General features: G+C 57.4%; 55 protein-coding genes and 12 tRNA genes (1 of these 67 only partly in view). 51 read left to right on the top strand and 16 right to left on the bottom strand.

Translation table 11 applies throughout. The features are described from left to right. The 7 genes from alr to sigB form a co-directional block, all read left to right on the top strand. On the top strand, positions 1–1,075 hold the 3' portion of the coding sequence (alr, locus tag C8P63_RS10925; protein ID WP_108024080.1) for an alanine racemase. It extends 107 nt beyond the left edge of the window; only the last 1,075 of its 1,182 coding nucleotides appear in the window; its start codon lies off the left edge, out of view; the stop codon is at positions 1,073–1,075. A gap of 208 nt (positions 1,076–1,283) precedes the next feature. Continuing rightward, on the top strand, positions 1,284–1,592 hold the full coding sequence (locus C8P63_RS10920; protein WP_108024078.1) for a CopG family ribbon-helix-helix protein: 309 nt from the start codon (positions 1,284–1,286) through the stop codon (positions 1,590–1,592). 5 nt (positions 1,593–1,597) lie between these two features. Beyond that, on the top strand, positions 1,598–1,948 hold the full coding sequence (locus C8P63_RS10915; protein ID WP_108024076.1) for a type II toxin-antitoxin system PemK/MazF family toxin: 351 nt from the start codon (positions 1,598–1,600) through the stop codon (positions 1,946–1,948). Between the two features lie 288 nt (positions 1,949–2,236). Further along, a complete protein-coding gene (locus tag C8P63_RS10910; protein WP_108024074.1) occupies positions 2,237–3,238 on the top strand; it encodes a PP2C family protein-serine/threonine phosphatase in 1,002 nt (333 codons plus the stop codon). A gap of 63 nt (positions 3,239–3,301) precedes the next feature. Beyond that, entirely contained in the window at positions 3,302–3,619 is a 318-nt protein-coding gene (locus C8P63_RS10905; RefSeq protein WP_108024073.1) for an STAS domain-containing protein, read from the top strand. 15 nt (positions 3,620–3,634) lie between these two features. Then, positions 3,635–4,126, top strand: a complete 492-nt coding sequence (rsbW, locus tag C8P63_RS10900; RefSeq protein ID WP_108024071.1) for an anti-sigma B factor RsbW — start codon at positions 3,635–3,637, stop codon at positions 4,124–4,126. Then, positions 4,089–4,874, top strand: a complete 786-nt coding sequence (gene sigB, locus C8P63_RS10895) for an RNA polymerase sigma factor SigB (RefSeq protein ID WP_108024069.1) — start codon at positions 4,089–4,091, stop codon at positions 4,872–4,874. Before rsbW ends, sigB begins: the two co-directional genes overlap by 38 nt. 95 nt (positions 4,875–4,969) lie before the next feature. Here sigB and fdhD read toward each other — a convergent pair whose 3' ends face one another. From fdhD to C8P63_RS10865, 6 genes are all read right to left on the bottom strand, one after another. Continuing rightward, a complete protein-coding gene (fdhD, locus tag C8P63_RS10890) occupies positions 4,970–5,827 on the bottom strand; it encodes a formate dehydrogenase accessory sulfurtransferase FdhD (protein WP_108024067.1) in 858 nt (285 codons plus the stop codon). A gap of 99 nt (positions 5,828–5,926) precedes the next feature. Further along, positions 5,927–6,763: an ammonia-dependent NAD(+) synthetase gene (gene nadE / locus C8P63_RS10885; RefSeq protein ID WP_211308278.1), complete on the bottom strand. Its 837-nt coding sequence runs from the start codon at positions 6,761–6,763 to the stop codon at positions 5,927–5,929. A gap of 206 nt (positions 6,764–6,969) precedes the next feature. Beyond that, a complete protein-coding gene (locus C8P63_RS10880; RefSeq protein WP_108024063.1) occupies positions 6,970–7,821 on the bottom strand; it encodes a DegV family protein in 852 nt (283 codons plus the stop codon). 184 nt (positions 7,822–8,005) lie between these two features. Then, positions 8,006–9,010 (bottom strand): ABC transporter ATP-binding protein, encoded by a 1,005-nt coding sequence (locus C8P63_RS10875; protein ID WP_108024176.1) that lies wholly within the window; start codon positions 9,008–9,010, stop codon positions 8,006–8,008. 9 nt (positions 9,011–9,019) lie between these two features. After that, entirely contained in the window at positions 9,020–9,802 is a 783-nt protein-coding gene (locus tag C8P63_RS10870) for an ABC transporter permease (RefSeq protein ID WP_245920846.1), read from the bottom strand. Between the two features lie 4 nt (positions 9,803–9,806). Then, entirely contained in the window at positions 9,807–10,589 is a 783-nt protein-coding gene (locus C8P63_RS10865) for an ABC transporter permease (RefSeq protein ID WP_108024061.1), read from the bottom strand. A 149-nt stretch (positions 10,590–10,738) separates the two neighbouring features. Here C8P63_RS10865 and C8P63_RS10860 point away from each other — a divergent pair, with 149 nt between their 5' ends. Together C8P63_RS10860 and C8P63_RS10855 are read left to right on the top strand one after the other, a co-directional pair. After that, entirely contained in the window at positions 10,739–12,886 is a 2,148-nt protein-coding gene (locus tag C8P63_RS10860; protein WP_108024058.1) for a Tex family protein, read from the top strand. Positions 12,887–12,922: 36 nt separating this feature from the next. After that, positions 12,923–13,762, top strand: a complete 840-nt coding sequence (locus C8P63_RS10855; RefSeq protein WP_108024057.1) for a M23 family metallopeptidase — start codon at positions 12,923–12,925, stop codon at positions 13,760–13,762. A gap of 43 nt (positions 13,763–13,805) precedes the next feature. Here C8P63_RS10855 and C8P63_RS10850 read toward each other — a convergent pair whose 3' ends face one another. Beyond that, positions 13,806–14,603, bottom strand: a complete 798-nt coding sequence (locus C8P63_RS10850; protein WP_146172165.1) for a YheC/YheD family protein — start codon at positions 14,601–14,603, stop codon at positions 13,806–13,808. A gap of 444 nt (positions 14,604–15,047) precedes the next feature. Between C8P63_RS10850 and C8P63_RS10845 the strand changes: the two genes are divergently transcribed. After that, positions 15,048–15,482, top strand: coding sequence for a hypothetical protein (locus C8P63_RS10845; protein ID WP_108024052.1), 435 nt, complete (start codon positions 15,048–15,050; stop codon positions 15,480–15,482). A 203-nt stretch (positions 15,483–15,685) separates the two neighbouring features. Next, positions 15,686–16,843 carry a S8 family peptidase gene (locus C8P63_RS10840; RefSeq protein ID WP_108024049.1) on the top strand — a complete coding sequence of 386 codons (1,158 nt, stop codon included), beginning with the start codon at positions 15,686–15,688 and terminating at the stop codon, positions 16,841–16,843. Positions 16,844–16,915: 72 nt separating this feature from the next. On the opposite strand, the gene cmpA is transcribed toward C8P63_RS10840, so the two are convergent. Further along, positions 16,916–17,041 carry a cortex morphogenetic protein CmpA gene (gene cmpA, locus C8P63_RS10835; RefSeq protein ID WP_108024047.1) on the bottom strand — a complete coding sequence of 42 codons (126 nt, stop codon included), beginning with the start codon at positions 17,039–17,041 and terminating at the stop codon, positions 16,916–16,918. Between the two features lie 63 nt (positions 17,042–17,104). Here cmpA and C8P63_RS10830 point away from each other — a divergent pair, with 63 nt between their 5' ends. Both C8P63_RS10830 and C8P63_RS10825 read left to right on the top strand, forming a co-directional pair. Then, positions 17,105–17,608 carry a SprT family protein gene (locus tag C8P63_RS10830; RefSeq protein ID WP_108024045.1) on the top strand — a complete coding sequence of 168 codons (504 nt, stop codon included), beginning with the start codon at positions 17,105–17,107 and terminating at the stop codon, positions 17,606–17,608. 156 nt (positions 17,609–17,764) lie between these two features. Next, positions 17,765–20,239 (top strand): glucosidase family protein, encoded by a 2,475-nt coding sequence (locus C8P63_RS10825; RefSeq protein WP_108024042.1) that lies wholly within the window; start codon positions 17,765–17,767, stop codon positions 20,237–20,239. 79 nt (positions 20,240–20,318) lie between these two features. Here C8P63_RS10825 and C8P63_RS10820 read toward each other — a convergent pair whose 3' ends face one another. Further along, positions 20,319–21,272, bottom strand: a complete 954-nt coding sequence (locus C8P63_RS10820; protein ID WP_108024039.1) for a DMT family transporter — start codon at positions 21,270–21,272, stop codon at positions 20,319–20,321. Positions 21,273–21,441: 169 nt separating this feature from the next. On the opposite strand from C8P63_RS10820, the gene C8P63_RS10815 reads away from it, so the two are divergent. Further along, positions 21,442–22,008 (top strand): thioredoxin family protein, encoded by a 567-nt coding sequence (locus tag C8P63_RS10815; protein WP_108024036.1) that lies wholly within the window; start codon positions 21,442–21,444, stop codon positions 22,006–22,008. A gap of 20 nt (positions 22,009–22,028) precedes the next feature. Continuing rightward, positions 22,029–22,940: an NAD(P)-dependent oxidoreductase gene (locus tag C8P63_RS10810; RefSeq protein WP_108024034.1), complete on the top strand. Its 912-nt coding sequence runs from the start codon at positions 22,029–22,031 to the stop codon at positions 22,938–22,940. A gap of 929 nt (positions 22,941–23,869) precedes the next feature. Here the strand turns inward: C8P63_RS10810 and C8P63_RS10805 are convergent. Together C8P63_RS10805 and C8P63_RS10800 are read right to left on the bottom strand one after the other, a co-directional pair. Next, the gene (locus C8P63_RS10805; protein WP_108024032.1) at positions 23,870–24,907 is read right to left on the bottom strand and encodes a ThiF family adenylyltransferase; all 1,038 of its coding nucleotides are present in this window, start codon (positions 24,905–24,907) and stop codon (positions 23,870–23,872) included. Positions 24,908–25,050: 143 nt separating this feature from the next. Next, positions 25,051–25,767 (bottom strand): molybdenum cofactor biosynthesis protein, encoded by a 717-nt coding sequence (locus tag C8P63_RS10800; protein WP_108024030.1) that lies wholly within the window; start codon positions 25,765–25,767, stop codon positions 25,051–25,053. 130 nt (positions 25,768–25,897) lie between these two features. On the opposite strand from C8P63_RS10800, the gene C8P63_RS10795 reads away from it, so the two are divergent. Both C8P63_RS10795 and C8P63_RS10790 read left to right on the top strand, forming a co-directional pair. Then, entirely contained in the window at positions 25,898–26,377 is a 480-nt protein-coding gene (locus tag C8P63_RS10795) for a hypothetical protein (protein WP_108024028.1), read from the top strand. Positions 26,378–26,445: 68 nt separating this feature from the next. After that, on the top strand, positions 26,446–27,120 hold the full coding sequence (locus tag C8P63_RS10790; protein WP_108024026.1) for a Bax inhibitor-1/YccA family protein: 675 nt from the start codon (positions 26,446–26,448) through the stop codon (positions 27,118–27,120). Between the two features lie 42 nt (positions 27,121–27,162). Here C8P63_RS10790 and C8P63_RS10785 read toward each other — a convergent pair whose 3' ends face one another. Both C8P63_RS10785 and C8P63_RS10780 read right to left on the bottom strand, forming a co-directional pair. Then, positions 27,163–27,453, bottom strand: coding sequence for a hypothetical protein (locus C8P63_RS10785; RefSeq protein WP_108024024.1), 291 nt, complete (start codon positions 27,451–27,453; stop codon positions 27,163–27,165). Between the two features lie 146 nt (positions 27,454–27,599). Next, positions 27,600–28,706: an aminotransferase class I/II-fold pyridoxal phosphate-dependent enzyme gene (locus C8P63_RS10780; protein WP_108024022.1), complete on the bottom strand. Its 1,107-nt coding sequence runs from the start codon at positions 28,704–28,706 to the stop codon at positions 27,600–27,602. Between the two features lie 898 nt (positions 28,707–29,604). Between C8P63_RS10780 and C8P63_RS10775 the strand changes: the two genes are divergently transcribed. The 26 genes from C8P63_RS10775 to C8P63_RS10650 all read left to right on the top strand — a co-directional run bounded on the left by C8P63_RS10775 (position 29,605) and on the right by C8P63_RS10650 (position 44,574). Further along, positions 29,605–31,455 carry a molybdopterin-binding protein gene (locus tag C8P63_RS10775; protein ID WP_146172163.1) on the top strand — a complete coding sequence of 617 codons (1,851 nt, stop codon included), beginning with the start codon at positions 29,605–29,607 and terminating at the stop codon, positions 31,453–31,455. Between the two features lie 23 nt (positions 31,456–31,478). Then, on the top strand, positions 31,479–32,504 hold the full coding sequence (gene moaA / locus C8P63_RS10770; protein WP_108024017.1) for a GTP 3',8-cyclase MoaA: 1,026 nt from the start codon (positions 31,479–31,481) through the stop codon (positions 32,502–32,504). A 12-nt stretch (positions 32,505–32,516) separates the two neighbouring features. Continuing rightward, on the top strand, positions 32,517–33,020 hold the full coding sequence (gene moaC, locus C8P63_RS10765; RefSeq protein WP_108024015.1) for a cyclic pyranopterin monophosphate synthase MoaC: 504 nt from the start codon (positions 32,517–32,519) through the stop codon (positions 33,018–33,020). Continuing rightward, positions 32,999–33,499, top strand: coding sequence for a molybdopterin adenylyltransferase (gene mog, locus C8P63_RS10760; RefSeq protein ID WP_108024013.1), 501 nt, complete (start codon positions 32,999–33,001; stop codon positions 33,497–33,499). The genes moaC and mog overlap by 22 nt, the downstream gene beginning before the upstream one ends. 10 nt (positions 33,500–33,509) lie before the next feature. Further along, positions 33,510–33,962, top strand: a complete 453-nt coding sequence (locus tag C8P63_RS10755; RefSeq protein WP_108024011.1) for a molybdopterin-binding protein — start codon at positions 33,510–33,512, stop codon at positions 33,960–33,962. Positions 33,963–34,338: 376 nt separating this feature from the next. Beyond that, positions 34,339–34,413: transfer RNA gene (locus C8P63_RS10750), tRNA-Asn, on the top strand. 6 nt (positions 34,414–34,419) lie between these two features. Next, positions 34,420–34,512 (top strand) — tRNA-Ser (locus C8P63_RS10745). 17 nt (positions 34,513–34,529) lie between these two features. Then, a tRNA-Glu gene (locus tag C8P63_RS10740) sits at positions 34,530–34,605 on the top strand. 7 nt (positions 34,606–34,612) lie between these two features. Continuing rightward, positions 34,613–34,687: transfer RNA gene (locus tag C8P63_RS10735), tRNA-Val, on the top strand. Between the two features lie 31 nt (positions 34,688–34,718). Further along, positions 34,719–34,795: transfer RNA gene (locus C8P63_RS10730), tRNA-Asp, on the top strand. A gap of 11 nt (positions 34,796–34,806) precedes the next feature. Continuing rightward, positions 34,807–34,882: transfer RNA gene (locus C8P63_RS10725), tRNA-His, on the top strand. 19 nt (positions 34,883–34,901) lie between these two features. Beyond that, positions 34,902–34,976: transfer RNA gene (locus C8P63_RS10720), tRNA-Gln, on the top strand. Between the two features lie 9 nt (positions 34,977–34,985). Then, positions 34,986–35,061, top strand: a tRNA-Lys gene (locus tag C8P63_RS10715). A gap of 235 nt (positions 35,062–35,296) precedes the next feature. Beyond that, a tRNA-Leu gene (locus C8P63_RS10710) sits at positions 35,297–35,380 on the top strand. 18 nt (positions 35,381–35,398) lie between these two features. Beyond that, positions 35,399–35,485 (top strand) — tRNA-Leu (locus tag C8P63_RS10705). Positions 35,486–35,528: 43 nt separating this feature from the next. Further along, positions 35,529–35,605, top strand: a tRNA-Pro gene (locus C8P63_RS10700). 29 nt (positions 35,606–35,634) lie between these two features. Continuing rightward, positions 35,635–35,708 (top strand) — tRNA-Gly (locus C8P63_RS10695). Positions 35,709–35,789: 81 nt separating this feature from the next. Further along, on the top strand, positions 35,790–36,785 hold the full coding sequence (gene thiL / locus C8P63_RS10690) for a thiamine-phosphate kinase (RefSeq protein WP_108024009.1): 996 nt from the start codon (positions 35,790–35,792) through the stop codon (positions 36,783–36,785). 5 nt (positions 36,786–36,790) lie between these two features. Further along, positions 36,791–37,285 (top strand): tRNA (adenosine(37)-N6)-threonylcarbamoyltransferase complex ATPase subunit type 1 TsaE, encoded by a 495-nt coding sequence (gene tsaE / locus C8P63_RS10685; protein WP_108024172.1) that lies wholly within the window; start codon positions 36,791–36,793, stop codon positions 37,283–37,285. Then, positions 37,266–37,988: a tRNA (adenosine(37)-N6)-threonylcarbamoyltransferase complex dimerization subunit type 1 TsaB gene (gene tsaB, locus C8P63_RS10680; RefSeq protein ID WP_108024007.1), complete on the top strand. Its 723-nt coding sequence runs from the start codon at positions 37,266–37,268 to the stop codon at positions 37,986–37,988. The genes tsaE and tsaB overlap by 20 nt, the downstream gene beginning before the upstream one ends. A 10-nt stretch (positions 37,989–37,998) precedes the next feature. Continuing rightward, on the top strand, positions 37,999–38,469 hold the full coding sequence (gene rimI / locus C8P63_RS10675) for a ribosomal protein S18-alanine N-acetyltransferase (protein WP_425437292.1): 471 nt from the start codon (positions 37,999–38,001) through the stop codon (positions 38,467–38,469). Beyond that, positions 38,432–39,448: a tRNA (adenosine(37)-N6)-threonylcarbamoyltransferase complex transferase subunit TsaD gene (gene tsaD / locus C8P63_RS10670; RefSeq protein ID WP_108024006.1), complete on the top strand. Its 1,017-nt coding sequence runs from the start codon at positions 38,432–38,434 to the stop codon at positions 39,446–39,448. Before rimI ends, tsaD begins: the two co-directional genes overlap by 38 nt. Before the next feature lie 272 nt (positions 39,449–39,720). Continuing rightward, positions 39,721–41,964 (top strand): hypothetical protein, encoded by a 2,244-nt coding sequence (locus C8P63_RS10665; protein ID WP_108024004.1) that lies wholly within the window; start codon positions 39,721–39,723, stop codon positions 41,962–41,964. 198 nt (positions 41,965–42,162) lie between these two features. Further along, on the top strand, positions 42,163–42,876 hold the full coding sequence (gene pxpB / locus C8P63_RS10660) for a 5-oxoprolinase subunit PxpB (protein WP_108024002.1): 714 nt from the start codon (positions 42,163–42,165) through the stop codon (positions 42,874–42,876). After that, positions 42,860–43,627 carry a LamB/YcsF family protein gene (locus C8P63_RS10655; protein ID WP_108024000.1) on the top strand — a complete coding sequence of 256 codons (768 nt, stop codon included), beginning with the start codon at positions 42,860–42,862 and terminating at the stop codon, positions 43,625–43,627. The genes pxpB and C8P63_RS10655 overlap by 17 nt, the downstream gene beginning before the upstream one ends. After that, a complete protein-coding gene (locus C8P63_RS10650; protein ID WP_108023998.1) occupies positions 43,624–44,574 on the top strand; it encodes a 5-oxoprolinase subunit C family protein in 951 nt (316 codons plus the stop codon). Before C8P63_RS10655 ends, C8P63_RS10650 begins: the two co-directional genes overlap by 4 nt. Positions 44,575–44,609: 35 nt before the next feature. On the opposite strand, the gene C8P63_RS10645 is transcribed toward C8P63_RS10650, so the two are convergent. From C8P63_RS10645 to C8P63_RS10635, 3 genes are all read right to left on the bottom strand, one after another. Next, entirely contained in the window at positions 44,610–44,861 is a 252-nt protein-coding gene (locus C8P63_RS10645) for a hypothetical protein (protein ID WP_108023996.1), read from the bottom strand. 89 nt (positions 44,862–44,950) lie between these two features. Beyond that, on the bottom strand, positions 44,951–46,045 hold the full coding sequence (locus C8P63_RS10640; protein WP_108024168.1) for an undecaprenyldiphospho-muramoylpentapeptide beta-N-acetylglucosaminyltransferase: 1,095 nt from the start codon (positions 46,043–46,045) through the stop codon (positions 44,951–44,953). A gap of 107 nt (positions 46,046–46,152) precedes the next feature. Further along, positions 46,153–48,069, bottom strand: a complete 1,917-nt coding sequence (locus C8P63_RS10635; RefSeq protein WP_108023994.1) for an ABC-F family ATP-binding cassette domain-containing protein — start codon at positions 48,067–48,069, stop codon at positions 46,153–46,155. A 158-nt stretch (positions 48,070–48,227) separates the two neighbouring features. Here C8P63_RS10635 and C8P63_RS10630 point away from each other — a divergent pair, with 158 nt between their 5' ends. The 8 genes from C8P63_RS10630 (at position 48,228) to C8P63_RS10595 (ending at position 55,766) form a co-directional block, all read left to right on the top strand. Then, positions 48,228–48,815 carry a 5-formyltetrahydrofolate cyclo-ligase gene (locus tag C8P63_RS10630; protein ID WP_170109615.1) on the top strand — a complete coding sequence of 196 codons (588 nt, stop codon included), beginning with the start codon at positions 48,228–48,230 and terminating at the stop codon, positions 48,813–48,815. 451 nt (positions 48,816–49,266) lie between these two features. Next, positions 49,267–50,256, top strand: a complete 990-nt coding sequence (locus C8P63_RS10625; RefSeq protein WP_108023990.1) for a molybdopterin-binding protein — start codon at positions 49,267–49,269, stop codon at positions 50,254–50,256. 72 nt (positions 50,257–50,328) lie between these two features. After that, entirely contained in the window at positions 50,329–51,012 is a 684-nt protein-coding gene (locus C8P63_RS10620; protein WP_108023987.1) for a redox-sensing transcriptional repressor Rex, read from the top strand. A 59-nt stretch (positions 51,013–51,071) separates the two neighbouring features. Next, the gene (gene tatC / locus C8P63_RS10615; protein ID WP_108023985.1) at positions 51,072–51,866 is read left to right on the top strand and encodes a twin-arginine translocase subunit TatC; all 795 of its coding nucleotides are present in this window, start codon (positions 51,072–51,074) and stop codon (positions 51,864–51,866) included. A gap of 243 nt (positions 51,867–52,109) precedes the next feature. Beyond that, positions 52,110–52,391 (top strand): co-chaperone GroES, encoded by a 282-nt coding sequence (gene groES, locus C8P63_RS10610; protein WP_108023983.1) that lies wholly within the window; start codon positions 52,110–52,112, stop codon positions 52,389–52,391. A gap of 51 nt (positions 52,392–52,442) precedes the next feature. Beyond that, positions 52,443–54,077 carry a chaperonin GroEL gene (gene groL, locus C8P63_RS10605; protein WP_108023980.1) on the top strand — a complete coding sequence of 545 codons (1,635 nt, stop codon included), beginning with the start codon at positions 52,443–52,445 and terminating at the stop codon, positions 54,075–54,077. A 482-nt stretch (positions 54,078–54,559) separates the two neighbouring features. Then, positions 54,560–55,387 (top strand): YihY/virulence factor BrkB family protein, encoded by an 828-nt coding sequence (locus C8P63_RS10600; protein ID WP_170109614.1) that lies wholly within the window; start codon positions 54,560–54,562, stop codon positions 55,385–55,387. A 172-nt stretch (positions 55,388–55,559) separates the two neighbouring features. Continuing rightward, positions 55,560–55,766: a CDGSH iron-sulfur domain-containing protein gene (locus C8P63_RS10595; protein WP_108023976.1), complete on the top strand. Its 207-nt coding sequence runs from the start codon at positions 55,560–55,562 to the stop codon at positions 55,764–55,766. Positions 55,767–56,133: the final 367 nt, after the last annotated feature.

The raw sequence follows: 56,133 nt of genomic DNA, 5'->3' as shown, positions 1-56,133 counted from the left end.
GATGGCCGCCGTCAAAGCCGATGCCTACGGCCACGGGGCCGTTCCCGTGGCTCGGGAGGCGTTGTCCGGCGGGGCGACCGATCTCGCCGTTGCTTTCTTGGATGAAGCGCTGGAATTAAGGCAAGCAGGGATCACCGCTCCGATTCTGGTCTTGGGTCATACTCCAGGAAGAGGAGTGAAAAAAGCCCTGGAACAAGATATCGCCCTGACGGTTTTTGACGGGGAAAGCGCGGAGGAGATCGCCCGAAAAGCCGCAGAAGCCGGGAGAAAGATCCGGGTTCATGTGAAGGTGGATACGGGAATGGGCCGGCTGGGAATGTGGGAAGACGAAGCCGTTTCCTTCCTCTTCCGGTGGTCGCGGGATCCCCGGGTGGAAATCGAGGGGATCTACACCCATTTCGCCACGGCGGATGAAGAAGACAAGGAATATGCCATCGCTCAGCATGAAAGACTCCTCCGGGTTCTTGCACAGCTGGAAGACGGGGGGGTCCGGATTCCCATCGTTCACTGCTCCAACAGTGCCGCCGCCATTGAAATGCCGGATTGGTCCCACGGGATGATCCGGTTGGGGATCAGCATGTACGGCTATTATCCTTCGGAAGTGGTGAACCGGGAGGCGGTTCGGCTTCGGCCGGCATTGACGCTGAAGACCCGGATCGTTCAGCTGAAGCGGCCTCCCGCAGGCACGGGAATCAGCTACGGAAAGACGGCGGTAGTGAACGGGCGGCAGTGGATCGCTACAATCCCGATCGGTTATGCCGACGGTTACAGCCGCCTCCTTTCCAACAAGGGGACCGCCCTGGTGAGGGGGAAAAAGGTTCCCGTCATCGGCCGGGTATGCATGGACCAGACCATGCTGGATGTGACCTCGGCCATGCCGGTGGAAGCAGGGGACGAAGTGGTTCTGTACGGGAGACAGGGGGCGGAAATGGTGCATGTTGATGAAGTGGCCCGTCTCTTGGGTACCATCTCCTATGAAATTACCTGCAAAATCAGCCGTCGCATTCCCAGGGTTTATGTGAAAGCCGGCAGGGTGGTCGATTTTCACAACCGTCTGCGGCCGGAGGGGCCGTGAATTTCCTTCACCCGGGAGGAAGAATGTCCCCGTGGAAGGAATTTTAAAATAGGTCGCGAATAAATTTAATATTGTTCTGTTGGGCGGCTCCGGAGCTTTCGTCCCTCCGGAGATTTCCCGGAAAAGAGAGAAGCCGGAATCCGGCGGGATGGCTGGAAAGTATATTTTTGCAACGGAGTTATCATAATGGTAGTATTGAAAAGGGAAAATGGCCAACGGTGATGATTTGTTGGGGGTGCGTACGTTGTCCGAGACAAAGAGAATCATGATCAGCTTACCTCAGCAATTGCTTCAGGAAGTTGACGGGATGGTGGAGAAAGAGAACTCCAATCGGAGTGAGTTCGTTCGCCAGGCGATGAAACTGTATCTCTATGAGCGAAAAAAAAGGCTGATTCGCGAAATGATGCAGCGGGGCTACATGGAGATGGCCAAGATCAATCTCAACATTGCGTCGGAAGCTTTCGAGGCGGAAGAAGAGGCGGACGATACGACCATTCGTCTGGTTAGTGGGGTGTAATTCATTTGATTGTGAAGCGTGGCGATGTTTATTTTGCCGATCTCTCTCCAGTGGTCGGATCTGAACAAGGTGGGGTTCGGCCTGTTCTGGTGATTCAAAACAACATTGGGAACCGGTTCAGCCCCACTGTGATCGTCGCCGCGATTACTGCTCAAATCCAAAAGGCAAAACTGCCCACCCATGTGGAGATTGATGCCAAGAGCTACGGGTTTGACCGGGATTCGGTGATCCTGTTGGAACAGATCAGAACCATAGATAAACAGCGCCTGACCGACAAAATCACCCATCTCGACGACGAGATGATGACTCGGGTCAATGAGGCGCTCAACATCAGCCTGGGGCTGATTGATTTCTGACCTGCATACCGAAAACGGGAGGTGCGTACAACGGCATCTCCTTTTTTGTGTAATTTCCTCTCCTGCACCATCCATGAGGATATTGTAAAATAAGGGCTGAATGTTGAAAAATCTTTTCCGGGAGCGATGTTGATTCGGGCCGCTCAGCCCGACCCCGGGGGAGCATGGCCGCATTTCCGCTGTTTCGAAACGGGAGGCGGGCGGAATGGCGGGAAGTGAAGATGCTGTCCAACCGGTGAGGTGAACAGGTTTCACCGGACATCGGTTCTACGGATTTGGGGTGACAAGATGAAAGAGAAAATGATTGAACAGTATCAGGAGTTGCTCACCTCCTATCTGAAAGACAAACAGGAAGATCAGCTGTACGCAGCCCAACAGATGAGCAAATGGATGTTGGAGCAAAAAATTCCCCCGGAGGAAATGGTTACGATCCACGCGGAGGCCGTGAAGCGGCAAATGCCCGACCTGCCTGAGAACGTCCGGCTTTCCTTCAATCTCCTGATCGAAATGATGATTGGTTACGGGATTGCACTTCGGGAGCATGAAAATTTGCTGAACCGGCAGCGGGAGCTGGAATATGAAATCGAAGTGGCGGTAGGGATGCAGCAGACACTCCTCCCCGACTCGCCCCCCGCGGTAAAGGATTTGGAAGTGGGAGTGATCAGTGTTCCCGCCAACCGCATGAGCGGGGATTACTACAACTTCGTCAACCACGGAGGCGGTTCGCTCGGGGTGGCGCTGTCAGACATCATCGGGAAAGGGATTCCGGCGGCACTCTGCATGTCCATGATCAAGTACGCCATGGACCAGATGGATCATCCCTTGGGACCGTCGGAGACACTCCGTCGCCTGAACACGGTGGTGGAAAGAAATGTCGATCCCAGCATGTTCATCACCATGGTTTACGGGGTATATGATTCTGAGGAGCATATATTCCGGTATGCCGCTGCCGGGCACGAACCGGGTATATTCCACCGGGCGAAAGCCCAAACCTTCGAGGATATGACGACGCGCGGGTTGGTTCTGGGGGTGGCGAAGGATATATCCTATGAAGAATACTCCCTCACTCTGGCCCCCGGGGACGCCATCATTCTTTTTTCCGACGGAGTCACCGAAGCACGGATCGACGGTCAGTTCCTGGGGCGGGAAAGATTTAAGGAGCTGGTGAAACCTCACCTCCAACTTCCCGCTCAGCAGGCGGTGGAAGCCATCTATCAGGATTTGTTCGAGAAGGCGAATTACGACCTGAAAGACGATCAAACCATCCTTCTCATCCGCAGAAAATCCTGAACGGTTCAGCCGGTTTTAAAAACGGACCATCGGGTATAGTCTGAATGTGGAGGTTGAAAGCATATGAATGTATCCATCGAGGAGCAAACCCGAACGGACCAGGCGACAACCTTGGTTGTCTCCGGTGAAGTGGACGCTTTTACAGCACCTCAGCTCAAGGAGAAGTTGATGCCGCTCTGCAAGGAAAACCACGAAGTGTGTCTGGATTTATCCCAGGTGGAATATATGGACAGCACCGGATTGGGAGTTTTGATCGGCGCGTTTAAACAACTTCGCTCCCAGGGGGGACGGCTGATCCTGAAGGGGATGAGCCCCCGTTTGAAACGGCTGATGCAAATCACCGGCTTGACCGAGATTATGGATATTGAAGATGGAGCGTAGGGGGAGCGGATTGGAATGGATCAAGTGAAGGACGTCATTGAACTGACCATACCGGCCAAAGCGCAGTATGTGGGCGTGGTCCGACTGACCGTTTCCGGGATCGCCAGCCGACTGGGCTTTCATTACGACGATATCGAGGACATAAAATTGGCCGTTGCGGAAGCATGCACCAACGTGGTGGACCATGCTTACAAGGAAGTGGAATGCGCTGGTGGAATCAACGTGCATTTTCGCATTTTTGAGGACCGGCTGGAGATTGTGGTCAAAGATGAAGGGAGGAGTTTTGACATCAGGGCCGTGAAAGAACGTTCCGGTCCTATTGAAAACCACCTGCCGTTCACCTCCATAAGGGAAAGGGGGCTGGGTCTCCACCTGATGGAAACCTTGATGGACCAAGTGGACATCCACGGCGGAAATGGGGTCGTGGTCACCCTGACCAAGTTTATGCAGAGGGACGAGGTGGAACGGAATGTCGACTCGCCCGCAAAAACAGAGTCTCACAGATGAAGAAATTCTGGAGCTGATCAACCGGTATCAGGAAGAGGAAGATGAGCAGATTCAGAATCAGCTCGTCCAACATTACACCCCCTTGGTGGAAACGTTGGCTTCCAAATTCGCCAAGGGAGCGGAACCTTTCGAAGACCTGAGCCAAGTCGGGATGATCGGTCTGTTGGCTGCCCTGAGACGTTATGATCCATCCTTCGGCCGAAGCTTCGAAGGGTTTGCGGTCCCCACCATTGTCGGTGAGATCAAACGGTATATCCGGGATAAAACATGGAGTGTTCATGTCCCCCGGCGCATCAAGGAACTGGGCCCCCGGATCAAGAAAGCCGTGGAAGAGTTGACGGTCCGGAATCAGCGTTCGCCTCAGGTGGATGAGATCGCGGAGTACCTGGAGGTTTCCCCGGAGGAAGTGCTGGAAACGATGGAGATGGGCCGAAGCTACAACGCCGTCTCCGTTGACAGTCCCATCGAAGCCAACAGCGACGGGAGCCAGGTCACCCTGTTGGACCTGGTCGGGAACCATGATAACGGCTTTGATAACGTGGACCGGCAAATGTTGCTTCAAAAAGCGTTCCAAGTGTTGACCGACAGGGAACGGGAGATCATACAAATGACCTTTTTCGATCATCTGAGTCAGAAACAGGCGGGTGAAAAGCTGGGGATTTCCCAGATGCACGTTTCCCGTCTTCAACGACGGGCCCTCCGGAAACTTCGGGAAGCCATCCGAATGGAACCCACGGAAATCATATGATGTTGGTTGCATGCCGAAGTCGGATCCAGCTTCGGTTTTTATTGATTTAAAAAACCGGCCGTCCCGTCGGTTTTTCGGGTGAGCCGGTTGATCTTTCAGTCCTGTGGAAGAATGCGGCTTCCGCCGGTGTAAATATTGAACCGTTCCTCCCGGGCGAACCCGATCAGCGTCATCCCGAATTCTTCGGCCACCTCGCAGGCCAGGCTGGAGGGGGCGGATACGGCGGTGACGACGGGGACCCCCGCGACCGCTGCTTTCTGCATAATTTCGAAACTGGTCCGTCCACTGACCATCAAAACCCCTTGTGACAAAGGGGTTTTCCCCGTTAAAAACGCATGGCCCAACAACTTATCCACCGCGTTGTGACGTCCCACGTCTTCCCTCAGGGCGACCAAACCGCCGGTTCGGTCAAACCAACCTGCCGCGTGAAGTCCCCCCGTTTTCTCAAAAACCGCCTGTTCCCGGCGGAGCGCATGGCCAAATCGGCTGATCACCGAGCCGGGAAGGGTGAAATCCCCCTTGACCGGTTCCACTCCCCGGACCCGGATCGCTTCCAGTGATGCTTTTCCGCATACTCCGCAACTGGAACTGGTGTAAAAGTTCCTTTGGAGACGTTTCAGATCGGGGGTGAATCCTGACCGCAGGTTGACGTTGACGATATTGTACTGTTGATCGCCGTCCACTTCGGGGTCCCGGCAATAGGTGATGGTATGGATGGCATCCTTTTCTGTCAGGATCCCCTCCGTAAACAGGAAACCGGCAGCCAGCTCAAAGTCATTCCCCGGAGTGCGCATCGTGACCGCCACAGGGACGGGTTCCGGCAGACTTGGGAAAACAAGCCGGATTTCCATGGGTTCTTCCACCGCCAGGGAGTCCCGGATCCGGCGCTCCCTTTTGCCTTCCACATGGCGCACCCGCCGTTTGGCGGTCCGGGAACGGGTGGTGCCGCGCATTGAAAATCCTCCTCTTTCTCCGGATTGGTGTCCGGTGAGCCGGTTTTCGCCGAAGCTGACCGGACCCTGAACGATCGGGTGGGATGGTTGGGAGAGTTCTCAGGATCCCCGGATCCGCTTTGATTTCCACCAATCATCAAAGGGGGAAACGGGGGTGGTCCGTTTGTGGCGGGTGGCGAGAAATTTTTGTTCGATTCGCTGTTTGGCATCCGATTCGATTTCTTTCCCTTCCAGATAGTCATCGATCTGGTCGTAGCGGAGTTGAAGTTCATCCTCGTCGGAGCGTCCCGGGTTCTCGTCCAAAAGGTCCGCCGTGGGCGTTTTTTCGTAAAGGGCGGCTTCCGCCCCCAGGTGTTTCAGGAGTTGTTTTCCCTGTCGTTTGTTCAACCCGAACAGAGGGATCAGGTCGCAGGCCCCGTCCCCGTGTTTGGTGAAAAATCCGGTGACGGCCTCGGCGGCGTGGTCGGTTCCCACGACGAGGAGGTTGTAAGTGCCGGCCACTTCATATTGGGCGATCATCCGCTCCCTCGCTTTGGTATTTCCCTTGACGTAGTCCGACAAATTCCGGCCGGTGGCTTCTTTGAAGGCGCGGGCCGAACCGTCCACCGCTTCCCGGATGTTGAATGTCAGGGTTTCGTCGGGCTGAATGAAACGGAGGGCTCTCCGTGCATCCTCCTCATCCCGTTGAACACCGTAGGGGAGCCGCATCGCAACAAACCGGTACGCTTCCCCGGTTTCTTGCCTCAACTCATCCACGGCCATTTGGCAAAGTTTGCCGGCCAGGGTGGAATCCTGTCCCCCGGAGATGCCCAGCACAAGCCCCTGAGTACCGGTGGACTTCAGGTAGCCCTTGATGAAATCGATCCGGTTGCGTACCTCTTCTTTTGGGTTGATCTCGGGTTTGACACAGAGTTCCTCGATAATTTCCCGCTGGATGGTGTCCAATTCGGATCAGTCCCTTCTCTTGTCAGTCCGATCTTGGCCCCAAGTCTCATTTAAATGGCCTTCCCTACTCAATTTACCCCACTTTTGGATCCGGTGCATCCCTCCTTCCGGAAAAACAATCCCGGTCAGGGACGTTCAGCGTGAGCGGAAACGAACCGAAAAGGCCCGCAAGGGCGGGCCGGATGTTTCAGATCCTCTTATTCCCCCTGAAAAAAGACGGATAAAGTGCCGGGACCGGCATGGGCTCCGATCGCACTGCCGATCATGTTGACAAAGAAGCGTTCACAACCGAATGCTTCCCGGATGGCGCTCTTCAGCATTTCGGCACCTTCGGGATCATCCCCGTGGCAGATGCCGATGGTTTGCTCCTGCAGGCCGACGCCGCGCTCTTTCATCACTTCAATGATGCGGCGGATGGCTTTCTTCCGGCCGCGAACTTTTTCCAACGGAACCAGTTTCCCGTCCTCCACGTGAAGGATGGGTTTGATATTGAGCAGGCCGCCGACCAAGGCGGCGGTTCGGCTGAGTCGTCCGCCGCGAAACAGGTGCTCCAGGTCATCCACAGTGAAAATGTGTTCCATGTTTGCCGCGTACCGGCGGGCTTCCTCCAGGATTTTCCCTTTGGATTGTCCTTCCCGGGCCATCTCCGCCGCCCGGATCACCACCATGCCGAAGCCGACGGATGCGCACTTGGTGTCGAGAATGTCCAGATCCAGGTTTGGATGGTTTTCCAATACCTGTTCCCGGGCCATGACCGCCGTCTGATGGGTCCCCGAAAGCTCCGAGGAAAACGCCAGGTAGAGGCAAGACTCCCCGCTTTCGGCATATCGGGTGAACCGTTCCACCAAGCTTCCGAGGGAAGGCTGGGCGGTTTTAAATACCTTCCCCTCCCGCATCGAGCGAAACAACTCACTGGAATCCAGGGTCTCCCCGTCCAGATATTCCTCCTCGCCTTGGTACACCAAGAGGGGGATCACGTCGATGTCGTATTCCTCCACGATGTTCCGGGGAAGATCGCTTGCGCTGTCCGTGATGATTTTTACGCTCATCCAGTCTCACATCCTTTCTTTTGTCTCTACTATACCGAAGAATGGTGGATGGTGTCAGCCTGATGATTCCGGAGCAGACGCCACGTGCCGGTTGCCATCCGGCTGCGGTCCACTCCGAATATCCGGTCGGGGCCGACTTTCCATGAAACCATCCGTGGAGGGCCAACCGTCGTCCGGGGGGTTTTCATCGGGCAGGCGCGGTCTTCGACCGGGGATCGGCTTGTTCTCCGTACAGTCTCCGGATCACTTCTTCGATCTCCGGCTCCTTCGTCCGGATGTCCACCGGTTCGCCCCAACGGTTCAGTTCCGCAAGAAGGGCGGGAGGGGAAATCCGGTTGCGATCATAGTGAACGGTGACGTTTTTCCCTTCCGCCTTCACCCGTTCCACCCGATCCAGGCGGGCCAACCGGGGAACCTCCCGGTAGTGCACCTCGATCATGCTGGGCAGCCCGATCCTTTCCCGAAGGGTCTCCAGGCAGCCGTCGAGGATGATGCGGCCGTGGTTGATCATGACCACCCGGGCCGCCAGCCGCTCGATGTCATCCATGTCGTGGGTGGTTAGGAGAATGGTTTTTTTCTCTTCACGGTTGATTTCCCGTAAAAAAGACCGGATGCTCTCTTTGGCCATCACGTCCAGACCAATGGTGGGTTCGTCGAGAAAGAGAATCGGGGGATCATGGATCAGGGCGGCGGCGAGATCAGCCCGCATTCGCTGGCCGAGAGAAAGTTTCCGAACCGGCGTTTCAAGAAAATCTCCGATGCTCAGAAGGTCGTGATATCGGTGGAGAAACCGGTGGTACGCCTTTTCTTCCAAACGGTACATTTTACGGAGGATTTCATAGGAATCGCGAAGGGGAAGATCCCACCAGAGCTGGGTTCGCTGGCCGAAGACGATTCCGAGGTTTTGGGCCACGTATTTTCGCCGATGCTGGGGGCTTGCGCCCATGACCGAGACCCTGCCCCGACTGGGGTGCAGGATTCCGGAAAGCATCTTGATCGTGGTGGATTTGCCCGCCCCGTTGGGTCCGATGAAACCGATACATTCCCCTTTTTTGACGGAGAAAGAAATCCCGTCCACGGCCCGGATCCGCCGGTGCTCCCCGGAAAAGAGGGAGAGAAGCGATCCCAGGGCTCCCGGTTTGGTCCGGTACACTTTAAACTCTTTGGTCAGATCCTGCACTTCAATCATGGACACGGATCAACTCCCGGTGCTGTGGTAGTGACGGATGCCGAAGCGCCAGAAGGAAAAGGCGACTCCGGCGAAAAGGAGAGCCGCCATGGGGGACACGACCAGAAGATACCACTCCCCTCCTTTCTGCAACAAAAAAGTGGCGGGAAGGTAGTTCATGAAGGCCACGGGGAGGACGGTGAAAAAAATCCATTTCAGCCAACCGGGATAGATACTGACCGGGTAGTTGGCGGCGTTGGTGGGGGCGTACAGGGTGAAGACCTGGAATTCCCGGATCCGATGCGTCCAGAACGCGAGGGTGGCGGTCATCAATCCCAGGGAGACGGAGATGATCAGACCCGTTCCCAGCGCGACCGGCAAATACCAAAGCAGCCAAAAAAACGTGGGGAGAGCGGTCAGATGGGAAAGGGAGATTCCCAATATGCTCAGCCCCTGAACCACGCCGCCGATCCGGTTCAGGTCGAGATTCCGGCTCAACAGGAGGGTCAGGGGGGAGACGGGGCGGATCAACAGACTGTCGAATTCCCCTTCCACCATGTACCGCTCAAAGTCGTGAATTTCCGCAGCCACCACCCGATAGAGGGACATGGATGCGGAGGAGATTCCGTACAGAACACCGACCTCGTAGATGCTCCACCCCCGGATGTCGTCAAAACGGAGCAGGATGGCCGCCAGCATCAGAAAATCGGTCACCATAATCAAACCGTAGGAAAAGGTGGAAAAGAGGAAATTGAATTTATACTGCATCCGGGCCCGGATGCTGGCTCCGACCAGGGTGAAATAAAGCTTCACGGGATCATCCTCCCTGCACCTCCAGTTTCCGTCTCGCCCAACCGGTGAGCCACAGGTTGAAGAGCGTCAAGAGGACGCCCCAGAACAAGGGTACGATGAGGGCTTCGACGACGGGGAGCTTTTCCAGCCAGACCATGACCGGATAATAGATGAGGCCGCTGAAGGGAAAGTGGAGCGCGATCCCGGCAAGCGGCGAGGGCAGCAGGTCCAGGGGGACCATCTGCCCTCCGAGGGCGAACATCAGCGTCATATTGATAAAATGGGCGCCGCTGATCTCCAGGGTCCAGCAGGAGGAAATCCCGATGAGGTAAAACAGGTTGAGTCCGATCAAAACCCCAAGGGTGACGGAGACCGCGCCCCACAGCCAGGTGGAAGGGTCGTCCGGCAGCGGGTAGCCGACGGTGACGGCGAAAACCAAGGCGATCGGAAGGCTTCGGAAGAAGAGATTGTAGAAGAGACGACCGGCCTCTTGGCTGGTGACATAGAGGAAGTAATGGACGGGACGCGCCATCTGAAGGCTGATCGATCCGTTCCGCACCGCCGGAGGGATGTCCAGTCCGACCGTCAGGAAGACGGACAACATCAACAGGGACTGAGTTGCCGCCATATAATGGGTCATCTCTGTGACGGAATAAGGGCTGGAGTGCTCTTTGCCTTCCAGCACCCCTTGCCAGATGGCGATGTACATGAAGCCGAAAACGAGGCTGCCGATGTTGTTGATCAAATGGGCGGCCCGGTACTGAAGGTGGCGCGAAAAGCTTTTTTTGAAGAGTTCCAGGCAGACCATCGAGGCCTCCGTGTGTCGGATTTGAAAAGCGGAAGAATATTTTAGCAAAAAAAGCGATGCTTGTGAACTCTCGGACAATGGAAAATTGCGCCGGTACGGCCTTAACGGTATGATGGAAAGCGGACACCAAACTGGATACGGAGGCATCTATGGAAACAAAGGAACGCTACCAACTCATTTCGGAGGAGTTAAACTTGGCCCCGGCCCAAGTGGAGGCCGCCGTCCAACTGATGGAAGAGGGCAACACGATTCCCTTCATCGCCCGATACCGCAAGGAAAGAACGCGGGAACTGGATGAAGAACAGCTTCGCGCCATCGAGGAGCGAAACAACTACCTCATCCAACTGGATCAGCGGAAAGAAGAAGTTCTCCGTCTGATCGGGGAACAGGGAAAGCTGACGGAGGAACTTGCGCAAAAAATTGAGAGCGCCGTCAAGCTGCAAACGGTGGAGGACCTGTACCGTCCCTACCGGCCGAAGCGAAAAACCCGGGGTTCCAAAGCCCGGGAACAGGGGCTGGCCCCCTTGGCGGAGGTGATGCGCCGGGCCCGGACGGAGGAGGAAGTGGAAGCGGAAGCCTCTCGCTTCGTCGATCCCGAAAAAGGGGTGGAGCAAATAAAAGACGCCCTGCAGGGAGCCATGGACATCCTTGCTGAAGAGCTGTCCGACGACGCCGACATCCGCAAATGGGTCCGTGACTATCAATGGAAGAACGGTTATTTGGTTTCGGAAGCGAGGGAGAAGGAGGCGCGGTCGGTTTTTGAGATGTACTACGGGTACCGGGAAGCGGTCCGCAAAATGCCGTCCCATCGCGTGCTGGCGGTCAACCGGGGCGAGCGGGAAGGCGTGCTGAAAGTCCGGGTGGAGACGGAGGGGGAAGAGCAGGTGTTGGAGCGGCTCAACCAGTGGTTTGGCCGGCGGTCCCACCGATACCTGAGGGAAGCGGCGAAAGACAGTTACAACCGCCTGATCGCCCCTTCCATCGAGCGCGAGATCCGCTCGGCGATGACAGAGGCGGCTGAGGAGCAGGCCATCCATATTTTTTCGGAGAACCTGCGCAACCTGTTGCTTCAACCTCCCATCCGCGGCAAAAAAGTATTGGGAGTGGATCCGGCTTACCGAACGGGATGCAAGTTGGCCGTGGTGGATGAGACCGGCAAGGTGCACCACGTCGGCGTCATTTATCCCACTCCCCCACAGAATCGGGTGAGGGAAGCCAAAGAGACGGTCCGGAGTCTGGTGGAAGCGTACGAAATCGATTTGATTGCCATCGGGAACGGCACCGCTTCCCGGGAAACGGAATCGTTTATCGCGGAACTGATCGGGGAGCTGGATCGAAAGCTCTATTACATCATCGTCAATGAAGCGGGAGCCAGCGTCTATTCCGCCTCCAAGCTGGCCCGGGAGGAATTCCCGGATTTGGACGCCGCCCAACGGAGCGCGGTTTCCATCGCCCGCCGTCTCCAGGATCCCTTGGCCGAACTGGTCAAGATCGAGCCCAAAGCCGTCGGCGTCGGGCAGTACCAGCATGACGTTTCCCAGAAACGGTTGGCGGAAAGCCTGAGCCACGTGGTGGAGTCGGCGGTCAACCATGTGGGGGTGGACGTGAACACCGCCTCCGTTTCCCTGTTGCAGTACGTTTCCGGCGTAAACGCCACCGTGGCCAAAAACATCATCCAAAAGCGGGAAGCCGAAGGCCGTTATACCGACCGGGGACAGTTGAAGAAGGTTCCCCGTCTCGGAGCCAAAACCTATGAGCAGTGCATCGGGTTTCTGCGGGTGACCGACGGGGAGAACCCCCTGGACCGAACCCCGATCCACCCGGAATCCTACGAAGTGGTGGAGAGACTCTTAAAGGAGCTGGACAGCGAGCCCGGATCGATCGGAAAGGAAGAGTTGAACCGGAAGCTGCGCGCCGTCGAGGTGGAGGACATGGCGGAAAGACTGGATTGCGGGGTTCCCACCTTAAAAGACATTCTTGACGCCCTTCTTCGCCCGGGACGGGATCCCCGGGAAGAACTTCCCGCCCCAGTCCTCCGTTCAGACGTGTTGAAACTGGAAGATCTTCGGAGGGGGATGGAACTGAAGGGAACCGTCCGCAATGTGGTCGATTTCGGAGCTTTTGTGGACATCGGTCTAAAAAACGACGGACTCGTCCACATCTCCAAAATGAGCGAACGGTTTGTCCGTCATCCGATGGACATCGTTGGGGTCGGAGACGTGGTGGATGTCTGGGTCCTGGACGTGGATATGGAACGGGAACGGGTGGCCCTCAGCATGGTACCGGTATCAATGTGACAGCCGATTCTGTTCGCAGGAGAGGAGGGGCTGGAGATGTGGAAATGGATGTTAAGGATCCTGCTCTTGGCCGCCCTGGGGGCGGCGGCTTTTCTGGTATATGATGTGAGCCGGGCCATTGAAATCCCCGAAATGAAAGTGCCGGGAAAACTGGCTCCCGCCTATGTGGAAATCGCGGAAAAGACCGGAGTTCCCTGGCCGTACCTCGCGGCTCTGGACGAAGTGGAAAAGGGTTACGAAGGGGTGACCCCAGAGACCATCCGTCAGACGGCGACCCGGATTCAAAAGGCGTCGGGGGAGGAGCGTCCCGGTGAGAATGGTGTGAAATCGGCTCTTCGGAAAATCCTCTCCAAACCGGATGCCGACAAAGCCCTCAAACTGGCTGAATCCTACTCCTGGGCCGCCGCCCCCTTGGGGGAGGATTACGAATTTCCCTTTAAAAAAGGGGCGAAGGTATCCTATGGGGACACCTGGGGAGCCAGCCGCACTTACGGTGGGGATCGCACCCATGAGGGGACCGATCTCATGGCGGATAAAGGGACCCCCATCCGTTCGGTCAGCGATGGACGTGTGGTGGCCAAGGGGTGGAATGAATTGGGCGGTTGGCGTTTGACGATTCTGGATGCGAACCATCTCCAGATCTCCTACTACTATGCCCATCTTTCCCGCTACGCCGAGGGGATCGAAAGGGGTTCCAAGGTGAAGAAAGGCCAAGTCATCGGATACGTGGGGGACAGCGGTTACGGTGAGAAAGGAACCACGGGTCAATTCGCCCCCCATCTTCATTTGGGGATGTATGTGCGGGAGAGCACCTTTTCTCCCATGCGGGAAGCGATCAATCCCTACCCCTTCCTCAAGGTTTGGGAAAAACGCTGAAAAAAGCCGTCGTGCCTGGTACGACGGCTTTTTTACTTCGGATTTACCCCACCTTGGCCGCCTGTCTCCGAGCGATTCGGCGAAGGCGGAGCAACTCCCGGAAAGCGTCTCGGTCCGCCGCTTTGAATACCATCCCCCCGGGAGTGATGTTGACTTCGTAAATCCAGATCCGGCCCTTTGAATCAATTCCGGCGTCCACTCCGAATTCCCACCATTTGGGATGGTGGCGGCTGATCACCAAAACGGCCCGGCGGGCGACTTCTTCCAAATTTCGCGTCATATACTCGGTCTGTTCCGTCGTAAGTCGCAGATCTTCCAGGAGGAGTTTCCGGACCGGTTTCGGTTTTCCCCCGCTGTGACGGTTGGTGACGATGCTCCGGCTTCCCGCCAGTTTTCCCACAATGCCGGCATTGACCCATTTACCGCCGATCCGCACCAGGTGGACCCGGATATCAAAGGGGCGCCCCTCCCGGGTGACGCTTTGGATGCTCTGCTGGATAACATAAGGGCGTCGTCCCGTTTCCCGAAGGATCCGGCTCCAAAGGATCTTCTCATCCCGGCAATGTTCACGGGATGGATCCCGTTTCCGGAGCAAGTAGCCACCATTCCTCCAGACATCCACACGGAGGATCCCTTTTCCCCGGCAGCTGAACACCGGTTTCAAATAGAGACTGGGAAATCGGGCGATCATCTCTTTGAGGTTGTCTCGGTTAAAGATCCGTGTGACGGGGACATGAGGAGCAGTAGACGGATGGCGGGATAAAAGCCGGGCATTTCCCCATTTGCTGGTGACGGGAGGAATCTTTCCGGCGGATGCCCGGATGGTAAGCGCGGATTTCATGGCATTCCCTCTCTTTTCGATTCCTTCATACAATCATATTCCGGGAAAGGAAGCGAGTGCGTGCCTCTTCTCTAGAAGCGTTGTGATTGAATGTTCGTTACGAGAAAAGGGGAAGCGTTTACCAAAATAGCGACTTTGCTGTCCTGCCCAGCGGAGAATCAGCCTGCAAGGGCGTTCAGGGGCAAAAGCTTCTCTGTGTTGCATCCGAAGGCGTTTGCCCCTGCCCGCAGCAGGAAGATTCGGAGCGGACAATGCAACCATCTCTGCAGGACAGTGTAGCGAGACCGGGGAGAGAAGCGACCCAGGCGAGACTTGTGCTCTGTGAGTGCAGCCCGGAGCGGCTTTGGGTAAATGCTGCCGCTCACTTTTTCGCTTCTGGGGTCGAATGAAAACTTCGCAGGCAGGAAAACTAAGGGGGACGGGTAAGAAAAAGGAGGGATCCGAATGATTCAGCACGATGTGCCGCACGAAATGGGAGATAAGGTGACGGACATGGCGGTCAACTGCGGCAGGCTGTTCCAACAGGCTCCCGGGGAACTGGCCCGGATTGCGGGGTTTGTGGAACGGGAGATGAAGGGACAGAACTTGCAGGGTGCTTCCCGGAACCGGGACGAATTTGTCGCCGCCACCTTTGAACGGATTTATCCGATGGTTTTGTCCTCAAAGGAGTGCCGCCAAGCCGTGGAAAACATGATGAAAAACCATTCCCGTCACCATGGACAGGATTTGGAACTAACGGCGGATAACCCTCAGTACGCCATCGGTCCCGCACTTGCCGAAGCATTGTATCTGACCGGCAGCGCGGTCATGGGGTCCATACTCATGGTGACCTCCGGTGAAAGCGGGGGCTCCATCGAGCAACGGCATCGGAACCATTAACCGAATTCCCACCCCCGCCCCGGGGGTTTTTTGTGTTACAATGAAACCCCGAAACGGAACAAGTCGTTCCCATTTTAGAACTGCATACAGTCACCCTCTGAATCTCCTTTTTCTTGGAAAGAAGGCAAATTCAAGGGGGATCGAAATATTATTCCAAATTCTATTGCCATACATCCGAGATGGATGATTTTAAAAGGGAGAGGATGATCAAAATCAAACGCTCTGTGGTCCTGTCAGCCGCTTTTCTTTTGGTGGCAGCCCTGATTCTGCCGGCCGCTCATGCCGAATGGGACCGTCCCCCCGCCGCCGGTGAAATCATCGTGAAATACAAGGACAACACGTCGGCGGGGATCCTTTCCAAGATCCATGAACAAGTGGAAACCCGGCTGTTGGAGCGGAATGACCGGCTGAATCTCGACGTCGTCAAACCGGACGGGCAGTCCTTTGAAGAAGTGCTGGAAGCGTACCGGGAGAACCCCCATGTGGAGTATGCGGAACCCAATATCACTTTCCATACTTTTGAAACTCCCGACGATCCCCAATTTTCCCGCCAATGGGGTCTGAAAAAGGTGGACGCGCCCTCCGCATGGGACATTACGCGGGGAGACAGCGGGGTGAAAGTGGCGATCGTCGACACGGGGGTGGACCATACCCACCCCGATCTGTCCGGCAAGGTGATCGAAGGCAAGGATTACGTGGAAAATGACGGGGATCCGATGGATGAGAACGGGCACGGCACCCATGTCGCCGGCACCGTCGCCGCGTTCACCGGAAACGGAACCGGCATTGCCGGCATGGCTCCCGAGGTGAGCCTCTACGCCGTCCGCGTTCTCAATGAGGAAGGCACCGGGAGCCTGGATGACGTGGCGAGCGGAATTGTTGAGGCGGCGGACGCCGGAGCCGAGGTGATCAATCTCAGCTTGGGAGCGACCAAAGGGAGCCAAACCCTCCAGGATGCGGTGGAGTACGCACACAGCATGGGTGCACTGGTGGTGGCCGCAGCGGGCAATGAAGGGGTCTCCACCCCCAGTTATCCGGCCTTTTACGGGGAAACCCTCAGTGTGGCTGCCACCGATTCCGAAGACCGGAAGGCCGACTTTACCAACTATGGAAAATGGGTGGAAGTGGCCGCTCCCGGGGTGGATATCTTGTCCACCGTACCGGGCGGAGGGATCCAAACCATGAGCGGAACTTCCATGGCGACCCCCCATGTGGCGGGATTGGCCGGGCTTCTTGCTTCCCGGGGAAGGAACGCTTCCCAAATACGCACGGCGATCGAAGAAACGGCGGAAGATATTTCGGGAACGGGCGTTTATTGGTCCAAGGGCCGGATCAATGCACGTGAAGCCCTTCAATACTGATCGGAGAAAAAGGACAGGCACCTGTCCTTTTTGCATATCATCTTCCTGTGGCGCCCCGAATCGGGGAGTGGTTTATTTGGTTTCCGTCACACACACTTTTTGTCGGTATTGGAACCAGCAATCGTTCAAGATACGGATCTGTCTCCGGTCTTTTCCTTGAAAGGCCCGTTGTAACTGGTTACGCAGCCAATAGGGCATGGAAAAAGCCTCCCGGATGGCATATTCGCACTCACTAAAGCTTATGAAGGGAGATGCGGATCTGTGAATGCCAATTGGCCATCTGCCAAATTTCCGGTCAAGCCCGGGGATGATCGGGATCTCCAACGCTGGGTGGAAACGATCTCCCTTCGAGTCTTCGGAAAACCGTTTCTCCATCGGGCCGTTTTTAACTCCCGCCTTCGAACCACGGGCGGCCGCTATTTTTTGAGCGACCACCGCATCGAAATCAGCCCCCGTCACTTGAAGGAGCTGGGGCCCGAGGTGGTGGAAGGAATCATCCGCCACGAATTGTGCCATTATCACCTGCACTTGGAAGGAAAGGGCTACCGGCACCGGGACGCCGATTTCAGACAACTTCTGGAATCCGTCAACGGGCTTCGATACACCCCTTCCCTCCCGAGTGCCAGCCGCGGGAAGGGACGGCCTTACCGCTATGTGCTGCGGTGCCGGAAATGCGGGCGTGAAGCTTACCGGAAAAAACGAATGGATCCCGCTCGTTACCGTTGCGGTGTTTGCCGGGGGGCCCTCACTCTGCATGATTGTTGAAGGCGGCTCTCCGCAAGCTGTCAGGGTTTTAAAATCTTCAATATTTATAATTGTGTGGAGCCCGTTCTGTTGTGTTATAATTGAGACAATCTCTTCTTTTGTGAATCGGGAAAACGTTTTCCTATAATGAAAGCGCTTATATGAGAGGGGATGAAGATGAAAGGTCAACCGGTGGTTTGGACGGCGGTTGTAACGGCATTGGTGTTGACGGTAACCGGTACGGTTTCCCCTGCGGCGGCTGCGTCCGGGGAAAAGGGGGGATTGGAGCGTTCCACCAGCGAAAAACTGGAAGACAAGCGCTACATTGCCGCCGGTGACCGGGCTTACGTGGTCGGTGCGGCGGACGGCGGTTTTCCCCCGATGGGGTGGCATATCCGCGGAGAGATGGGAGGAGTCTGGGCCCATCCGATCAAATTGTTGGACGGGTATTGGTTTTCCCTGAACGGCCATTGGCTTCCCAAAGCGGATAAGTTCACGACCGGGACGGGTTACACCCGGATGGAGTACCCGGAGGTTGAGGGGCTGAAGGTGGAGCGGATGGCCTTCGCCCCCACGGACCAACCGGTGGTGCTGACGGGACTGACCATCGAGAACACGGGAGAAAAAAATCGCTCGGTCCGGTTCGGGATGGATCTGCGAAGCGAACTGATGGCCTCTTACCCCTGGGGGTGGAGCGAGCCGAAGGATGCCGGGGAGTTCAATGGCAAGGACGAAGCTTCCTTGGATGCGGACAGCGGGATTGTCACCTTCAGGGAACCGGGCAAGGACTGGGTGGCCAAGGCCGGGTTCAACCTTCCGCCTTCTTCCGGGAAAACCGGGGATGATTACTGGGGTCCGGCCTCCGATGAAGAACAGGAAGGCCACAACGAATTCGGCAATGGAACCGGTGCCCGGCTGGGATGGGAACTGGAACTTCCGGCGGACGGATCGAAAACAGTGTGGTTTGCGGTGGCGGGTTCCCATACGTCCGAAAAGGAAGCGGACCAGGCGCTTCGCCGGTCCCTTAAGGACCCTGAGTCCCTTCTGAAGAAGAAGGTGGCGGAATACCGTCGGCTGCTGGAGCGGACTGAGGTTCAATTGCCGGACCGGAAGCTGAAGGAGGCTTTTGACTGGGGGAAGCTCAACATGGCTGATCTTAAGATTACGGCCCGGGATGTCCAGGTAAGGGACGTGAAGGAGGGGAAAGTTTATCCCGACCGACCGACGGCAACCTTCCCGGAACTGACCGGAATCGGAGCCGGGTTCCCTGATTATCCATGGCTTTTCGGAACGGATGGGGCTTACACGGCTTATCCCCTGATCGCTTCCGGCCAGTGGGATACTGCCATGGAGCACCTGCGATCGATCCGGGATGTTTCCAGGGCGATCAACGGGGACACCGGCAAGGTGATCCACGAGATGACGATGGACGGCTCCGTCTATTTCGGAACCAACGAACAAGCGGGGAACACCAACGAAACCGCCCAGTTCGCCACCGCCGTCGATCTGGTGTGGCGCTGGACCGGTGAGGATGCTTTCATGGATGACATGTACGACTTCGTAAAAGACGGTCTCCGCACGGTCACCTCGGACCTGGACTCGGACGGGGACAGTTGGCCGGAAGGGTTGGGTATGGTGGAGCGTCCGGGGATGGGCTCAGAAAAGCTGGACGTGACCGCCTATACCTGGCAGGCTTTAAAGGCCCTGGAGCGGATGGCCGAGAGCAAGGGAGACGGTGAAACCGCCCGCTGGGCCAGGGAGAAAGCCGGTTTTATGGCCGGCCGGTTTGTCTCGGGTTGGTGGATGGAAGAGGAGTCTCTTTTCGCCGATTCCCTGTGTAACGAGGGAGACGGTGAAGGGGAAGAGGGAAGCAATGTCTGCATGGAGGAGAAGGAAAAACTCCAGCAACGTCATTGGATTAACGCCGTGCCCATGGAAACGGGAATGGCTCCCGATGAACGGGCGGAGCAAGCGCTCGAACGGCTGGAATCCGACACCTTCACCGGACCCACCGGATTGTTCCACACCGGTAAAGGCGGAGGGCCGGAAGGGGAAGGTGAGCTGAAGGTGTGGAGCCTGCCCAATTCCGTCATGGCCCACGCCGAGGCCAACTACGGAAGGTTGGGTGAGGACCAGGCACTGAAGTACATGGATCTGATCGCTTCCGAACTGGATATGGAGATGCCCGGCGCCTTGACGGAAATCGCCCCCAGCCCGGACTATGATCCCTTTGTCGACTTCCGGGAACGTGCCATGTTTATGCAGGCCTGGTCCTCTTACGGCACCCAGTGGCCGGTGATCCATCACTTCCTCGGGGTACGGCCGGACGCCCCCGCCCGGGAAGTGGCGGTGTTGCCGGACATCCCGGATTCGTGGCCCGGACTCTCAGTGAGAAAACTCCGTGTGGGAAAGGCGGAAATGGCCGTTTCCGCCGAAAAATCGAATGGCCGCTACCTCACCCGCGTGGAAGAAGCACCAGCCGGGTGGAAAATGACCTTGGGCCATGTCCTTCCCGCCGGAGCGGAGGTGAAAACGGTGAAGTTGAACGGACGGGAAGCGGATTATGTGGTAAATGAGACTTCTCGCGGAAGGGAAGTCACCGTGGATACCCGGACCGGCCGGGTACAAACCCTGGAGATCATCACAAAGTGAGCGGCTGAAAAAGTAAAACACAAAGGCGGAAAGGAGCGCTCCTTTCCGCCTTTCAATGGGGATCCAACCCTTATCATTTTTAATTTCCCGACGTTCGGGACTCGAAGTCCGTTCTCCGGGCGGGGCGGAGGAAGGGGAGGCGGAACCGGTGCCGTTGCTCGGCCGCCCCGGAGCCGAGGAAAACCCCGGCGGTGATCAGCAGGAAACCGATGATCTGGGATGGGTGGATTTGTTCCTTCAAAAAGAGGACGGAACCGACCACGGCGAAAAACGGGGTAAGGTTGGTGAAAATGGCCGATTGCCCCGGACCCAGCCGGTGGATGGCCGAGTTGTAAAGCATATGTCCCAGCCCTGTCGCGATGACCGAGGAGGCGAGAAAAACCCACCAAATCCATCCCGGTGCCCCGGTGAGATCCGCCACCCCCCGGGGATGGAGGAACAGGCTGACAATGAATATACCAACAGGGCCGAACAGGAACATCAAGGAGGTCACCTGTTTGGCGTCCAGGGTGTCGGTGGCCTTTTTGATGTAAATGAAACTGGCCGCCTGGGTGGCCATGGCACCGAAAACCCAGAGATCTCCGGCCAGGTGGCCGTTCAGCTCCCCGCTGCCCCTGAGAACCACGAAAGCGACACCGACGATGCCCATGAAGATCCCGGCCGCTCTCTGCCCGGTGATTCGGTCCTTCAGAAAGAGAGCCGACAACAGGGTGGTGGAGAGCGGCAGCAACGCCAGAATCAGGGCGGCGTTGGTGGCGGTGGTCCGCTCCAGCCCGAGAGCCAGACAGGAGTGATGGCCCACCACTCCGAGGAGAATGGCTCCCCATAAGTAACGCCATTCTCCGGAGGCAGGCCTTCGCCACTGCTTTCGCCATCGCAGGAACAAAAGGAGGACCACCCCCGCCAGCATGATCCGCAGGGACTGCATCGTCAGCGGAGCCAAGTGTTGCACCAAGACCTTGAGGGCCACCGTGTTCAGGCCCCAGATCAGCATGTTGAGAGTCATCACAAGGTAAACCGCACGCAGGCCCATCACAGCGCCCTCCTTTTACCGGTTATTCATTTCGCTGAACGAAACAAATCGCTTACGGATGATTTTATCCTTTTTCCGTTCCCGGGGCAATGGGTGGACATGGGAACGGTACCCTCGCACCGCTCCATCCGTTACAATGGAGGGGAGTCGGATCCAGGAGGGGTGAGGCATGGATTTGAACGGATGGTTTGAAAAAGGATGGACCGGCAGGGAATACATCGATTCGATGAAGGTGAACCGTGAAGAGCTGCTGAGCGTCTATGAGCGGTATTCGTTGCCGGAAGAAGACCGCCGGTATTACGAGAGCTTGAGGGAGCGAAATCTTCGGGCGGTGGTTTTGACGGCGGACTGGTGCGGGGATGCGATGCTGTGTGTCCCGATCCTGATGCGGATCGCTGAGGCGGCCGCCATCGATATGCGCTATCTGAACCGGGACGATCATCCGGAACTGATGGACCGGTATCTCACCAACGGAAAGTCCCGCTCCATTCCCATCTTCATCTTTATTGCTCCCGACGGGAAGGAAGTGGCGGTCTGGGGCCCCCGTTCCCCGGAAGTGCAACGGTTGGTGGACGAGATGCGGGCCGCCTTGCCGTCCAAAGAGGATCCTGATTTTGAAGAGAAACAAAGGGAAATGTACCGCGGCTTCAAAACCCGGTTGTTGGAGGAACGCCAGCTGTGGGAAACGGTGAACCGCAGTGTGAAGAAACGGTTCCGCGAGCAACGAATCTCGTAAGGGAAGAGGAGGAGAAACCAATGGAAGAGCGCCAAACCCGTGTCGGATTTGTCGGACTGGGCATCATGGGGCGGTCCATGGCCCGCAATCTCCATCAAGCCGGCTTTTCCGTCACCGTCTGGAACCGGACTGCGGCCCGAATGGAGGCGGCGAAGGAATGGGGAGCAAAGACGGCGGCAACTCCTGCTGAGGTGGCCGCCCGGAGCGATATCATCATCACGATGGTCGGAGACACCCCCGACGTGCGGGAAGTGGTGGAAGGTCCGGAGGGGATCCTGGAAGGAGCCCGGGAAGGCTCCCTGCTGATCGACATGAGCACCATCTCTCCGGATGCCACCCGGGAGTTGGCCGCCCTTGCGGAGGAAAAAGGGGTGCGGATGCTGGACGCACCGGTCAGCGGCGGCGATGTGGGAGCCCGGGAAGGGACGCTCTCCATCATGGTCGGCGGGGAAGAAGAATCGTTTCAACAGGCGATGCCGCTCTTTGAGGCGATGGGGAAAAACATCGTTCTTTGCGGGCCGATCGGAGCCGGGCAGACGGTGAAAGCCTGCAATCAGATCATGTGCGGCCTCAACCTCTTGGGCATGGTGGAAGCCCTCTCCTTCGCCAAAAAGGCGGGCGTCGATCCAGAAACGATGATCCGGGTCACCACCCAGGGAGCCGCCGGTTCCTGGGCGCTCTCCAACCTGGCCCCCCGGGTGATCAAAGGAGATCTTGACCCCGGCTTTTCCGTCCGTTTTCAGCAGAAAGACCTGCGGATCGTGCTGGAAGAGGCCGAGAGGCTGGCTCTCCCCCTTCTGGGAACAGCCCAGGTCCATCAACTGCTTCGTTCCGTTCAGGCCCACGGTGGGGAGGAGGACGGGACCCACGCCCTCATCACCGTGCTGGAACGCCTGGGCAACACGGAAATCGTGCCGAGGGGAGAAGAATGATAACTCCCGCCTCATGAAGAAGCTGACAAGGCAGCGTCCGGCTTGGGCAGGACGCTGCCTTGTCTGTCAACGGAAATCCCGGCGATTTTTGCTCTGTGAGCGCATAGCGCGACCGGGAATGAAACGACCCTGGAAGCGTTGTGATTGAATGTTCGTTTCGAGAAAAGGGGAAGCGTTTACCCAAACCAGCGACTTTGCTGTCCTGCCCAGCGGAGAATCAGCCTGCAAGGGCGTTCAGGGGCAAAAGCTTCTCTGTGTGGCATCCGAAGGCGTTTTGCCCCTGCCCGCAGCAGGATGATTCGGAGCGGACAGTGCCTGCATCTCTGCAGGACAGCAACCGGAGCGGCTTCGGGTAAATGCCGCCGCTCCCTTTTTCACCGTACTTCCGGATGGGGGATTGGGTGGAAACATCTAGCAAAAAACCGGGCGATCTGATATAATCAGAAGAGTCTATACGAGGAAGAACCCCCCCCTCGTTGATAAGCACCGAAGGAGAAACTTTCGTCCCGCTCTCCGAAAGGACCGAGGTTCCTGAGAAGGGGGGTGGGGCGGTTGGGTTTCAGGGATTGGGTCGCCCTTTTGGTGGTCCTCATCGCTGTTGCCCGTCTCCTCTTCGACGTGTACCGGGATCGCCGGGATCGTCGTGAGAGGCGGCGAAGACGCTGACACTTTCTCTACACCGGCAGCCTGACGAAAAAGGCTCATTGAAGTTGCCGCTTCAATGAGCCTCCGGTCCCTGGAGAGTGGGACGTCTCGCCAAGATAGTTTCTCCTTCGGTTCTTATTATATTACCCAGATCATGTAAAATCAATGCATCCGCGTAACGGGTCTGAAAAAAGGCCCCTTTTTTGCTGCCCAAAAGATCCGGATGTCTGTCTCTTACAAATTGAGGTCTTGGTCCTCCCAAACCCGGGGACTTTGTTTTTTCATCATCCCCCGATGTATCTCGCCACCAGGGAACGGGCCATGGACGGGTCGCTGGTGCCCTGAACCAGAACCCTGCCGTCCGGGAAGAGGACGAGACGGTGTTGTTCGTCCACCTGGGCCCGGAGCAGAAACCGGTTCCTTTCCACACGTCCGAGGGGGGAGAGGGCCTTTTCCAGCCGGTTGAGATCCAGGGACTGGCGGCGGGCCGGGGAGATTTGAACCGTGTCCCGCCCGCAGAGGGAAACGGCGGCTTCCCCGGCATTGACCTCTTCCAGAAAGTCGAAACGCGCTTCGCCACAGGTGGGACAGTCTCTCCGTTTCCGGTTTTCCACGCGGAAAGCCGTGTCCCGGTTGTCCCACAGTTCGAAGTGACGCAGGCGGGGCTCGAGGGATTCCACATCCCCCACCAGCAGCTTGAGGGCTTCCGTGGCCTGGTGGGCGGCCACCACCTGCACCACGGGCCCAATCACGCCGGCAGTGTCACAGGTTTCCGCCGTACCCGGTCCGGGAGCTTCGGGAAAGAGACAGCGGAGACAGGGGGTGAGCTTGGGGCGGATGGTGAAGGTCATGCCCCGTGAGCTGACGGCCCCTCCGTAGATCCAGGGGATGCCGTGTTTGACGCTGACGTCGTTAATGAGATAACGGACGGCAAAGTTGTCCGTTCCGTCCAGGATCAGATCGACTCCCGTCAGAAGCTCTTCCGCCCGGTCGGCGGCAAGGTCGGTGACGTGGACTTGAAATTGCGTTCGGGAGTTGATGGCGGCCAGCTTATTTTGCGCGGCGACGGCTTTGGGCAGCCCTTGTTCCGCATCGGCTTCGTCGAACAACATCTGCCGCTGCAGGTTGCTCGGTTCGACGAAATCCCGGTCGATCAGACGGATGTAACCGACGCCTGCCCGGACCATGTGGTGGGAGAGTGCAGTACCGAGGGCTCCAAGTCCGACCACGGCGACCCGGGCCCGTGACAGTCGTTTTTGTCCTGTTTCACCGATGGGTTTGAAGAGAATCTGTCGCGAATACCGGGTCCGATCGGTTTCCATGATCTTGCCTCCTCCTTCAGGATGGGGTGACGCCGAAGGACAAACGCTTATGACCGGGATGAGGGACCCGGCTCAGTGGACTGTGATAGAATAGAAGAAAAAGTGCCGGCCTCCCGGAAGGGACAGGCCCTTTCACGCCGGCATCAGGAGCCGGGGTCCGACGGTTTTTGCCGGGGGTCCCACGGTCCGGTTTGGGGACCTTTCCATTCCGAACCGTCCTCCCAGACTTCCTTTTTCCATACGGGGACCATTTTTTTGAGCCGTTCGATCGCATAACGGCCCGCCTCGAAGGCTTCGGCCCGGTGGGGCGTGGCGACGGCGATCAGGACACTGATTTCCCCGATTTCCAGATTTCCCGTTCGGTGGGCCATCGCCACGCGGGCATCCGGCCAACGTTGCCGGATCTCCCCGCCGATCTCCTCCATCTTTTTCACCGCCATCGGGGCATAAGCTTCATATGTCAACGAGACCGTCCGCTGTCCCCGGGTGAACTCGCGGACAGTTCCGGCGAAGGTCAGAACCGCCCCGGCATAAGGGTGGGTCACTTCCTGGATCAGGCGGTCGGCGGAAAGAGGTTCCTCGGTGACAAAACAGACGGGAGTTCCGGTTTTTTCTTCTCCTCCGCTGACAGGAGGGATCAGGGCGATCTCGTCACCCGGACGGATGTTCTCTTCCGGTCCGGCGTATTCCTGATTGAGAGCGACGAAGGATTGCCGGATGAGGTCCCCGGCGTCGGGGTATGTGTCTTCAAGACGCTGAATCAGATCCCGGACGACGGCGCCTTCCGGAAGTTCCAAGCCGACGGACCGTTCTCCGACGGCCTCGGCCACTCCGGCGAACAATTGGATGCGGATTTGCATATCGGGACGGCGCGAGCGCCTCTCCTCCTTTCGATGGTGGCGGTTCAAAGGGGTATGCATTCGGATGTGTCCATTATACCGTAAAGGGATCCTGTGAAAGAAGTGGGGAGCGGGAGATCGAACACGGCGGATGTGGGTTGGTTTGTGCCAGGACGAAGAGGAGATGAAAGCCATGGAGAACCGGAAAGAGCTCACCTATCTGATCTTTGATTTGATCGTGAAACAGCTGGAGGAAACACCGGAACAGGATCGCATCATCAGCCGTTTGGAAGTGGCAGATTCTGCTTTGGAACTCACATTAAAAACAGGCGAGGAATACCGGATCGACGTCAAGCGGTTGAACTCCCCTTCGGACGAAAAGGAGCGGATGCCATTGTTGGACCACCAGCGGGAAGAAGAAAGTGGAAAGCGGATCCCTGCGGAGCATTGGGATGAACTGGCTCAAAGCTGTGAAACCGTCATTCAATTCCTCGAATACGACAAACGGAAAATGGAGGAACTTTCCGAGCTGGTTCCCGACTTTCCCTGGAAAAAACGGTCGAGAATGATTGACGATGTGCTGGAACAACTGCGGGCAGCCCTCTCCCGGATCGATCCGGATTGGGAATGAGGGCCGGACAGGGTGTCCGGATGGTTCCGTTATGTTCCCAAAGAAAAGTCCATGGGGGGGAGATCACAATGGAAACCAGTCTGAGACGGTCCCACGCCGGTTTGATGACCCGTGTTTTTTCTTGGATGTTCGCCGGCCTGTCCCTGACCGGCATCATTTCGTTCCTGCTGATGGAAGATGGGCGGGCCGTCCGTTACTTCCAGCAAAATACCGGGGTGCTGTTCGGGCTTTTCATCGCCGAGCTTGTTTTGGTCTTTATCTTGGCAGGCCGCATTTACCGGATGTCGGTGGGGGCCGCCACGTTTTTCTTTTTCCTGTATGCGACCCTGAACGGGGTGACGTTGACGCCGCTGTTTTCCCTGTACAGGCCGGAATCCCTGGCTTATGTTTTCTTCATCACGGCGGGGATGTTCGGGACTTTTGCGCTGTACGGGGCGATGACGAAGCGGGATTTGTCCCGTATCGGCAATCTTCTGATCCTGACATTGATCGGGTTGATCCTGGCCAGTGTCGTCAACTGGTTCATTCAAAGTTCCGCCCTGTACTGGGGCATCACCTATCTCCTGGTTTTGGTTTTCTGCGGCCTGACCGCTTACGATATCCAGAAGATCAAAAAGATCCGGGACGACCACATGGACGGAGACACCCACACCAAAGCCGCTATTCTCGGGGCATTGGCTCTCTACCTGGACTTTATCAACCTGTTCATTCTGCTGCTTCGGATACTGGGAAACAGGGACTGATCCGCAAAAACCAGACCACCCGGCGACGGGTGGTCTGGTTGGTTACCGTGTGTAGGAGACGGTGTCTTCGCTTTTCAATGGTTGGACGTTTCCGGTTTTGGTCTCTTTTCCCGATTTGGTATCCAGTGTGCGCTGGATCCGTTCGCGGAGTTGCCGGGTCTCCTGAAGCATTCTCCAGCCATCGTAAATTTTATTGATGTTTTTTTCCACCCGGGAGGTTTTCGTTTCGTTGATCACCTGTTCCAGCAGTTGTTCCATCAGGTAAACGATTTTTTCCTCCCGCGTCTGCAGGCCGGCGACGATCATCTCCCGGTCATTCTGGTTGAAATCCATCCTGGCGCCTCCTTTTTAAAATTTCTTGTCAAGCTTTTTCTGGTTGGTTCCATCGCCCCGGTTTGAATCGACGTCTGAAAAATCCTTCAACAGAAGGAATGGGATTTGGTTCTTGGAATGTTTCATCTCTCCGGGAAGGGAGTGGGTTATTTCATCGCTTTCTCCGCGGTTTCCCGCAGGATTCGGGCAAAGGCCTTCCGTTCATCGGGAGTTCCCACACTGACGCGAAGGCAACGGTTCAGGGGAGGCACTCCCGGCACGCGAACAAAGACTCCCCGTTGCCACAGAGCGTCCCGCAGGAAGGCGGCGCGTTCTGCGCTCCCCACGTCGATGGCCACAAAATTGGTCGCCGACGGATAGGCGGAAAAACCCAGCTCCTCCGCCAGTTTGGCGTATTCCCGGCGTCCTTCGGCCACGCTCTGGACGACTTTCCGGACGAAACCGGGATCTTTCAGGGAAGCGAGGGCCCCGGCCTGGGCCATTCGGTTAATGCCGAAGTGGTTGCGGATTTTTTCAAAGGCGGCTGCGGTGTCGCGGTGGGCCAGGGCGTATCCGATGCGAGCCCCGGCCATGCCGTGGGCCTTGGAAAAGGTACGCGTGCGGATGATTCCGGGATCTTCCGGATCGATGGGCGGCCCGGTTTCAGCCGGGGCAAATTCGATGTAGGCTTCATCCAAGACCAGGAGGCAACGGTCGGGGATCCGCGAACGGAACGCCTGCAGTTCCTCTGCGGTGAACCAAGTGCCCGTCGGATTGTCCGGGTTGGCGAGATATACGATCTTCGAGCCCGTTTTCTCTGCGGTGGAAGCCAACCTCTCCAGATCGTTTTTGCCGTTTCGGTAAGGGACCTTGTGAAGGATCCCGCCATACCCTTCCACGTGATAATTGAAAGTGGGGTATCCGCCGAGGGACGTGGTGACGGCGTCACCGGGATTCAGGTAGGCGCGTGCAATCAAGCCCAGAAGTTCATCGATGCCGCTGCCGAAGATCAAGTGTTCCGGTTTCACGTCGTGCAACCGGGCCAGTTCGGTCCGGAGCTCGCAGCAGTGGGCATCTCCGTACAAATGGCTTTCGGATGCCGCGTTTTGCATGGCCTCCCACGCCCGGGGAGACATGCCGAAGGTGCTTTCATTGGCCCCGAGTCGGAGGTTGATGGTCACACCCGTCCGCCGCTCCGTTTCCTCCGGCGGGACAAAGGGGACCGAGGCCGGCAGGCCCGCCACGATATCGGCAAAAGGAGGTTTACCGGCCATGGGCGGTCCCGCCTCGTTGGAATCGTTTTTCAGGATGGGTACCGGATTTCTTTCGTGCCACACCGAAAGCAAAACGCTGGATGTGTTTCACAGTTTCACCTCTGCCATGTTGTTTTTATATCTACGTTAACAAAAAACAGGATAAATTCCCATCCTCCGATTTGTGGGGGAGAAGATGAAAGAGGAAGATGAGTGAAACAGAATGAGGGGATTCGGGGGATTCTCTCCGGGGACGGGTTGGGCAACGTTCCCGGGAGAACTCGAGAAGTATTGTGAAAAAGTGAGCGGCGGCATTTCCCCGAAGCCGCTCCGGCTGCACTCACAGAGCACAAGTCTCGCCTGGGTCGCTTGCGCTCCCTGGTCTCGCTATGCACTCACAGAGCACAAGTCTCGCCTGGGTCGCTTGCGCTCCCTGGTCTCGCTATGCACTCACAGAGCACAAGTCTCGCCTGGGTCGCTTGCGCTCCCTGGTCTCGCTATGCACTCACAGAGCACAAGTCTCGCCTGGGTCGCTTGCGCTCCCTGGTCTCGCTATGCTGTCCTGCAGGGATGGTTGCACTGTCCGCTTGCGGGCAGGGGCAAACGCCTTCGGATGCAACACAGAGAAGCTTTTGCCCCTGAACGCCCTTGCCGGCTGATTCTCCGCTGGGCAGGACAGCAAAGTCGCTATTTCGGGTAAACGCTTCCCTTCTTCTGAGCCTGACAAATCATTCACAACGCTTCGCGTGTTTATATTTGTAAAAGGCATTTGTGGAGGTTTTTTTTTCAAGAAGAATGACGGCGGAATGAGGATGCCCGGCGCCTCCCCTCCATCCGTCTCGACAGGGGTCGAACCGGGTGCTATCCTAGATGTAACGCCACGGAACAGACCGAGACATAAATAAAGGTGGGGGAAGTTTTGCGGAATACCCGTTCGGGTAATGTGCCCATAGAGGAAGCGATCCGGCGTCTTCTCGGTGCGGTGGAGTTTCATCCGGAGACGGAGACGATTCCCGTGGCCGAGGCGCGGGGACGTGTGACCGCGGAACCCGTCCTTGCACGTTCGTCGACTCCCCCTTTTTCGGCGGCGGCGATGGATGGGATCGCCCTGCGCTCGGAAACGGTGGTGACTGCCACCCCCTCCCGACCGGTCCGGTTGAAGGAAGGCCGGGATTTCACGTTCATCAATACCGGAGAACCGATGCCCGGCTTCGCCGACAGCGTGGTCATGATCGAGAAGGTGACGGTACCGGAGGAAGGATGGGTGGAAGTGCGGGAAGCGGTTCCTCCCTTTAAGCATGTCCGGCAGCCGGGGGAAGATGTGGCCGAAGGTGAAGTCGTGTTACCGGCGAGACACCGGATCCGTCCCGTGGATCTGGGGGCGTTGCTGGCGGCGGGGGTGGAAGAGCTTCCCGTTCTGCGTCGGCCCCGGGTGGCCATCATCCCCACGGGTTCGGAAATGGTTTCTCCGGGAATTCCTCTTAAACGGGGCCAGCTCCGGGAATTTAATGGAACGGCCTTTGCCGGCTTTCTTGAAGAATGGGGGGCGGATCCGGAACGACGGAACGTCGTCCCGGATCGAAAGGAAGCGATTTACCGGGCCGTTCTGGACGCGGCGGCCGCCTGTGACATGGTGGTGGTCAACGCGGGCTCTTCAGCGGGGAGCCGGGATTACACTCCCGAAGTCCTCGATGAACTGGGGACGGTGCTCCTCCACGGGGTGGCCGCCCGCCCCGGTCATCCCGTTGTGCTGGCTGTCGTCAAGGGAGTTCCCGTGCTGGGCCTTCCCGGCTATCCCGTGTCGGCGTATCTTTCCCTGAATTGGTTTGCCCGACCCCTGATCCGGCATTGGTTCGGAGAGGGGGAAGAACGCCCCCGACAGGTGGAGGCCCGTCTGACCCGGGAGGTCCGGACCAAAACGGGAAGCGAAGATTTCATCCGCATGCGGGTGTCCTGTGTCAACGGTGAATATGTGGCCGCTCCGTTGCCCCGGGGTGCCGGTGTAACCTTGTCGATGGTACGGGCGGACGCCTGGTTGCGGGTGCCGGCCGACTCACACGGATACCGCTCCGGGGATCGTGTCCGGCTGGAAATCGCCCGTCCCCTGGAGAGCATCCGGCGGACCCTCTCCCTGACCGGTTGCGACGATCCACTTTTGGACCGGCTGGGGGCGATCGTTCCCCTGTTTTGGAAAGGGGGGTCCGTCTCCCGGGAATTTACCGGGGACCGGGCCGGTCTTTCCATGCTGTACCGGGGGGACTGCCATGCCGTGGCGGTCCACGGAGAAGGATGGCAGGAGGAGTGGCAACGGGAAGGAATCCGATTGGCGCGGGTTCGCCTGGCCCATCGGGAGATGGGTTGGGTGACCGTTTCCCACATGGACGGAACGGAACCTTGGGGTCCGGATACCCGCTTCATCCGGCGACCGCCGGAATCGGAGACGGAACGGAAGTTGGAAGCCCGGTTGAAGGGTTCCCTCCGGTTTTCCCCGGGGGAGCGGGTGGAGCCTTCCCATTGGAAAGCGGCGGCCTCCATCTCCGAAGGGACGGCCGACCTCACGGTGGGCCCCCGTTCCGCCGCCCGTGCGTTTGGCTTGGGCTTTATGCCGTTATGGACAGAGCCGTTGGATCTCATTTTGCCGGTCCGTTTTTTGGAAAGCGGCGGTGGCCGCGCATTGTTGGAAGCCCTCCGTTCCGGGGAATTTCGAGGGGAAGCGGAACGCTTGGGCGGATATGACACCTCGGAGAGCGGCGAGGTGACGGTCCTTTAACCATACGAAAGCAGGTGAGCGTGATGGAACGATCAGACCGTTTCTGGAAGGACCGGTTGGGGCGACCGATCCGGGACCTCCGGATCTCGGTGACAGACCGCTGCAATTTCCGTTGCCGGTATTGCATGCCGGCCGAAGTGTTCGGGCCGGATTACGCCTTCCTTCCACGGAAAGAACTGCTCACCTTTGAGGAAATTCAACGGTTGGTGAAGCTCTTTGCGGCCGGAGGGGTGGAGAAGATCCGGATCACCGGGGGCGAGCCCCTTCTGAGGAAGAATCTGTTCCGTCTGGTGGAAATGGTGAAAGCAGTCCCCGGCATCCGTGACGTTGCTCTCACGACCAATGCCTCCCTGTTGAAGGATCAGGCCCGGAAGCTGAAAGAGGCCGGGCTGGATCGGGTGAACGTCAGCCTGGATGCGTTGGACGACCGGATCTTTTCCCGGATGAACGGGGAGCGTTCCAATGTTCGCCGGGTTTTGGAGGGGATCGATGCGGCGGCGGCCGCCGGTCTTCCGGTCAAAATCAACATGGTGGTGCAAAAAGGGGTCAACGAAGGGGAAATCCTGCCCATGGCGAGGTACTTCCGGAAAAAAAGCCACATCCTCCGTTTCATCGAGTATATGGATGTGGGTAACAGCAACGGATGGGACCTGAAGCAAGTGGTATCCAAGCGTGAAATTCTGGAAACCATTCACCGGGAGATGCCCTTGGAGCCGGTGAAACCCAATTATTACGGAGAAGTCGCCAACCGGTACCGCTACCGGGGAAGCGATCAGGAGATCGGGGTGATTTCTTCGGTGACCGACTCTTTTTGTTCCACCTGCACCCGGGCTCGCCTGTCGGCTGACGGTCGGCTGTACACCTGCCTTTTTGCCTCGGAGGGGGCGGACCTGCGGAGCCCTCTCCGGGAGGGCATGGACGATCGGCAGTTGACGGAGCGGATCCGGGACATCTGGGCCGGGAGGGCGGACCGTTATTCCGACGAACGGCTTACCTCCACCCGGTTGCCCCGCAAAGACAAAGTGGAAATGTCGTTTATCGGCGGTTAAAAGGAGGAGATCATGGACTCATTCACCCATATGAACGAACAGGGCCGTGCCCGGATGGTGGACGTGTCGGACAAGAAGACGACCCGCCGCACCGCCGTCGCCTGTGCCCGGATCCGAATGAAGCCGGAGACGCTGGAGAAAATCCGGGAGGGAAATGTCCGCAAGGGAGATGTCTTGGCCGTAGCTCAGGTGGCCGGGATCATGGCGGCGAAAAAGACTTCCGATCTGATCCCCATGTGCCATCCCATCCCGCTCAAAAGCGCCGATATCCGGTTCCGGGAGGAGGGGAAAGACACCCTGGTGGTGGAAGCGGAAGCCAAAACCGACAATGTGACCGGAGTGGAGATGGAAGCCCTCACAGCCGCCAGCATGGCAGCCCTCACCGTTTATGACATGGTAAAATCCCTGGACCGGGGGATGGTGATCGGTGAAACCTTTCTGCTCTCCAAAACCGGTGGGAAAAGTGGAACCTACCGTCGGGAGGAGGGAACGTCATGTGGCGGGTCGGAATTCTGACCGTCAGCGACAAGGGATCGCGGGGGGAGCGGGAAGACAAGAGCGGAGAAGAGATCCGGCGGCTGGTTCTCAGGATGGACGGAGAAGCGGTCTGTCGTGAAATCGTTCCGGACGAACGGGAAGAGATCGAGAATGCCCTGGTCCGGATGGCCGACAACAAAGGGATGGACCTGATTCTTACCACGGGAGGCACCGGCCTCGCCCCGCGGGATGTGACGCCGGAGGCCACCCGGAGCGTCATTCACCGGGAAGTTCCGGGAATCGCGGAAGGGATGCGTCTCTATTCCCTGAAAAAAACCAAATTTGCGATGTTGTCACGGGCGGTGGCGGGGACCCGGGGGAACACCCTGATCCTCAACCTTCCGGGAAGCCCGAAAGCCGTGCGGGAGTGCCTGGAAGCCGTGATGGAGGTCCTTCCCCATGCTTTGGAAACGTTGCAGGGACGCTTCGGAGAGCATGAAAGTCAATCCAATCTATGAGGAGGCGGCGATGAGCGAAGCACGGAACCTGATGGTGGTCGGACAGGTCAAAAATCCCTTGTCGTTAAGTGAGAGCGAATTGGAAAAGATGGATGACGGAACCGTCCGCCCGGGAGATCGCGTCCCCGGTCTCGAAGGGAGCGGGGTGGAGCTGAGCAAGATCCTGGAACGGGCCGGTCTCCTTCCCGGTGTGACTCATGTCATTTTTCACGCTTCCGACGAATTCCGGGCGGACATCCCTTTGGGCGAGTTGGAGAAAGCCTTTTTCCTGTACAGGCAAGAAGGGCGTTCACCGGAAAAGACGCATGCCATCCGGCTTTATGTGCCGGACGGCAGCAGCAACTGCCTCAACGTGAAATCCGTCGTCCGGGTGGATGCGGTGGTCCGTGTTGGGGATGAAGCCGACAGAAAAGCCGAATTCGGCTTTAAACAGGTGATTTCCCCGGATCGGCTTCGGAGGTGATGTCGTCTGATGCTTTCGAAGCGTTGTGAAAAAGTGAGCGGCAGCATTTACCCAAAGCCGCTCCGGCTGTACTCACAGAGCACAAGTCTCGCCTGGGGTCGCTTCACTTCCGGTCTCGCTATGCACTCACAGAGCACAAGTCTTGTCAACGCTTCATACTTTTAGTGCAACCGCGGGAGGTCCCGCGGTTATTTTTCGAAATAAAAAGATCGCCGAAAACCGTTGACGAACACCCCGGGAGTGTGCTACTTTATTATAGCGCCTTTGGGGGGCGCGCCTATAAGGGGCGCCGGAGGTTGCGACGTAAAAGAGCTCAAAAAACCTCTTGCAATCAGAGTGACGATTGGTTATAATAATAGACGTCGCTTTAAAATGTTCCTCCGTAGCTCAATGGTAGAGCGCCCGGCTGTTAACCGGTAGGTTGCAGGTTCGAGTCCTGCCGGAGGAGCCACATTGCGGAGAGATACTCAAGTGGCCGAAGAGGACGGTTTGCTAAACCGTTAGGGGGCTGCATGGCCCCGCGCGGGTTCGAATCCCGCTCTCTCCGCCATTGAACGATATGGACAAGGCCCGTTGGTGAAGCGGTTAACACACCAGCCTTTCACGCTGGCATGCAGGGGTTCGAATCCCCTACGGGTCACCATTTAAACGGACGGTTAGCTCAGCGGGAGAGCACCTGCTTCACACGCAGGGGGTCGGCGGTTCGATCCCGTCACCGTCCACCACATACCCGGGTGCATTCCTGGGGTTGAGCGCGGAGCTGTGGTGAAGTTGGAGTTCACGCCGGCCTGTCACGCCGGAGGTCGCGGGTTCGAGTCCCGTCAGCTCCGCCATTTTATTTGCGGCGGCCATGGCGAAGTGGTTAACGCACCGGATTGTGGCTCCGGCATTCGTGGGTTCGATTCCCACTGGTCGCCCCACTTTATTTCCCCTTACCGCTGGGGCGTAGCCAAGTGGTAAGGCAACGGACTTTGACTCCGTGATGCGTAGGTTCGATCCCTACCGCCCCAGCCATTTGATTATGACCCATTAGCTCAGTTGGCAGAGCACCTGACTTTTAATCAGGGTGTCCCAGGTTCGAGTCCTGGATGGGTCACCAATTGACCCGGAGCGGGTGCGGAACGGCCGTGCCCGCTCCCATTTTCCACATCATTCTCCGCTCTCCCGGAATCATGCGTAAAAGCGGTTCCGATGGGGATTTAAAATGTTCCAGGTTTGACGGGGTCGCAGAATTTGATAAAAATCCTTGACACTGAACAGTCCACATGATACTATAATTCCCGTCGATTGCGAACCTCGACGGATGGGATGCAGCGAAAGCAAACGCACACTTCGCGGGTGTGGCGGAATTGGCAGACGCACTAGACTTAGGATCTAGCGCCTCTGGCGTGGGGGTTCGAGTCCCTCCACCCGCACCAACGCCGATTATAAAACGTGCGGTCGTGGTGGAATCGGCAGACACGCTATCTTGAGGGGGTAGTGGCCGCAAGGCCGTGCGAGTTCGAGTCTCGCCGACCGCACCATTTCTATTCATTCCAATAAGGGTTAAACCCACCTTGTTGGCGCCGGGGTGTGGCTCAGCTTGGTAGAGCGCCTCGTTCGGGACGAGGAGGCCGCAGGTTCAAATCCTGTCACCCCGACCACTTATCCTAAACGACATCATGTTTGATATGCGGGTGTAGTTCAGTGGTAGAACATCGGCCTTCCAAGCCGAATGCGAGGGTTCGATTCCCTTCACCCGCTCCACATTCACCGGACCGTGGCCCTTGTGGCTGCGGTCTTTGCATATCTCGAGGAAAATCCCGATCCCGGGAGTTGAACCATGCGATGAGTGAATTCTCTCTGATCCGTTCCCTTTTGAAAAACCGGGGTTCCGCTCCGCCGGAGGTGGAAGTGGACGCAGGGGACGACGCCGCGGTTCTGAAGCCGGCAAGAGACCGGTCCACGGTGTTTACCTGTGATACGATGGTGGAAACGGTCCATTTCCGGACCGGGACCATGGAGCCGGACGATATCGGATGGAAGTGCATGGCCGCCAATATCAGCGATGTCGCCGCCATGGGCGGGACCCCCTCCTGCGCACTGGTTTCCCTGGCCGTGCCGGAAACCTGGCGAGGAGAGGAATTGAAAGGCCTGTATGCCGGCATGAGGGAGATCTGCCGACGGTTCGGGGTCCGTATCGTGGGAGGCGACACCGTCCGTTCCCCGGAACATCTGGTGGTGACCGTTGCCCTGATCGGAGAGGTGGAACCGGACCGATCGCTGCTCCGTTCCCATGGCCGTCCGGGCGACGTGGTGTTCGTCACCGGGGAATTGGGAGCGTCAAAGGCGGGGTTGCATCTCTTGATGAGCGATCCACATCCGGAGCTTCTCCGGCGCTATCCGGGGCTGGTGGAAGCTCACCGGCGGCCCGTGCCGGGTGTGGAGGCCGGGCGCTGGCTTCTCGGGACCGGGCAGAGAATCGCCTGTGATGATGTGAGTGACGGATTGGCTCAGGAGGCTTGGGAAATTGCCGAGGCGAGCCGGGTGCGTCTGGTTCTGGAGGGAGAACGGATTCCCATCTCATCGGAAACCAGGCGGTATGCCGAAGAAGTGGGAGAAGATCCCCTGGAATGGGCGTTTTCCGGCGGTGAGGATTTTTGTCTGGTGGGAACCGTGTCCCGGGAGCACTGGCCCGGACTGATGCGGGAAGCCGAGGATTCGGGTCTTCGTCTTTTTCCCATTGGTTGGGTCGAAGAGGGCTCTCCAGGGGTAGACTGGATAGTGGACGGAAACCGGAAGGAACGGACCCGCAGAGGGTATGATCATTTTACAGACGGGTGATCCTGATGAGCCGCAACACTTGCACATTTGAGACCCACAACCCGGAGGAAACCCGAAATCTGGCCCGCCATTTGGCCCCGCGCCTTCGCCGGGGGGACGTGATTGCCCTTGAAGGTGATCTCGGCGCCGGAAAAACAACCTTCACACAGGGTTTGGCCGCCGGGCTGGGGATCGAGGAGCCGGTCGACAGTCCCACCTTCACCTTGATCAAGGAATATGAAGGCGGAAGGCTGCCTCTCTATCATATGGATGTTTACCGGTTGAATCATCCGACGGAGGAACTGGGTTGGGATGAGTATTTTTACGGAGACGGTGTTACCCTCGTCGAATGGGCAGACCGGATCGAACCGATGCTTCCCGGGGAGTTGATCCGGATCGAAGTGTCCCGCCATCAAGAGAGCGACGTTCGGAAAATCAGGATTGAACCGCCTGCCGGGGAGACAGAACGGATTTGCGGAGGGCTGGGGAGGCTGGATAACCATGAAACTGCTGGCGATTGACACGTCCACCTTGGTACTCGGAGTGGCTGTTCTGGAAAACCGCCGCGTGCTGGGGGAAGTGACAACCAATTTACATAAAAACCATTCCGTTCGGCTGATGCCCACCGTGAACGGCCTGATGAAGGAACTGGAGCTGTCCCCGGATGATTTGGACGCCGTGGCCGTGGCGGCGGGACCGGGGTCTTACACCGGGATCCGCATCGGATTTACCACCGCCAAGACACTCGCGTGGAGCCGGGGGATTCCTTTGGTGCCTGTCTCCAGCCTTTCAGCATTGGCGATGAACGGGAGTCGGTATCCAGGGAAGGTGGTCCCTCTGTTCGACGCGAGAAGGAACCGGGTTTATACCGGTCTGTTCAAGGGAGAGGGCGGCCGGGTATCCGCTGTGAAAAAAGAACGGGTCATGGACATCGGCGCCTGGCTGGAAGAGGTGTCCGAAGAAGGGCCTCTTCTCTTTTTGGGCGAGGATGTTTCCCGCTACCGGGAGACGATCAGCGGGGCACTGGGAGAGCGGGCCGAGTTCGGCACCCTTCGGGAAAATGTCGTCAGTGCCGCTCACCTCGGAACGTTGGCTTTTTCCTGTCTGGAGAGGGGAGACCGGGGAAGAACGGATGCCGTGCCCAACTACCTGCAACTGACCGAAGCGGAGGCCAAATGGCTTTCCCGAAACGGAGGGAGTGCCGGTGGTGTGTCTGAAGCCTGAGTTCCGGCCGATGACCCTGGTGGACATCCCCGCCGTCCTCCGAGTGGAGCGGGCCTCTTTCACCAATCCCTGGACCCGTCAGGCCTTCTACAACGAGCTGGCATATAACCAGTTTGCACACTACACAGTGGCGGAGAAGGAGGGGCATGTGATCGGTTATGCCGGGATGTGGCTGATTCTGGATGAAGCCCACATTACCAACATTGCAATACATCCGGATTTTCGAGGGTCCGGAGCCGGGGAAGCCTTGATGGAGTATCTGATGGAGTGGGCACGCAGCTCCGGAGCCAAGAGCATGACCCTGGAAGTACGGGTCTCCAATCGGGCGGCCCAAAACCTGTACCGGAAAAAAGGGTTTGAATCGATGGGGATCCGTCCCCGGTATTATACCGATAATCAGGAAGACGCCCTCATCATGTGGACAAAGTTAGGTGGAGGATCCGATGAACAAGAAGGGCAGTACCCTCGTACTGGGAATTGAAACGAGTTGCGATGAGACGTCGGCGGCAGTGGTGGAAAACGGGGAGATTCTCCGATCCAACGTGATTTCCTCCCAGATGGAAGTCCATCGAAAATTCGGGGGAGTGGTTCCGGAAGTCGCTTCCCGCCGCCATGTGGAACGGATCACCGACGTGATCCAGCAGGCGCTGGATCAAGCGGGCGTCAAACAGTCCGAGCTTTCGGCACTGGCCGTTACCCAAGGACCCGGTTTGGTGGGGGCCCTTCTGATCGGGGTTGCCGCGGCCAAAGCCATGGCGTTTGCCGCCGGACTTCCCTTGGTCGGGGTTCACCATATCGCCGGTCATATTTATGCCAGCCATCTCGTGAAACCCCTTCGATTTCCCTTGGTTGCACTGGTGGTCTCCGGAGGTCATACGGAGCTGATTTACATGCCCGGGCACAACCGGTTTGAACGTTTGGGCAAGACCCGGGATGATGCCGCCGGGGAAGCTTTTGACAAAGTGGCTCGCGTTCTCGAACTCCCTTATCCGGGTGGGCCGGAAATCGACCGGCTGGCCAGGGAAGGGAGACCCTCCATCGATTTGCCCAGAGCCTGGCTGGAGCCGGATTCCCTCGACTTCAGCTTCAGTGGACTGAAATCGGCGGTGATCAACCACCTCCACAACGCCAAACAGCGCGGGACAACGGTTCAACGAGCCGATCTGGCGGCCAGCTTCCAGGAGTCGGTGGTGGAAGTTTTGACAGAAAAGTCCATCCGTGCCGTCAAAAGCAAAGGGGTGGATCACCTGGTGCTGGCCGGCGGGGTTTCGGCCAACTCCGCATTGCGGAGCGCCCTTTCGGAACGTTGTCGGAAAGAGGGGATTCGATTGTCCGTTCCACCCATCGAACTCTGTACGGACAACGCGGCCATGATTGCAGCGGCTGGAACCTTCCGTTATCTGGACAGAGAGTTCGCCGGTCTGGATATGAACGCGGAACCGAATCTAAAGTTGGTTTAAAAAAGAATACACTGAGGTTTCTCTGCCGGTCCGTCAGGACCGGTTTTTTCATTATCCACAGCCGGTCCAATCCGACCCGCTCATCCGATATCGTTGTGGACAAAAGAGCCCTACGACCTGTGGATAATGTGGATAAGTCCTGTGGATAATCTTTGTTGAAGGTTTTTTTCTGTGTATAACTCTGTGGAATCCCTGTGGAAAAACGAATGGAAATACTTCTTTCAGCCTAGGGGAAGGATACAGAAAGAATCAGAGGGAAACGGGGAATGTAGGTGAAATTGAGAAAAATATTTCCGGCCCTTCTTCTGGGATTGCTGATATGGATGATGATTTCCGGAATCCGGTTCGTGACCGTTTCCGCACCGTCTCCACCGACGAAGGTTGGAATCCGCCAGGTTTGGTGGGTGAATATCCCGGGATTGACCCTGAAGGATCTTCGTCATTCGGGCCTTCCCCATGTCGAGAAACTGATGAAACTGGCTTCGGTGGGAGCCATGAACATGAAAACCGGCGGGAGGGAGACGCTTTCCAACAGCTATGCCACTCTGGCCACGGGAACCCGGGCCGTTGCTCCCGCAGCAGAAGTTTTTTACCATCCGGAGGAACCGGTGATGGAAGACGGGCCGTTCTCCACACCGGCAGGCACGCTTTACGCCCGTCGCATGGGGGAAACGGCATCGGCCGGTTCCATCGTTTACCCCGGAATCATGAAGTTTGTGACCGAGAATGAAAAAACGACGTTCACCGTTCGGCCGGGGGGATTTGCCGAAGCCCTGAAAACGGCGGGGTATTCCACTCTGGTGCTGGGGAACCTGGACGAAGGAGCCAAACCCGTCCGTTACGCCCCGCTGATCACCATGGACGGGAAAGGAATCACTGAAGAGGGACGGGTCGGTCGGGAGACACTGCTCCAGGACCCGGCCCGGCCCTTCGGTGTCAAAACCCGATACTTCCTCCTTCGAAACACCTTGTTATCCTGGGAAAAGCCAGGGGTGGCCGTGGTGGAGCTGGGGGATCTTCACCGGTTGGAACAGGCAGGGGACAAGATGTCCCCTCTTTACCGGCAACGGGTCCGGGCGCGGGTATTGGGGGAAATCGACCGTTTTCTGGGGGAGATGCTTCCCCGGGCGGGGAAAGACCGTCTGCTGGTGTTGACTGCCACCGGCGGCGGGGCTCCGGGGAAAGAGGGATTGTTCCCCGTGGTGATGTACCGGAAAGGAGAACCTCCCGGACTCCTGACATCCGCCACGACCCGCCGAACCGGGGTTGTGGGCAATATTGACCTGGCTGCCACCCTTCTGGAACAGTTGGGGGTGCAGGTCCCCCGGGAGATGTTGGGGAGACCGATGAATTCAGTGAGCGGAACAGGCGAAGGGTTCTGGCGAACCGTCGACCGGGTGGAATCGATCTACTCCCTTCGTCCATCGGTGTTGTATTCCTATATCCTGCTGCAGATCTTGGTGTTGCTGACGGGGCTCTCTCTCATTTTGAAAAACGGGAAGGGCAGGGGGTGGATGGAATCGATTCTGTTAGCGGTGATGCTGACGCCTTTTCTGTTTCTGGTCATATCCGGAATGACAGCCCATTCCTGGTGGCTCTTCTCCGGGGCGTTGGTGCTGGGCGGGCTCGGGTTGGCGTATATGCTTACCCGGGCTGACACCGTCCCCCTCTTTCTTTGGGCAGGGTTGTTGGGGTTTTTACCGGTGGTGGTGGACGGACTGATGGGGGGGCCGCTGATTCAGCAGTCTTTTCTGGGCTATGATCCGATCAAAGGCGCCCGTTATTACGGCATCGGCAACGAGTATATGGGAGTGGTCCTGGGGTCTTCGATCCTGGCTTCCGCTGCATGGTTGGAGCGCCGGCCCACCCTTTCCCGGCGTCAAAAGCTGGCTGTCGGTTTGTTTTTTTTCGCCTTGCTGGTTTTTTTCGCCGCCCCCTTCTGGGGAACCAACGCCGGTGGCGCCATGGCCTCCGCCGTTGGCTTCGGAGTGGCGTATTTCCGGTTTTTCCAAACCCGGTGGAACCGGAAGCTGTTCTTTAAAGTGGCGGGAATGGCGGGGATCGGTCTGTTGACCCTGTTGGCTCTCAACAGCTGGGTCCCCGGACACACTCCCACCCATATCGGCCGGGCCTTCTCCCATCTGGAAGGAGGAAATTTTGAGGAAATCGCCCATATCCTCAATCGGAAATTGGAAATGAATCTGAAGCTGGTGAGGGCGTCTTCCTGGGGAAAGGTTTTCCTCCTCTCTCTTCTCACAATGGCCATCTTGTCTTTCCGTCCGGCGGGAGGGATGAAAATGTTGATGGAGCATTACCCACAACTCTTCAACGGATTTACGGCCATATTATCCGGTTCTCTGGCCGCCCTTGCCTTTAACGATTCAGGGATTGTTTCGGCCGCCACCGCCATTGTCTATGTGGTCATGCCGATCATGATCATCGGGATTCGGGAAAGATCGACATCCCGACACGGAAATTCAACGGATTCTCCGGCGGTCGACAAGTCTGAGGGATGAAAGTTCCGGTCCGGCCGGAGGCTGTTTATCTGCAATCCATTGGTGGAGGATCCGCGTTTCTCTGTGCTACAATCGGTGGCAAACAAATGAACCTCCGGTTCAAATGGGATGGGGTGACCGAAAGGAATGGAGCAGTGAAAGAAAGGCTGGCGGTGGCATGGAACGAGGCACGGAACGAGGAACAAGGGGGAAGATGCTGTGAAACTCCAGTTTCATCCCCTGGGTGACACCGGGGTGCGGATCGGTTTCGGGGAAAGGATCGATCCCGGTGTCAACCGGGAAATCCGGAGCTTTGTCAACCAGCTCGAACGTTCGAGGATCCCCGGAGTGGTGGAATGGGTGCCCGCTTATACATCGTTGACCGTTTACTACCGGCCTTGGGACATCCGGTATCCGGATCTGCTCAAAACGTTGAAAGAAATGGAACGGATCCGGGAGCCGGTGTCCGACGAGGATGTGAAGGTGGTGGAGCTCCCCGTGGTTTACGGAGGAGCGTACGGGCCGGACTTGGGGGATGTGGCGCGGATCAACGGCCTGACCCCGGAGGACGTCGTCCGGATCCATAGCGGGGCCTCATACCGGGTTTATATGTTGGGCTTTGCCCCCGGTTTTCCGTATCTGGGGGGGATGCCTGAAGAAATCGCCACGCCGAGGCTGGAAAATCCCCGGTCCCGGATCCCCGCCGGCTCCGTGGGGATCGCGGAAGGTCAGACAGGGGTATACCCCCTGGAAACTCCGGGTGGCTGGAGAATCATCGGAAGGACCCCGTTGCGCTTGTACGATCCCGGCCGGGAACCGCCTGTTCTCTTAAAAGCCGGAGATGCGATCCGCTTTCGCCCGGTGACCGAAGAAGAATACGGGAAGCTCGAAGGAAATGGGGGGGAGAGGAAACCGGATGGCTTGGACGGTTGATTTGAACAGCGACCTGGGGGAAAGTTTCGGACGTTATGTGATCGGTCAGGATGAAGAGGTCTTAAAGCATGTCACATCCGCCAACATCGCCTGCGGTTTCCATGCCGGAGATCATAACGTCATCCGTCGTACAGTCCGTCTGGCGGCGAAAAAAGGAGTGGGACTGGGAGCTCATCCCGGTCTTCCGGATTTGCTCGGCTTCGGGCGGAGGTTCATCGCTGTCGAAACGGAAGATGTCTACAATATGACGGTGTATCAGATCGGTGCCTTGCAGGCTTTTGCTTCCCTGGAGGGAAAGCGGCTGCAGCATGTCAAACCTCACGGTGCCCTTTTCAACATGGCGGGGAAGGACGGGGAGATTGCCCGGGCCATCGCCGAAGCCGTCGCGGCCGTCGACAGGGAGCTGATCCTTTTCGGTTTGGCGGGGAGTGAGCTGGTCAAGGCGGGGGAAAGGGTCGGGTTGAAAGTGGCCCGTGAGGTGTTTGCCGATCGTACGTATCAACCGGACGGGAGCCTCACCTCCCGCACCTCGCCCGAAGCGTACATCCATGATCCGGAAGAGGCGGTCCACCGGGTGACCCGGATGGTGAAGGAAGGAAAAGTGACCGCGCTGGATGGCACGGAGCTGAAGGTCCAGGCGGATACCGTCTGTGTTCACGGGGACGATCCCAAAGCTCTTTCCTTCGTTCAACGGTTGAGGCGGGGGTTGGAGGAAAACGGCATTCGAATTCAAAGGGTTTCGGACCGATGATGGGAACGATTACGGTGGTGAATCCCGGACTCCTGACAACGGTACAGGATCTGGGGCGGACGGGTTACCAACAGTTTGGGATGGTGGTCTCCGGCGCAATGGACCCCTTTTCCCTTCAGGTGGGGAACATTCTGGTCGGAAATCCCCGGGGGGCCGCCGGCTTGGAGATCACGTTGTCGGGACCGGTCCTCCGCTTTGAAAAGGAGTGCTTGGTTGCGCTGACCGGTGCCGACTTGAGTCCGCTGTTGGACGATCAGCCGGCACCCATGTGGAAAGGGTTCTCCGTGGGGAGAGGTCAAGTGCTCTCTTTTCGGCGTCCGGTGGAGGGAATTCGCGCTTATTTGACCGTTTCGGGAGGAATCGATGTACCCGAGGTGATGGGCAGCCGATCGACTTACATCAACGGAGGTATCGGTGGATATCGCGGACGGGCACTCGAAAAAGGGGACGTACTGACCGTCGGTGTAAATCCCGTTCCCCGGGAAGGAAAACGGTTGGCTTACGGCTTGCGTCCCCGTTACGGAAAAGAGGTCACACTCCGTGCGGTTCCCGGTCCCCAGTCGGAGGCCTTCACCGAAGAGGCCGTCGGGACGTTTTTCAGTGAAGCCTACGAAGTCACTCCCCGATCAGACCGGATGGGGTACCGGCTGAAAGGCCCTCGTCTGTTTCATAAGGAGAAGGCGGATATCCTCTCCGATGCCATCGCCCCGGGCTCGGTTCAAGTGCCTGCGGAGGGACAGCCGATCGTCCTCTTGGCGGACCGTCAGACGACGGGGGGATACGCCAAGATCGCCACGGTGATCTCTGCAGACCTTCCCCGGCTGGCGCAGGCCGGCCCGGGGTGCCGGGTTCGATTTGAACGCATCGACGTGGCAGAGGCGGAAAAACGGGCGGTGGAACAGGAGAACCTGTTGCGGACGCTGGAGATTGGCGCCCGAAACAACTGAAAAAGCTGTTGGGGATGCAACCCCAGCAGCTTTTTTCACAAATGGGTATCATTCTTTTTCTCTTCTTTTTCCGGTTCGAGCACTTTTTCCACTTTCATGAAGGCTTCCACTTGTCCCTCAAAGAAGGCCATGGACCGGACGTCGGCCAGGACGGCGTTTATTTCCGTTTCAATGTACTTGGACGGGAGATGGGGCTTTTCTTCCATCCATCGGGCCAACTGCCTGATCTTCGCGTAAATGTTTCTCCGGGCTCGGTTCCGGTTCTCTTCTGCGGTCGCTCGGGTCAAGATCGGATTCCTCCTTTTGCTTTTGTGGTTCGCATGATGAACCCGGCTTCGCTTCTATTCCGATTTTATCAAATGCGGAGCCATGCATCTTATGGAAGGTTTTTCGTCTGTCCCTCCCGGCAGGCCGCTTCTTCAATCAACCGGCGGAGGGTGTGCAAGGTATTCCGGCCATCGCCTTCAGCCATTTTTGCGATGTAGGCCTCTTTGTTTTCGAAGAGTGAAGAAAGATGGCGGAGAAATCTTTTTTCGTTCAGTTCTTCTTCCTCCAGCACTTCTGCGTATCCCTTGCGCTTAAAAGAGCGGGCGTTCAAAACCTGATCCCCCCGGCTGGCGGATTTGGACAGCGGAATCAGAAGCATCGGCTTTTTCAGAGCCAAAAGCTCGAAAATGGCGTTGGAGCCGGCCCGTGAGATCACCCCGTCCGCCATGGCCAGCATGTGGGGCAGTTCTTTCGTGAGATATTCAAACTGCCGGTAACCCGGACGTTCCATCGATGGATCCACATTTCCTTTTCCGCAGATATGGGCGATCTGAAAGTTTTGGAGGAGGGATGGGAGTGTCCGGTGAACCATCCGGTTGATGTTCCGGGATCCGAGGCTTCCGCCCATGATCAAAAGAACCGGTGTGTCCGCTGTGAATCCGCAGATACGCCGCCCTTCGTCCGCCTTTCCCCGTTTCAGTTCTTCCCGGACCAATGCTCCCACGTATACGCCCTTCTCCGCTTTCAGGTGTTGCGTTGTCTCCGGAAACGTGGTGCAGACCCGGGTGGCAAAAGGGATGGCCAAACGGTTGGCCAGCCCGGGGGTCAGGTCGGATTCATGGATCACCACCGGCACGCCGTTCATCCATCCCCCGATCACCACGGGAACAGAGACGAACCCTCCCTTTGAAAACACCACATCCGGTTTTTCCTTTCGGAGGATCCGGTAAGCTTCCCCGATTCCCTTCAGCACGCGGAAGGGGTCGTTAAAGTTGTTCCAATCGAAATAACGCCGGAGCTTGCCGGTGGAGATTCCGTAATATTTGACCTTCCCAAAGGGCTGGATCAGTTGTCGTTCGATACCGTCATGGGAGCCGATATATCCGACGTCCCAGCCATCTTTCAAAAATCGGGGGATCAGTGCCTGGTTGACGGTGACGTGGCCCGCCGAACCGCCTCCGGTGAAAATAATCTTTTTCCTCATGGCTTCCCGCCTTTCGGTCCATAGGTGGATCTGCCGTCCGATGATCCGCTGCGGCCCTGATATCAACGAAAAAAGACCCGTTTCGACGGTCTTTTTTCGATCGGCTATCATTCTGCGATTTCCGCCCAGCGCTCGGTTTTTTTCAGAATGGTCTCTTCCAGCTCCGCCAACCGTTGCTGGCGGGGAGCAAATTCTTCGGGATTGCTGTAGATTTCTTCCCTGCAGAGTTCCTCTTGGAGTTGGGCCTTTTCCTCCTCCAGCGCTTCAATCTCCTCCTCCAACCGGGAGGCTTCCCTCCGGAGCCGGCGTTCTTCCCGTTCCGCCTCCCGGTTCTTTCGGTTGGGATTCTCATCACCGGAAGTTTTGGATTTCCCGGACTTCTCTTTTTCGGTTGCGGCCTCTTTCGTCTTTTCCAGATATTCTCGGTAACCTCCGTCAAAGACGTTGATTCCCCCATCCCTGACTTCCCAGATCCGGTTGGCCAACCGGTTGATGAAGTAGCGATCGTGGGAGACGAAGAGGAGGGTCCCGGTGAAGGATTCCAGCCCTTCCTCCAGACGTTCTTTGCTGTCCATGTCCAGGTGGTTGGTCGGCTCATCCATGAGGAGGAAGTTACCCCGGTTCAGGAGACGTTTCAAAAGGGAGAGCCGGGCTTTCTCGCCTCCGGATAGATCGGAGACCCGCTTGAACACCTCCTCTCCGGTGAACAGGAACTGACCCAGATACGTCCGGATCCGGGACTGGTCCAGTTTGGGATTGGCATTCCAAACTTCATCCAGGACCGTATTTTCTTCCCGCAGTTCTTCCTGCTCCTGATCGTAATAATCCAGCCGGACTCCGGTTCCCAGCACCACCTTTCCGGAGAGAGGCGCCATCCGGCCGGCGAGGGTTTTCAGCAGGGTGGATTTCCCCGTTCCGTTCGGCCCGAGGAGAGCGACCCGGTCTCCCCGCTTCAACTCCAGGTTGGCATGGGTGATCAGGGGGCTGCCGGCCTTGTAGCCCACCGTCAGCCCTTCTGCTTCCAGAACCGTCCGTCCGCTGGTGACGGCGGGTTCAAAACGGATGGCGGCCCGGGTCCGGTCCTGGGGAGGGGGTTCCATCCGGTCCATTTTCTCCAGCGCTTTCCGGCGACTCTGGGCCCGCTTGGTGGTGGAGGCCCGTGCCAGGTTCCTTTGGACGAAATCCTCCATCCTCCGGATTTCCTCCTGTTGCTTCTCATACTCTTTTTTCCATCGGGCCCGATTTTCCTCCCGCTGACGGATGTATGCCGAGTAATTCCCTTTGTAACGAGTGATGCGGGTCCGTTCCAGTTCATAAATCACGCTCACGACCCGGTCCAGGAAATAACGGTCGTGGGAGACCACCAGGAGGGCGCCGGGATAGGATTCCAGCGTCTGTTCCAGCCAGGCGAGGGCGTCCATGTCCAGGTAGTTGGTTGGCTCGTCCAGAATGATCAGGTCGGGCTGTTCCAGCAGCAGGCGGGCCAGGGCCAGCCGGGTTTTTTGCCCGCCGCTTAATGAGCGGATCGGCGTCGTTTTCCAGTCGATTCCACCCAGTCCCAGTCCGGTCAACACCCCCCGTGCCCGGGCTTCGAAACCGTATCCGCCGGCCTGTTCAAAGTCCTGCTGCAGCCGGGCGTACTGTTCGGTCACCCGAAGGTAGCGCTTCTCATCGGAAAAAACAGCTTCCCGACTCATCTCTGCCTCCAGCTTTCTCATCTGCGATTCCATCTTCCGGATTCGGACAAAGGCTTTCATCGCTTCTTCCCAAACGGTGCCGTCGGACTCCGGTTCCATCGATTGGGCAAGATATCCGGTCCGGGCCTGTTTGGAGATGTGGACTTCCCCGGAGTCGGCGGGGATCCGGCCGGTAATCACCTTCAAAAGGGTGGACTTGCCCGCCCCGTTCGGACCGATGAGACCCACCCGTTCTTTTTCATCCACCTTCAGGCTGACCCCGCTCAGAACCGGGGTGGCGCCGTAGGATTTATCCACGTGGTTGACTTGCAGGATGCTCAACCGCATTCACCTCTTGTATAGAAAACCGATTCCATTGTATCCCAAGGAAGATCCGGAAAAAAGGGATGACAGCCACCCAACCGGTCGGATCGGGTGCCATTTTCAGCCGACACGCCGGGTTGTGGTACAATCGGTGAGAAAAAGGCGGAAAGGGAGAGATGGGGATGGGGACCGAAAAGGATGTGCTCCGGGTCCGTCTGTTGGAGAAACGAAGAGGGTTGGACTCCGTGGAGGCGGAGAAGCAGTCCGCGGGGGTTTGCGGGGTTTTGGGAACGGAGCCCCGGTACCGGGAGGCGGGAACGGTCCTCTTTTACATGCCGCACAGGGGTGAAGTGGACGTTCGTCCCCTGATGGAACGGAGCTGGCGGGAGGGGAAACGGGTGGTTCTGCCCCGTTCGGTACCCCGGACCCGGTCTCTGGAACTCTACACCATCCGCAGTTTGGACGACCTGATCCGGGGGGCATACGGGATCACCGAACCCCGACCCAGCGAAGCAAGGTGGATCGATCCTGCAGAGGTGGAATGGGCGGTGGTTCCGGGGGTCGGTTTTGACACAAACGGCTATCGGCTGGGTTATGGGGCCGGGTATTACGACCGGTTCTTCGCCGGTCCGGGCACCCATGTGATCCGGGTCGGGGCGGCATACACTTTTCAACTGGTGCCGACGGTTCACCCGGAGCCTCACGACCAACCCATGCATGCCGTCGCCACTCCGGGAGGGATCCTTCGTCCGGACCGGGGCGAAAAATAAGAATCGGCCGGGGGGGGAACAGGGACGGCCGGAACTTGGGTCAGGAAGCACCGTCCTCCCGGATCCGTTCCCCCTGAGAAGGTCCCGTTCCGGCCGAACCGGGACATTAAACCTTCGTTCCCGATGGAATGATAAAACAGCCCGCGGGCAGCGGGCTGTCGGACCGGAAATAAAGGGAATGATGGATGAATAAGTCCGTTGTGGACACTTTCAGTTTATGTCGAAAAGGATTTCGTTACAATAGACGAAAAGACCCATTTTGATAGTCGAATCCGTCCTACTCCCCAAGACCGGTTCACCCCGAAAAGCCCGGAATGCCCATTCCCTGCGTTAAGATCTTGTGAATCCATACACAAATAACGCGAAGGTTGTTACAATAGGAGAAGATTCATGAGGCGAACCGGAAGAGCCGCCCCGGGGACAACCGGCCGGATGTAAAGGGGGACGGAAATTGAAAAGCTCTCTGAAGGAAGTGCACGTGACCGATGCGGTGGGAAGGGTGTTGGCCCACGATCTTACCCAGGTGTTGCCCGGTAAGTTCAAAGGCCCCCTGTTTCGCAAAGGTCATGTGATTCGTCAAGAAGATATCGACGACCTCCTTTCCATCGGAAAGGAGCATATATACGTAATGGAGCTGGCACCGGGGGAACTTCACGAGAACGATGCAGCCGTCCGGATCGCACGGGCGGTTTGCGGCCCCGGGCTCACGTTGACGGAGCCCCGGGAGGGGAAAGTCAACCTCGTGGCCGGGATGGACGGGCTTCTGAAAGTGGACGCTTCCCGGGTCCGCGCCATCAACGAGGTGGAGCAGGCGGTCTTGTCCACGCTGCAGTCGGACCAACCTGTGAAAAAAGAACAGACGGTGGCTGCATCCCGGGTGATTCCGCTGATTTATCCCGAAGAGCGGATCGAAGCCGTGGAAGAAACGGCAGGGCCTTCCCCCGTGCTGGAGGTGTGGCCGTTCCGTCCTTTCCGGGTGGGGGTGGTCACGACGGGAAGTGAGATCTATCATGGACGGATCCGTGACCGGTTCGGCCCGGTGCTTCAAGAAAAACTTGAATCCTTCGGGTCGACCGTGATGGGTCAGACCCTGGCCAGCGACGACAAAGATCTGATCCAGGCCCAAATCCGCTCTTTTGTGGATCAGGGAGCGGATATGGTGTTGGTGACCGGGGGAATGTCCGTCGACCCCGATGACCGGACGCCCGGCGCCATTGCGTCCCTGGGGGCGCAAGTGATCAGTTACGGAACTCCCATGCTGCCCGGTTCCATGCTGCTGGTGGCTTACTACCGGGGGATTCCCGTACTGGGCCTTCCCGGGTGTGTGATTCATGATGAGTACACCTCCTTCGATGTCTTCCTCCCCCGGATCCTGGCGGGAGAAAGGATCCGGCGGGAGGACATTGTCAGCCTGGGTTACGGAGGGCTCCATTCCTGCTGACCGCCGGCAGGAGACGGATGACCGGGAACCAAACCGAAGGGGGCATCAACCCCGCGGGTAGGGAGGCATGCCATGTCGGATATCAAAATTCCCCAAGTGACGGCCAAGCGGTTGCCGCTTTATTACCGTTATCTGGAGAAATTGCACGCCATCGGGAAAAAGAGGGTTTCTTCGGCGCAATTGAGCGACGCCCTTCAAATCGATCCCGCGACGATTCGACGGGATTTTTCCTATCTGGGTGAACTGGGTAAAAAGGGGTATGGTTACAATGTGAACTACCTGCTGCAATTTCTTCGGGACTTTTTGCGCCAGGACGAAGTGACCAACGTGGTTCTGGTCGGGGTCGGCCACTTGGGTACCGCGTTGTTGGGATACAATTTTTATCGCAGTCACAATACCAAAATTGTGGCCGGGTTTGATACCGATCCGAGGAAAGTGGGAACGGAGGTCGACGGCATCCCCGTCTATTCCATGGACCGCTTTGCCGAAGTCCGGCAATTGCACGGCGTGGAAGTGGCCATTCTCACCGTTCCGGCCAGTGTGGCACAGGCCACCACGGACCAGATCGTCGACGCCGGAATCCGGGGGATTCTCAATTTCACCCCGGCCCGTCTCACGGTGCCGCGCGGGGTCCGGATGCATAACATCGATCTGACCATCGAGTTGCAAACCCTGATTTATTTCCTGAAGAACTTTCCGCTTGAGGAGGAGGGAAACCTTTCCCTCCATGATGAAACACCCGGAGAAGACGCCTGAGGCAACCCCTGCCGGCACCCTTGGAACCCGGAGGAAACGGAAGAAGGAAGGTTACTGGAATGAGCGGAGATCAAAAACACTGGACCGAACATCTTAACGAATTGCGAAATCGGATACTGGTCACCCTGGCGGTATTTGTGGTCATGTTGATGGTGGGCTTTCTTTTCGCAAAACCGATCATCGATTTTATCAAAATGGATGTCCTCCAGGGAAATTTGGCGAAAACGTTGGAACTTCATGTATTTTCGCCGGGGGAAGCTCTCAGCATCTACATGCAGTTTGCCTTCGTCGTGGCCCTGACGGGCACTCTCCCCGTCGCCCTGTTTCAGGCGTGGCGCTTTGTACAACCGGGTCTGACACAGAAGGAACAAAAGGCGACGCTCAGTTACATTCCTTTGGCGGTGATCCTCTTTACAACGGGGTTGTTTTTCGGTTATTTCTGGATTTTCCCCTTCCTTCTCAACTTCATGTTTGCACTGACCTCCTCCCTGGGGGCGACGGAAACCTACGGATTTTACGAGTTTGTCCGCTTTATGTTCCGGGTGGTCGTACCCATTGCAGTGTTGTTTGAATTGCCGGTGGTGATTCTTTTTCTGACGAGGATCCGCTTGTTGAACCCGGAGATCCTGCGCAAAAGCCGACGCTTTGCCTACCTGGTTTTGGTCGTGCTGGCGGCTTTGGTGACCCCGCCCGACTTTGTCAGCAATGTTCTGGTCACCCTGCCGCTGATTTTGCTGTATGAGATGAGCATCTGGCTCTCGGCACGGGTTTATCGCCGGATTCAGGCGGAGGATGAGGAGCTGGAGCGCTATTGGCGGGAACGGGAAAAAGCGGATGCGGAGGACGGTTGGTAAAAAGGAGGCGTAACGTCCTCCTCTTTTTCTTGTTTTTTTCAGGCAAGGAAGGAGTAGACGGCGATCCACTAGGCAATGATATGAACGGATTACCGGAAGGAAAGGGGGTGGCCTGCCGGAATTTTTTCGGGGAAGGTCTTGCAAAACGGAAAACAGATCGCTATTATTGTAATTGGTGTTAGCACTCGGATCGAATGAGTGCTAACAAGAAACCATTCACCTCGTGAAGGAGGGTGTCTGACGATGATCAAACCGTTGGGAGATCGAGTTGTGCTCAAAGCCATCGAAAAAGAAGAAAAGACGGCCAGCGGCATCGTTCTGCCGGAAACGGCCAAGGAAAAACCCCAGGAGGGCGAAGTGATCGCCGTCGGGACCGGTCGTTATGAAAACGGCCAAAAAGTGGCACTTGAAGTGAAAGAAGGCGACCGCGTCATCTTCTCCAAATACGCGGGCACGGAAGTGAAAGTGGGCGACACCGAATATCTCATTCTGCGTGAAAGCGATATTCTGGCTGTCCTCGACTGATTTTTCCGCTCCTGACTGAAATAAAACCCTACATAGGAGGGAGAAGCAATAATGGCGAAAGAAATCAAGTTCAGTGAAGACGCCCGCCGGGCGATGTTGCGTGGCGTGGACGCTTTGGCCAATGCCGTGAAAGTGACCCTCGGCCCCAAAGGCCGCAATGTGGTGCTTGAGAAAAAATTCGGTTCTCCTCTGATCACCAACGATGGTGTGACCATCGCCAAGGAGATCGAGCTGGAAGACAAATTTGAAAACATGGGCGCCCAGCTGGTAAAAGAAGTGGCGACCAAAACCAACGATGTGGCCGGTGACGGTACCACCACCGCCACGGTCCTGGCTCAGGCCATGATCCGTGAAGGTCTCAAAAACGTCGCCGCCGGCGCCAACCCGATCGGTCTCCGCCGCGGAATCGAAAAAGCCGTGGAAACCGCTGTGAGCGAAATCAAAAACATTGCAAAGCCGATCGAAGGAAAAGATTCCATTTCGCAGGTGGCGGCCATCTCCGCCAACGAACAAGAAGTGGGCGAACTGATCGCTGAAGCGATGGAAAAAGTGGGTAACGACGGTGTTATCACCGTGGAAGAATCCAAAGGGTTCGCCACCGAACTGGAAGTCGTGGAAGGGATGCAGTTCGACCGCGGCTACATCTCCCCGTACATGGTGACGGACAACGACAAAATGGAAGCCGTGCTTGACGAGCCCTACATCCTGATCACCGACAAGAAGATTTCCAACGTGCAGGAAGTCCTGCCGCTTCTGGAAAAAGTGGTTCAGCAAGGCAAACCGCTCCTGATCATCGCCGAAGACGTGGAAGGGGAAGCGCTGGCCACCCTCGTGGTGAACAAGCTGCGCGGCACCTTCAACGCGGTTGCTGTGAAAGCCCCCGGCTTCGGTGACCGCCGCAAGGCCATGCTGCAGGACATCGCTGCTCTGACCGGCGGTCAGGTCGTCACCGAAGACTTGGGTATGGATCTGAAAACCGCCGACATCGGTGTGCTGGGCCGCGCCCGTCAGGTCCGGGTTACCAAAGAGGAAACCATCGTGGTCGACGGCTTCGGTGACCGCTCCGAAATTAACAACCGGGTCAACCAAATCCGTCAACAGCTGGAAGAAACCACTTCCGAATTCGATAAGGAAAAACTGCAGGAGCGTTTGGCCAAGCTCGCCGGCGGCGTAGCCGTCATCAAAGTGGGGGCCGCCACCGAAACCGAGCTGAAGGAACGCAAGCTGCGGATCGAAGATGCCCTCAACTCCACCCGCGCCGCGGTGGAAGAAGGAATCGTATCCGGCGGTGGCACCGCTCTTGTCAACGTGCTGAGCGCCGTTGAAAAGCTGGAAGAGGAAACCTCCGGCGATGAGAAGACCGGTGTCAAGATCATCCGCCGCGCCCTGGAGGAACCCCTCCGTCAAATCGCGTTCAACGCTGGCCTGGAAGGCTCCGTGATCGTGGAACGGATGAAAGGTCAAGAAGTGGGCACCGGATTCAACGCCGCAACGGGCGAATGGGTCGACATGATCCAATCCGGGATCGTGGACCCGGCCAAAGTGACCCGCTCCGCCCTGCAAAACGCAGCTTCCGTTGCCGCCATGGTGCTGACCACCGAAGCGGTTGTGGCCGACAAACCGGAAGAGGAAGACAAAGGCGGCAACGGCGCCCCCGACATGGGTGGAATGGGTGGCATGATGTAACCCTTCCCTTTCTTTATCCCGCGGAAACTTTCCGCGGGATTTTTCATTAATGGGCAGGTAAGTGCAGAAGCGTTGGGATTGATTGTCAGGATCAGAAGAAGGGAAGCGTTTACCCGAACCAGCGACTTTGCTGTCCTGCCCGGCGTAGAATCAGACTGCAAGGGTGTTCAGGAGCAAAAGCTTCTCTGTGTTGCATCCGCAGGCGTTTGCCCCTGCCCGCAGCAGGAAGATTCGGAGCGGACCGTGCAACCATCCCTGCAGGACAGCCATAGCGCGACCGGGAGTAAAGCGACCCCCGGCGCGACTTGTGCTCTGTGAGTGCATAGCGCGACCGGGAGTGAAGCGACCCCCGGCGCGACTTGTGCTCTGTGAATACAGCCGGAGCAGCTTCGGGTAAATGCGGCCGCTTACTTTTTCACAACGCTTCTAACCTCGTGGACAACCGCATATAGATGAGACAAACAAGCGGAGGGCCTGACGCCATGCGTTCAGCGGATGTGATCTTCGAGCTGAAAACGCGCTTTTATAAAGATGGTGTGTCGGATCTGTCGGCTCAGCTGGCTTATTATTTTCTGTTGTCCCTCTTCCCCTTTCTGATCGTCGCAATTTCGCTGCTCGGCTACTTTCCCGTCTCCACGCACCATGTCCTCGATTTTATCAAGCCCTACGCCCCTCCTTACATCCATCAACTGATCAAAAACAATTTGGACTCCATTTTGGGAGTCCAGCGTGGAAACCTGCTTTCCTTCAGCGTTCTGGGCACGATTTGGCTGACCTCCCGCGGAATTCGTTCCATTGCCCGGATACTGAACCATACTTACGGCGTGAAGGAGGACCGCCCGTTTTGGCGGAGCGGGTTGGAACGGTTGTTCCTCGTGTTCGGCTTATTGGCTGCGTTGGTGGTTTCCCTCCTGTTGCCGCTGATGATGAAGCTGGTGGAGTGGATCATCCTTCAGGCGGGGCTGACCCTGGTATGGGTGCGGCTTTGGATCGTGATTCGGTATCTTTTAAGCAGTTTGGTGTTGTTTTTCGCTTTTTTTTGCCTGTATTATTTCGCTCCCAACGTTCGCATGCGTCCGGGTGAGGCGCTGCCCGGCACCTTGTTTGCAACGTTGGGCTGGCAGTTGATCTCCGTGGGGTACTCCGGGTATGTGATGATGGGGGATTACTCTCAAATCTACGGAAACCTGGGCGGGGTCATGGTGTTGCTGATCTGGTTTTATCTTTCGGCCATGATCCTGATCGTGGGCGGTCAACTGAATGCGGTCCTTTTTGAGTCGCGGGTTCGCCCCGTGAAACCGAATCAATGACAGGCAGCAGATCCCGGAGCGGAGCAGGATTTTTTCCGCCGTGGATCCAAGTATGGAAGAGCCCCGCCAAAATTCTTTTTGTGTTTTTTGCCGAATCCTGTCTGGGAGCTGTCCCAAAGTGAAAACTGGAAGGTAGCGATGATCCGTCTGAAGAATCAAGGAGGGATTCCATTTGGCAGATGTCAAGATTCAGACCATGGACCGGGGGCCGCTGATCGTCCGCGGTGAGGTGGAACTCGTGGATGCGGAGGGCAACCGCTTCGAAACGAAGAAACAATTTGCTCTGTGTCGCTGTGGGTTGTCAAAGAACAAGCCATTCTGTGACGGAACCCACAAAGGCGAATTTGACGATTGTGCCCGGGCGAAAAAGGTGCTGTAGACCCCGGGATCCATAAAAAAAGGGCGGTTCCGCCCTTTTTTTATGGATTTGAAAGCCTTCATCATCCCTCTAGAAGCGTTGTGATTGAATGTTCGTTTCGAGAAAAGGGGAAGCGTTTACCCAAAATAGCGACTTTGCTGTCCTGCCCAGCGGAGAATCAGCCGGCAAGGGCGTTCAGGGGCAAAAGCTTCTCTGTGTTGCATCCGAAGGCGTTTTGCCCCTGCCCGCAGCAGGATGATTCGGAGCGGACAGTGCTGCATCTCTGCAGGACAGCATAGCGAGACCGGGGAGAGAAGCGACCCAGGCGAGACTTGTGCTCTGTGAGTGCATAGCGAGACCGGGGAGAGAAGCGACCCAGGCGAGACTT

Origin of the sequence: Melghirimyces profundicolus (assembly GCF_003054245.1) — a bacterium.
Classification (GTDB): Bacteria; Bacillota; Bacilli; order Thermoactinomycetales; family DSM-45169; genus Melghirimyces; species Melghirimyces profundicolus.
The sequence above is the reverse complement of the archived record's forward strand: the minus strand, read 5'-3'. Positions and strand labels throughout refer to the sequence as shown.

Bases quoted from the DNA above. Each gene is read 5' to 3' on its own strand.
- C8P63_RS10800 (WP_108024030.1), bottom strand. From the start codon at position 25,767: ATGCAAATCCGCATCCAATTGTTCGCCGGAGTGGCCGAGGCCGTCGGA.
- groL (WP_108023980.1), top strand. From the start codon at position 52,443: ATGGCGAAAGAAATCAAGTTCAGTGAAGACGCCCGCCGGGCGATGTTG.
- moaA (WP_108024017.1), top strand. From the start codon at position 31,479: ATGGAACGATCAGACCGTTTCTGGAAGGACCGGTTGGGGCGACCGATC.
- C8P63_RS10840 (WP_108024049.1), top strand. From the start codon at position 15,686: ATGATCAAAATCAAACGCTCTGTGGTCCTGTCAGCCGCTTTTCTTTTG.
- C8P63_RS10640 (WP_108024168.1), bottom strand. From the start codon at position 46,045: ATGAGGAAAAAGATTATTTTCACCGGAGGCGGTTCGGCGGGCCACGTC.
- groES (WP_108023983.1), top strand. From the start codon at position 52,110: ATGATCAAACCGTTGGGAGATCGAGTTGTGCTCAAAGCCATCGAAAAA.
- tsaD (WP_108024006.1), top strand. From the start codon at position 38,432: ATGAACAAGAAGGGCAGTACCCTCGTACTGGGAATTGAAACGAGTTGC.
- C8P63_RS10805 (WP_108024032.1), bottom strand. From the start codon at position 24,907: ATGGAAACCGATCGGACCCGGTATTCGCGACAGATTCTCTTCAAACCC.
- C8P63_RS10905 (WP_108024073.1), top strand. From the start codon at position 3,302: ATGAATGTATCCATCGAGGAGCAAACCCGAACGGACCAGGCGACAACC.
- rimI (WP_425437292.1), top strand. From the start codon at position 37,999: ATGACCCTGGTGGACATCCCCGCCGTCCTCCGAGTGGAGCGGGCCTCT.
- cmpA (WP_108024047.1), bottom strand. From the start codon at position 17,041: ATGCCCTATTGGCTGCGTAACCAGTTACAACGGGCCTTTCAAGGAAAA.
- C8P63_RS10860 (WP_108024058.1), top strand. From the start codon at position 10,739: ATGGAAACAAAGGAACGCTACCAACTCATTTCGGAGGAGTTAAACTTG.
- C8P63_RS10600 (WP_170109614.1), top strand. From the start codon at position 54,560: ATGCGTTCAGCGGATGTGATCTTCGAGCTGAAAACGCGCTTTTATAAA.
- tsaB (WP_108024007.1), top strand. From the start codon at position 37,266: ATGAAACTGCTGGCGATTGACACGTCCACCTTGGTACTCGGAGTGGCT.
- C8P63_RS10810 (WP_108024034.1), top strand. From the start codon at position 22,029: ATGGAAGAGCGCCAAACCCGTGTCGGATTTGTCGGACTGGGCATCATG.
- C8P63_RS10630 (WP_170109615.1), top strand. From the start codon at position 48,228: ATGGGGACCGAAAAGGATGTGCTCCGGGTCCGTCTGTTGGAGAAACGA.
- C8P63_RS10780 (WP_108024022.1), bottom strand. From the start codon at position 28,706: ATGGCCGGTAAACCTCCTTTTGCCGATATCGTGGCGGGCCTGCCGGCC.
- C8P63_RS10875 (WP_108024176.1), bottom strand. From the start codon at position 9,010: ATGATTGAAGTGCAGGATCTGACCAAAGAGTTTAAAGTGTACCGGACC.
- C8P63_RS10815 (WP_108024036.1), top strand. From the start codon at position 21,442: ATGGATTTGAACGGATGGTTTGAAAAAGGATGGACCGGCAGGGAATAC.
- C8P63_RS10790 (WP_108024026.1), top strand. From the start codon at position 26,446: ATGGAAACCAGTCTGAGACGGTCCCACGCCGGTTTGATGACCCGTGTT.
- C8P63_RS10865 (WP_108024061.1), bottom strand. From the start codon at position 10,589: ATGGTCTGCCTGGAACTCTTCAAAAAAAGCTTTTCGCGCCACCTTCAG.
- C8P63_RS10825 (WP_108024042.1), top strand. From the start codon at position 17,765: ATGAAAGGTCAACCGGTGGTTTGGACGGCGGTTGTAACGGCATTGGTG.
- fdhD (WP_108024067.1), bottom strand. From the start codon at position 5,827: ATGCGCGGCACCACCCGTTCCCGGACCGCCAAACGGCGGGTGCGCCAT.
- C8P63_RS10785 (WP_108024024.1), bottom strand. From the start codon at position 27,453: ATGGATTTCAACCAGAATGACCGGGAGATGATCGTCGCCGGCCTGCAG.
- tatC (WP_108023985.1), top strand. From the start codon at position 51,072: ATGAGCGGAGATCAAAAACACTGGACCGAACATCTTAACGAATTGCGA.
- C8P63_RS10655 (WP_108024000.1), top strand. From the start codon at position 42,860: ATGGCTTGGACGGTTGATTTGAACAGCGACCTGGGGGAAAGTTTCGGA.
- C8P63_RS10910 (WP_108024074.1), top strand. From the start codon at position 2,237: ATGAAAGAGAAAATGATTGAACAGTATCAGGAGTTGCTCACCTCCTAT.
- C8P63_RS10620 (WP_108023987.1), top strand. From the start codon at position 50,329: ATGTCGGATATCAAAATTCCCCAAGTGACGGCCAAGCGGTTGCCGCTT.
- C8P63_RS10920 (WP_108024078.1), top strand. From the start codon at position 1,284: ATGGCCAACGGTGATGATTTGTTGGGGGTGCGTACGTTGTCCGAGACA.
- C8P63_RS10855 (WP_108024057.1), top strand. From the start codon at position 12,923: ATGTGGAAATGGATGTTAAGGATCCTGCTCTTGGCCGCCCTGGGGGCG.
- C8P63_RS10755 (WP_108024011.1), top strand. From the start codon at position 33,510: ATGAGCGAAGCACGGAACCTGATGGTGGTCGGACAGGTCAAAAATCCC.
- C8P63_RS10795 (WP_108024028.1), top strand. From the start codon at position 25,898: ATGTGGGTTGGTTTGTGCCAGGACGAAGAGGAGATGAAAGCCATGGAG.
- moaC (WP_108024015.1), top strand. From the start codon at position 32,517: ATGGACTCATTCACCCATATGAACGAACAGGGCCGTGCCCGGATGGTG.
- C8P63_RS10880 (WP_108024063.1), bottom strand. From the start codon at position 7,821: ATGAGCGTAAAAATCATCACGGACAGCGCAAGCGATCTTCCCCGGAAC.
- rsbW (WP_108024071.1), top strand. From the start codon at position 3,635: ATGGATCAAGTGAAGGACGTCATTGAACTGACCATACCGGCCAAAGCG.
- tsaE (WP_108024172.1), top strand. From the start codon at position 36,791: ATGAGCCGCAACACTTGCACATTTGAGACCCACAACCCGGAGGAAACC.
- C8P63_RS10845 (WP_108024052.1), top strand. From the start codon at position 15,048: ATGATTCAGCACGATGTGCCGCACGAAATGGGAGATAAGGTGACGGAC.
- C8P63_RS10820 (WP_108024039.1), bottom strand. From the start codon at position 21,272: ATGGGCCTGCGTGCGGTTTACCTTGTGATGACTCTCAACATGCTGATC.
- C8P63_RS10650 (WP_108023998.1), top strand. From the start codon at position 43,624: ATGATGGGAACGATTACGGTGGTGAATCCCGGACTCCTGACAACGGTA.
- C8P63_RS10635 (WP_108023994.1), bottom strand. From the start codon at position 48,069: ATGCGGTTGAGCATCCTGCAAGTCAACCACGTGGATAAATCCTACGGC.
- thiL (WP_108024009.1), top strand. From the start codon at position 35,790: ATGAGTGAATTCTCTCTGATCCGTTCCCTTTTGAAAAACCGGGGTTCC.
- sigB (WP_108024069.1), top strand. From the start codon at position 4,089: ATGTCGACTCGCCCGCAAAAACAGAGTCTCACAGATGAAGAAATTCTG.
- mog (WP_108024013.1), top strand. From the start codon at position 32,999: ATGTGGCGGGTCGGAATTCTGACCGTCAGCGACAAGGGATCGCGGGGG.
- C8P63_RS10850 (WP_146172165.1), bottom strand. From the start codon at position 14,603: ATGAAATCCGCGCTTACCATCCGGGCATCCGCCGGAAAGATTCCTCCC.